We start from the raw sequence: 57,671 nt of genomic DNA, 5'->3' as shown, positions 1-57,671 counted from the left end.
CTCCATTAAATATACCATCCGTCATCATGACAACAATATCACCAGATTTCAACTTTTCATTTTTTGCTTCTATTGAAAATGAAGGTAAGAAGCCAAATGGCACCGTTTTGCTGTCCAACCGGATACAATCATCACTTCTCTTAATATAGGTACTCATCGATCCCGCTTTCCACGACCACAGCCGCCCTTCCTGTAAATCAATTAATGCTAAGTCGAGTGTTGCGTACATATCATCTAGCCCATTTAACGCCATCATATAATGTAATGTGTGAATTGCCGTTTCAGGATCCATTTTTTGCCCCAAGCATTCCCTCATCAATCGGATAACCTTTCTACTCTCGTGGTATGCATTGATATCTTGTCCCATTCCATCAGATAGCAGCACGGCCGACAATCCGTCGTGAATCTTGAATAACTCATACGCATCACCGCCATTGAACGATCCTTTCCCTGCTGTCGTGACAATATCATAGTCGAGTGAAAAACGAACCGCAGAACTAAAGGTCAATTGGACATGGGGGAACGGGAATGGTTGGTACGTTGATTTTGAAATATGCATCGGTTCGTCATACATTTCCTCTAAAATAGGCAATAATAAATACTCCCCAACAGTTGTCTCTGCTTCAAAGTCCGCTTTTTTCTCTGGCACCGATATTACAATTCTACAGGCACCTCGTTCTTCGGATAAAATATCTATTTGGAAAAACTCGATCCCTTGTGACTGCAATCGATTCGCAAGTTCTTCTTCGGCCAACTTATACGTAGTCAGATCTTCTTTCACTTCTCGCATAACTTTTTCAATGTGGGTACTCATATCGCGCAATTGTAACGCCAGCATCTTTCGTCCATGCTGTAACTGCCCCATTAATAATTTATTAGCCCCTCTTTCCTCCAATTCATTCAATAATCCTTTAAAGCGCAGACATTTATATTTCATCTGCTGTTCCACACGTACTCGTGCCGCTTTTTTTGTTGCGGAATAGGTGGTTTCCCATTCATTAATCAACGGTTCAATGCCATCCTCTTCATTTTCCCAACACTTACGGTAACGAAAACAGGATTGACAAATAGATGGTACTTGACTTGTTGCCGCCACTTCCTCTTCAGGAGACAGACGATCATTGACGAGTGTTGACATGAAATGAGCGAACTGCTGGAACTCCGCTAACTGTCCATCCAATTTATCCGCCAACCATTGTTGTCGTTTTTCCGATATCCCTTCTTGTTTCGGCAATAAAACTTGTCGTATTTGACTTAATTTACGTGAAGGAATCAATATAAACAGTAATGCCGCGGTACCGACTGTGGAAAAATGTACGGTATCAAGAGGCAATGTCGCATCATAAAGAAGGAAAAAGAGCGAAACAAAGACACTGCCGGTGATGATCCCAAGCTTCCCAAACCGTTTCAGTGAACCCGCGAGCAAACCAGTCATACCATATAACGCCATCATACCCGTGAAAGATAGTTCTGATACCCCTATAATCAATGCGATGATCATTCCGACAGTTGTAGCAAACGGCACTCCCCCAACGACAGCCGCTACAAAGATTGCGAGAAACAAGAACACACCCGCAACTGAAACCGTCCCAATCTGGAAACCGCCCATCCCTGTTGCTGCAAGCGCTCCCACTATACACATCGCACTGATCTGCTCAGGGTTCCATGGTCCGTATAGCATTCTTTCTATAGAAGGAAATGCAAGCAACATGAAAATAGTCATGAATAGCGCAAGCAATGCTTCTAATCCGATCGATAACTGAACTGCCAAAGGCAACATCCCGTCTCCGTACTTTACGAGTTGCCAGACCAGTTGCGGAATAATCATTGCCCCTGCTACAGCGATTGGAATTGACCTTTTCACAACAGGAATTTTAATAATTGAATGAAACAGCAATAATTGTGTTAGATGAATGACGGCTTGTCCGACCCCTAGAAATGCGCTGCCCGCCATCCCTCCTATAAATACATAAATCATATGTTGACGGTAGCGCATACTGGCCAACGCCCAGATTGGTAAGAAAAACGGAACTGCCATATCAAATACTACTGCTTGTGATAGAAAGAATGATCCTACTAAGAAAAGAAGGGCCGTCAGCAAGTAGACTTTTCGATTCATCAATTCTTGCCACGAAGCCCTGAACATCTGCACAAACGGTCGCTCCATATTGTCAATCATCTTCATTTCCCATACCCCCTATGTTCTCTTACATAAAACTATACATGGGAGTTGCGAGAAATTTTGTCTGTTCATGGCGGCATATTCGCAAAACATTTCGACGTATTCCGTATGTTTATTTTTTAGCAAAAGAGAGGTTGACAGTTGTTTAAATGCCTAGTATGATAAGAGACGTTGCGTTTGAAGTTGTATAATTTCAACGTGCAAATGTCTTGGCGGTGTAGCTCAGTTGGCTAGAGCATTCGGTTCATACCCGAAAGGTCGTGGGTTCGAATCCCTCCGCCGCTATAATAGAAACACGAAGACTCCTCTTGCTTAGGCAAGGGGAGTTTTTCTATGTGTTGGTGATTACATGGGCAAGTTGTTCGTACAAGTCAGTAGGATACGATGTTAGGTAGTGGTTTGACTAGCAATGTATGTGGGTCGGGCATTGGCCCCACTTCGGCGGTGGTGGTTGGCTTCCGCCTACCTTAGATAGTGTGTAAAGCAGTTCTGATTCTTCTTTTGCAAGAATAGGAACTGGTACTACTCAGTCACTGGTTTTATCTACTATAAACCACAACCTAACTTGTCAACCACTCAGTAGCGCAGGCACAACTGCGGGGTAGGCCGTGGCCATGAGACAGCTAGCAGCTCCACCGCTAGTTGGCTCATGGCTGGAGGCAATCCCCCACGTGCCTGCGCGAGTCCAAAGCATGACCCTCACTGCATTCAATGAACAAGTAAAATTCGAGCGACGATCCATTCTATATATCATTGACTATGCCAGAACAGTAAAAATGTCACACCCAGTTACTGATCTTCATCTTTTATAAACCACAATCTAACTTGTCAACCACTCAGCAGCGCAGGCACAACTGCGGGGTCGGCCGTGGCCAGGAGACAGATAGCAGTTCCACCGCTAGTTGGCTCATGGCTGGAGGCAATCCCCCACGTGCCTGCGCGAGTCCAAAGCATGACCCTCACTATATTCAATGACCAAGCCAAATTCGAGCAACGACCCAACCCCAGTCAATACATTCAAATACATTTTTAGACACAAAAAAACGCATGCTCCATAGTGCGGAACATACGTATAGGATGTCATCTGATTTTAGTTCACAGTTGAAACAGTCAGCAAGTTATCCCCTTCTAGCTCCACGACCGCCACGTTTGGACTCTGTCGCTCTCTTTAAGGTAGTTAGACGTTCTTCGCTGTCCTTCATGAACTTTGCCATCTTCTGCTCAAAGTTCTCTGGTCGTTCAAAGGCTTGGCTTGCTTCCTTGACGAGGTCTCGTTGGACGTTGTGGACGCTGTGGACGTTGTTCTGACTCAGGCTTCGCCTTACGGATGGAAAGACCGATTTTACCATCAGATCCCACATTCATTACCTTCACTTCAACCATATCGCCGACTTTTAAATGATCGTTTATATCTTTGACATAATTGTCAGCTACTTCACTAATATGGACTAATCCTGTGGATCCGCTTGGCAATTCAACAAATGCCCCAAAATTTGTGATCCCGGTTACTTTACCCTCTAACTTGCTGCCTACTTCAATTGACATAAAAAAAATGCTCCTCCTTAAGTTTTAAGCGGCTCGTAAGCCTATCAACCATATTGGCAGTGCCTGTATTTTACAGGCTCCTACTTATATTATAGCCAACAAAAAAAGAGTGTCAACTTGACTACTCTTTTTCGGACTCTTTTTCAGAAACTTTTTTCTTATCTGGAATGGAAAAAATGATCTCATTGGACTCAGAAAGAAAGTATTCCTTGCGTGCAAGTTTAGCAATATACTCATCATCATCCAAACGAATTAATTGCGTATTCAGTTGGTCTTGCTGTTCCTTCAAATCCTCTAGTATAGCCGTTGCTTGTTCTTTTTCCTTATGTTTGGCAGCCAGAATTTCTTTCTGTCCAGCATTCATATTGAATAAACTTCCAGCAACTACACAGACGATAACAAAAAATACAGCTAGTCGATTACGCAGACGTTTTTGTTGTGCTTTTTTAAAATTTTCTTTTTTTTGCATGGAGCGCACATAGTCTGTATCGATCGATGTTACATTCTTAGTTGAGGGCTTCTGTGTTTTTTTCATGGCGCACACACCTTTCTGGCGTAATTCTACTATTGCACTCTATTATATAGTACTCTGCATTTTTTTTGAAGGTATTTCCCTATGTTCTTTATTAATCGTGTGAATGGAGACATGATTAGTGACAAAATAGAGACTATTACATAGACAATACGTTGAATCGTCAGGTAGACAAGACGAATGATGAGCCAAATCGGCCTAAGCACCACAAGTAACAGTAGTCTACCTACGAATCTGACAGGACGATGGAAGATGGCAGCGTACAATAACAAGCCACTGACCTGGGCAACGGGGTCATACATTCTCCATGCCCCGTCACGTACCATAAGTAATACCAAAAAGGCTCCAATCCCTAACATAATCCAGATGATGCACTCAAGCCAGAATGCCCATCTTCTAATGAACGAACGTTTATCGCACGCGGCGACAATCGTTCCGAATAAATCCATTACAATTCCACCAGCAATCCCTGTCCCGATCATCGCCAACAGACTGAAGAACTGGATGGATAGGCTCATCCGAATAGTTTATGGAGGAAATTGCGTGAGCCTGCTTCTTCGTCGTCGTATTGCAAAGTTTGGACTGTGCCTTCAAGTGTTAGCAAGCCCTTGTCCACATCTAGATGTACAATACGCAGTTCCTCCCCACGGATTTGCAGTACGCCAAGCGATGTTCTAACGAGAAATTCCTCCTGATCAAAGCGGTCGATCGTTTTCACGGATGTGAGGTCCATTCTTTTGCGATTGCGCATCGTCACTACGTGGTCTCCTGATGGAATAGTATACATCGAGCTGTCTGTTTGAATCTGCATATGCGTCCCCCTTCTCTAGTACGTTCCCCATATCATATGCAGGGGCTTGGCCAAACATGACAAGCTGTTTTTAATTGAAGTACAAATCCCATTTCCTAGTCTAGCTATTAAAAAAAGACAACCCGACTACAGGCTGTCTCTTCGTTAATTAGTTTTAATTTTCGTCGTCTACAAATTCAGGCTCCACTTTCTCCAAGCGTTCTTCACTTGTGATCGTGTACATACCTGCCGCGTCCTCTTTCTTAGTAGACGCCTTCAGCTCATTAACTGTAGCATTGACAATTTTCTGACCGAAACGGATGGATAGCTCGTCCCCCGGTTTGACGACTGATGAAGCTTTGGCTACTTTTCCGTTAATCGTAATTCTCCCTTGGTCCGCTACTTGCTTTGCGAGTGTACGGCGTTTGATAAAGCGAGATACTTTAAGAAATTTATCTAGTCTCATTTGGATTCTTCCTTTCGTTTGGCCTGTTGCCAGAACTCTTCAAGTTCCTCTAATGTATAGTCTTCAAAACTGCCGCTTCCTTGTTTAACGGACTGCTCCACAAATTGAAAACGGGATTTGAACTTTTTATTGGTATGCCACATCGCTTCTTCTGGTGAGATCTTGAGGAATCTTGCGATGTTGACGATAGTGAATAGGACATCTCCTAGCTCGTCCAGTTGTTGCTCCACTCCGCCGTTATGCACTTCTTCCTGAAACTCTTGCCACTCTTCTTGGAACTTGTCGAAAGCTCCTTCTATAGAAGGCCAGTCGAATCCTACTTTGGCTGCGGTCTTTTGATAATTATAAGATGTCAGCAAAGAGGATGCCAATCGTTCTTGTCCTTCTAACAACGTAGATGTTTGCGGTTTCTCTTGGTCCTTGATCGCTTGCCAGTTCTTTAACACTTCACCTGTAGTGTCAGCTTTAGCTTGCGCAAATACATGTGGATGGCGACGAATCATTTTAGCCGCGACTGTTTCAAGTACGTCTTCCATCGCAAAATAGCCATTATCTTCGCCGATTTGCGCATGAAGGAAGACTTGTAGTAATACATCTCCTAGCTCTTCGATGATCGCGTCATCATCTTCTTCATCAATCGCCTGAATCAACTCAAAGGATTCTTCGATTAAATAACGCTTCAATGATTCATGCGTTTGCTCGCGATCCCAAGGACAACCATCCGGTCCACGCAAAATGGCAATGATCTCTCTGAATGAACTCCACTCTTTTAGTCGCTGTTCATTATCCAGAATGGGTGGTACATAAACTGTCGTCAAGTTATTCAATGTCACTGTGCGATCAAGCTCGAACAACGGTACTTCAGTCAGTTTTTCATCTTGGGAACCCGCTGATGTAACAATGGTCACAACATGATGGTCAGGGTACTTCTCCATCAAAGACAATTTCACGTCCGATGCAATGAATGCATCGTAGACTTGTCCAATTAATACGTGCTGATCCATGCGTACATCATCACGTTTCAAGTCCGTGCCATCTAGTAGCTGAAACCCTTCGATTGGATCGATACGGAGTGCCGTGAAAATCGGGTCAAGAAAGCTGCTGCCCCCCGCGATATGAAGTTCAATTTCACCTGTACGTTCTTTTTCAATTAATAGTTGAACTGTACGTTCCGCCACAAGCGGGTGTCCTGGCACAGCGTATGTAATTGGCTGATGCGCACTCATTTCAAGAAGTTTGTCGACGATTTGCTGATAGACGGCTTCAAATGAATCATTCGCTTCATAAATTGAATCGAAGCTTTCCATTTCTACCCCTTCTAAACGCAACTCCGCAACGACGGGATGCTCTTCCGTCCGAATGTAAAGATGGTCCGCTTCTTTTAATAGGCGATACGTGCCAAGTGACAATTGTTCCAAATCACTTGCGCCCAGTCCGATCACAGTTATTTTATTCATATCATTCACCTTCTATTTTTAGTTAGCCATAGTTGAGCAGTCGCCAATCGTTTTCCGAAAGGTAGTAAATACCACTCTTTTTCTTTCATTATACGTGATTTCAAGACGACGAAAAGAAATATGATCGCTCCAATTGCGACAGCTGATACGGCTGTTAATGTTGAGCTAATACGTGGTGACAGGCCAGCAAATAGCCAATAGTCAGCGGTGAACATCCACGGAATCAGTACTCCTGTCATGGCCACACCTGCAATAAGCAACACGGCGTAAAAACGGCGCGGTGCTAACGGGAACTTCCAAAACCTTTTGAAATAGATGATCAATAACACGGCAACGATCGCAAACGCGATGGCACCTGATGCGGCTGCACCTTCAATTCCATATCGTCGTACCATCCATGGTGTAGTCGTTAGTTTGATTGCGATGCCAAGCAACATGAGTAATAACGGCGCTCGTACTTTTCCGCTTCCTTGAAGAATAGCGGTTAGTGGTAAAATAATCGACAACCAGAAGATCTGGATGCAGAAGATGATCAGCGCGACAGAGCCTGTTCGCGTCTGGAAAAGCATTTCATTGACGAAAGGCAGTACCAGAACCAATCCTATTGTCGCAGCCCACCCGAATAAAATAGATGTCCTGAATGTCAGACTTATAAACGGCAATGCACCTTTTCCGTCCCTTTTGGATGCGTGATGCGCAATTAAAGGAACAAGTGCTAACGCTAATGTAGAAGCAAGTAAAATACCCATTTGCGCAAGCGGCTGTCCTCGGTCATAGACGCCTTTCATTTCCATGGCAGTCTCACTCATCACACCAGCCTCGACTAATGCATTATAGATCGTGAAAGAATCCACTAACTGAAACACCAATAAAATTAATGAACTCGCACTGACACCAATGCTGATTTTGGTCAGATCTTTAATTACCCGCCACGGCTTTACAGTCGCTATCGCCATACGCTCCCGCTGTAGAAAGAACCTTGTTAGAATCAATACACCTACCGCTTCTCCTGCCACTGCGGCCCACATCGTAATTTCTCCTACTTTATAAAGCGAAGATCCTGCACGCAACGCAATCCACGTACCTGCCAACACGATCACAACCCTGAACAGCTGCTCTGAGACATTCGAGATGGCTACAGGTATCATTTGCCCCTCTGATTGAAAGACGCCCTTCAGCACAGCAAGGAATGGCAACACGAGCACGATGTACGCTCCAGTCTGCAAAACAGGCGCCAAAGCAGGGTCTCCCATTAAATCAGCGAAGAAAAATGATCCCGATCGTAACAATAGAAAAATCCCTACTGATAACGCGAGAAGATAAGCGAGCGATATTCGTAAAATTCCGCGTGACTCTCCAGGACCTTTACTCTCTGCGAGCATTTTAGAGACTGCGACAGCAAAACCTGAAGATGTCCATACAATAAATATTCCGATAAACGGATACACTTGCTGATAAATATAAAAACCTTTATCTCCAACTAAGTTTTGAAAAGGGACTCGATAGACCGCGCTCAGCACTTTGACAATGACGGCGGCAATCGTCAGAATCGACGCACCCTTCATAAACGACTTCATATTCCATTTAGTCAACGCCATATATGCGCCTCTTTCATTTGATGATGGTTCCTAGTATACCATTTCATTAGAATAGGCGTGTGACCGCAATCAATAAAATAATGACACCACTCATGAATGTCCCGAACTGGCCAACTGACATCTTGCCAATTTGCACACCTGCCAGTTTTGCGCCCAATCCTACACCAATCGATAATGTGATGTAACTACCCACAGCCGCCGACAGCGCGATAGCTAACGGTGATAATGCCAAAAGCCCCGCACCCACTCCGTTCGTCAAAGCGTTCGCGGAAAGCGCAATCCCAAGTAACAAAGCTTCACCCAGACTAATATGCGAAGAACCGTCAAAGTCCATTTTTTCGGGTTCACTAAACACATTCGCTTGATGTTTTCTCTGTTGACGAAATGCGATCACCATGATGCGTATTCCGATGGTGCTGAGCACAGCAAACGCTATGAGATCAGGCAATATTCCTGGTAACAATACAGCTAACCATGCGCCTGAGACGATGCCGATTAAACTGAAAATGAAACAAATTGCCGCAATGAGTGCATTTGAAGTGGGTGGAATTCGAACTCGCTGTACACCGTAAGAAAGTCCGACTCCAAAGTTGTCGATACTAGATGAAATTGCAAAGCCTATGATCAGTAGCCAAGTCATTCCGCTCCCTCCAGCCTATTTGGTTTTATCATACTATACGTGCACAACGAGGCCGGCGTGTGTGCGCTAGGCGCATAGAGGAACAAACCTTAGAGCGGTTGCACAGTGTTTATGATCGCTTAGGGAGTACGATAGAGCACTCGCGCATGTAGATAGAGCGGAAGTCGGGCGCCATAGAGCGGCTAACTATGAACTATGAGCAGTTGCAGGAATTAATGAGCGCCCGACTGTTATCAGTAATTCGGAAGCCTTCGATAAAGAGTTCAGCCCGAAAGTCGAACATCGCTCTATCCTTTTCATCCACTCACTCCATAAAAAAACGTCTTCCCTATACTTGTTAGGAAAGACGGGTCATTATTCATCTTCATCTGGGTGTGGGCAAAATCAGTTCCTTTGCAACGGATACACCTGAGCGCATGGCGGCTTTACCTACCGCATGTGCAACAATTGTTGGAATACGATCATCAAATGGATCCGGAATGATGTAATCATCACGTAGATCTTCATCCTTGATCAAATCCGCAATCGCGTACGTTGCTGCGAGCTTCATCTCTTCATTGATTTCCGTCGCTCTAACGTCTAGTGCTCCACGGAATATTCCTGGGAATGCCAAGACGTTGTTGACTTGGTTAGGATAATCGGAACGGCCTGTTGCAATAATGCGCACACCGTATTCTTCAGCCAACTCAGGCTTCAACTCAGGCATTGGATTCGCAAGACCAAATACGATTGGATCCGTATTCATTAGCGCAATCAATTCCTTCGTTAGCAAGTTTGCAACGGATACACCAACGAAAATGTCTGCACCTTTCATTGCGTCTGCTAATGAACCTTCAATCTTCTCTCGATTCGTGACGCGTGACATTTCATGCTTCACACTATTCATTGCGTTCTCTCGGCCTTCATAAATAATTCCTTTTGAATCACACATAATAATGTTTTCGAAGCCCATACTCAACAATAGTTTTGTAATCGCCACTCCAGCGGCACCGGCACCGTTCAAGACGATTTTAACTTCTTCTTTTAGTTTCCCCACTACTTTCAATGCGTTAAGCAATCCAGCTCCTACTACGATCGCTGTGCCATGTTGATCGTCATGGAAAATTGGAATACTACATTCTTCACGCAATCTACGTTCAATTTCGAAACAACGGGGAGCAGAGATATCTTCCAGATTTACCGCACCAAATGTTGGGCTAATTGCTTTTACAATATTAACGATTTCATCCACATCTTTTGTATCCAGACATATAGGGAATGCATCGATCCCTGCAAATTGCTTCAGCAATAGTGCTTTTCCTTCCATTACCGGTAAAGCAGCCTCAGGGCCGATATCTCCTAAACCAAGTACAGCCGTTCCATCTGTTACAACTGCAACTAAATTCCCCTTAATTGTATATTCATACGCTAGTGATGGGTCGTGAGCGATCTCTACACATGGTTCAGCCACTCCTGGCGAGTACGCCAAACTCAAATCCTCTTTATTCTCTAACGGTACTTTCGAAACGACTTCCATTTTTCCATTGTGAATTTGATGCATGTGTAAAGAAGATTTATACTTCCTGTTCATAATATCGCTCTCCCTGTCCGGTTTTTTATTGTTCCTTCGTGTTGGTAGTGATTATAAGCGCAAACGCAAACCAATTACAAGCATCAATATTCTTTCAAATCAAAAAATTGAAAATTCGTAAGCGGTTACATTCCCTTTGTCAAAGGTTTTATACTGGTTTTAAAAAAAGTTAAAAAAGTTTTGACATTTGCACTTTTTAGTAGTATGTGAAACTTTTCACTTTTGATTTTATGGCTTGTGAAGCCCTTCACTAAGCGGTTTTGTGAAATCCTTCACGTAAAAATTTTATACTTAAAAACGGAATTATACAGTCAGTATGTGAAGTATTTCACTTTTTAAATGAAGAAAAAAATTGAAGCTTTCGGAAGATATATTTGGGGTAATGTAGGTTTTTTATGCGATTGTTTTCAATATTTCATTAATATATTATAGGTATTGTGACCACCCTATACGTACTCTCAATCTATAAATAATGTAAAACATTCAACCAACAATAAATTAGACGATAAAAAAACTCACGGTAGATGCATCTACTGTGAGTTTCCATTAAAAATTTTACACATTTATCAAACTCGCTTAGTTTTCCATTTGTTTTGCCAAGAAGTTGGCTGCCGTCTCTGCAGCCTTTTGTTCAACCTCACCAACAAAGTGAACCTTTGACAGCAAATAGATCGCGCCTATTGCATCACCATTTGTAATAATTGGTGCTATACAATAGGATTTAACCTGCTCCACTTGACCGGGCACCCATTCGACCGTCTTTTCGTGTTTTTCCATGATAGTGGTCCTACCATTAAGAATCTCATCACAAATGGGTGACAATTGGCGGTTCATATAATCTTTCTTGGCAAGACCCGCCACCGCGAGCATCTCGTCACGGTCACTGATCAACGCCGGCGTACCAATTGTTTCGTAAAGTGATTCCGCATATTCCACAGCAAATTCACCAAGCTCTGATATAGGTGAATACTTCTTTAATATGACTTCCCCTTCACGATCGGTGAATATTTCCAAAGGGTCACCTTCACGAATGCGAAGTGTCCTTCTAATTTCTTTTGGTATCACAACTCTACCCAAGTCATCAATTCTGCGGACAATACCCGTTGCTTTCATGTATAATGCCTCACTTTCTCGAAATGAAATGTATTTCTGAGAGTAGTATGCATCAACATTGGTCATTTTATGCAATCAAGGTGTTACAAGGCATCCGAAGATTCAACTTCCTTTGCCGTTTCCTGCATCGTGTGTACCATATCTTCAACCATATCGAACTCTGTGAACTGATTGGACTTCTTTTCATTCACGGTTACAGTAATTTGTCCGTTATCAATCGTTAGTCCAACCGCATGGCCAAACTTCAACGAGCGTTCCATCAGTTTTGCGCCGTCAGCACGAGCTGTTCCTTCTTCAGATAAACGAATTTCTACTATACCTTGCACATTTTTGATGGAGACCACGCCAGCATCACGTCCCCAAGCCTTCATGCGTCCAACGCGTAGCAATAGGTCAGCTTCAAATGGCATATCGCCAAAGCGATCGATCATCTCGTCGACGAGCTCCAAGTAATCCTCATCGTCCGTAATCGCTTTTACGCGTTTATACATTTGGATTTTTTGATAACCATCTTGAATGTATGTTTCAGGCAAGTATGCATTAATAGGCAAGGAAATTTCGACATCCACTTTGTCTTCTTTGACAACACCGGTCTGTCTTTCTTCTATCGCTTCCTGTAGCAATTGCGAATACAAATCGAAACCGACTGAATCAATAAATCCATGTTGCTGTGAGCCAAGTAAATTTCCTGCCCCCCGAATGGATAGATCACGCATCGCAATTTTAAAGCCAGATCCAAGTTCAGTGAACTCTTTAATTGCCTGCAAGCGATTTTCCGCGACTTCAGTCAACACTTTATCACGCTGATAGAGCATATAGCTGTATGCTACACGGTTTGAACGGCCGACCCGTCCACGCAATTGATAGAGCTGTGATAGCCCCATCCGATCCGCGTCATGAACAATCAACGTATTGACGTTCGGGATGTCGATTCCTGTTTCAATGATGGTTGTCGTAACAAGCACATCGAATTCCCCTTCAAGGAAACTCAAAATCACCGCTTCCAGGGCAGCTTCCCCCATACGACCGTGTGCAGAGGCAATACGCGCTTCAGGTACCAAGTCACGGATTTCCTGCACTTTGCGATCCATATCTTCTACGCGATTATATAAATAGAAGACCTGTCCGCCGCGGCCCATCTCTCGCTCAATTGCTTCTCGTACCAAACCACCGTTATGTTCCATGACATATGTCTGGACAGGGAAGCGATTGGCTGGTGGTGTTTCAATGACAGACAAGTCACGTACGCCCATCATCGACATATGCAAAGTCCTTGGGATCGGTGTAGCAGTCAATGTCAAGACGTCTACGTTATTTTTCAACTGCTTCAACTTTTCTTTATGTGTTACACCAAAACGTTGCTCTTCATCGACAACGAGAAGCCCAAGATCTTGATACACTACGTCTTTTGACAATAATCGATGTGTTCCGATCACAATATCGACAGTTCCCGCTTTCAGTCCTTTGATCGTTTCATCTTGTTCTTTCTTCGTGCGAAAACGATTAAGTAATGAAACGGTTACAGGATAATCTGCGAAACGTTCTTTCATCGTTTCGAAATGTTGCTGTGCCAAAATAGTAGTGGGAACCAAAAAGGCCACTTGTTTACCGTTCGTTACCGCTTTAAATGCAGCACGGATCGCAACTTCCGTTTTTCCATACCCTACATCCCCACATAACAGTCGATCCATTGGTCGTATACGTTCCATATCTTTCTTGATTTCGTCAATGGATTGTAACTGGTCTTGCGTTTCTTCATATGGGAAAGCATTTTCAAATGAACGTTGCAAATCATCGTCTTCACCAAAAGCAAATCCTTTTTCTGCTTCTCGCCTTGCGTACAACTTGATCAAGTCATCTGCAATATCTTGTATGGCTGCTGTCACTTTGCGCTTTGTTTTAACCCAATCGGTACCGCCAAGTTTATGTAGCTTTGGCTCTTTTTCACCGGAAGCGACATACTTTTGAATTAAATCAATCTGATCAGCAGGAACAAAGAGTTTATCTTCACCGCGGTAACGAATATCTAAATAGTCTTTCTGGATGCCTTTGACATCAAGTGTAACGACGCCATAATATTTCCCAATACCGTGATGAACGTGGACGATATAGTCGCCTGGCTTGATTTCCGAGTAACTTTTGATCCGCTCCGCGTTCGTTAGTTTAGGGGCTCGTGCTTTACGTTTCGGCTTGCCTGTAAACAGTTCTGCGTCTGTAATAACCGCAAGTTTCTGAAACGGCAATTCAAATCCCGCAGACAAATCCCCTTCTATAATCGACAACATACCTTCTTTACTAGGCTTACCATCTATTACTGCTTCTATATCATACTCTCGTAAAATCTCTTGGATCGTATGCATTCTTTCATTTGAAGAAGCTAATAGAAAGACGTTATATTTACCTTGCTTCCAACGTTCTATTTCACTTTTCAGCAGTGGCATCTGGCTATGGAATTGTTGCATTGGCTTACAAGAAATTGAAATAGATTTCTTAATAGTAAATCCAGGTACCGCACGGGTAAATAATGATAAATAGAATCGTTGCTGCTTAATACCCTCAAGAACTTGTTCGTATTTCCACGCTAGTTTCGTATCATGTAGCATTTTCCCGTCTTCAAGCATCGAAAGCTGATACTCCTGCTCTTCTGACTCCAACGTAGCCACCGATTCTTGTATGCGGCCCAATTCATCAAAAATGATAAGACCGTTTGTCGGCAAGTAATCAGTTAACATCGCACTTGCTTCAGAGGAAAATGACGCGTATTTCTTCATCGCTTCTGGCACAATACCATCTTTCATCATGCCTATATCTTGCATAATCGTCATCAATAATTGCTGTTGCAATTCTTCACTTTTAATTTTAGTTAAACTTTCGCCCAACGCTTGCTCCACTTTTTGTGAAACTTGTTGTAATTCATCAGGTGTCCAGATAAATTCGGTCGCTGGTAACAAAGTAATTGAATTCAATTTACCTGTAGAACGCTGATCTTCTGCCGAAAATGTTCGGATCGAATCAATCGTCGTATCGAATAACTCAATACGTACAGGTTCTGCCATCGTCAGCGGATAGACGTCTAATATTCCACCACGCAACGCAAATTCACCCGGTGCACTCACCAGGTCTTTTCGTATATAGCCCATGGATACCAGCTTCTCGAGCCAAATCCCTATATCAATCTCTTCATCTGTCGTAGCCGTTACATAGTGCGCCAACCAGCGCTCCTTTGACGGCAATAACTTGCGCAAGCCCGCAACTGGTGTGATATATATACCACTGCCTGTACGCGCCATGTGATCTAACGTGTCAATCCTACCTGCACGCAGTTCATAACTAGCGAATGAAAAGTCTGCGGCAACTAATTCTTCCGCTGTATACAAGTGAATATGCTCATCACTAACCAATTTACTTAAATCTTCATATGTTCGTTGTGCCTGCAGCATATTGGGTGAGACGATCAAGACAGGACGTGTCAGTGACTGCTGAATTAATTTAAAGAAAATCGCTTTGGAACCACCTGAAAGACCTGTAATCAACTGCTGATCCTGTCCATCTTCCAAATCGTTCAGCAAGCCTTGAATCTCTTTCTCTTCCAGAAAAAGTTGTTCTATTACTCCCACTCGACTCCTCCTCCTTATCTATTAAATTAGTGCATCTATTTATGTCGTTCAGAATACTTTATGCACAAAAAGCTTTGGCAATCAGCGCCAAAGCATCTGTTACTTATTGTAACCATTTCTTTAAGGTGTAATAATCCGGGAACGTCTGCAATGATTGCTCGCAGTGTTCACAAATACATCGTATGTGCAAGCCACCATCCGGATCTACGGATAAATATGAACTTTTATCTGCGTCGTCTAACTGACTAATAGTTTCCTTGGCCGATTCAAATGGAATGGAACCCATTTCCGTCTGGCAGTGATTGCAAGAATAACGGATCATACTCTCTTCACCTTCCTTTTTCAAAGTATAGGCAAAGAGTGTCCGTATTATGCTTATCCGTTAAATTTATTCATCACTTCGAGGAATGGTGTCTTTTTTGTCGTCCATTCTTCACAAGCATCTGCACTTTTTTGTATCGCATCTTCAATCAATGGCTGCTCGTCTTTGCTAAACGGGGATAATACATAGTCAGCAACTTTCATACCGCCAGTCGGACGGTCAACACCGATACGGATACGATTGAATTCAGACGTGCCTAGGTGTGCAATGAGCGATTTCATGCCATTGTGGCCGCCAGCACTTCCTTTTTGTCGAAGTCGAATCTTTCCTGCAGGTAAATCTAAATCATCGTATAACACAACAATTTCTTCATCATTCACTTCAAAATAATCCGCTAAAGGGCGAACGCATTCTCCAGACAAGTTCATATACGTCATCGGCTTCAGTAAAACCACTTTTCCTTCAGACGTATGGACGGTTGTAAATAGCCCATTAAACTTTTGCTGGAACGCTGGTGCTTGAAAGCGTTTAGCTAATTCATCAATGACTTGAAATCCAACATTGTGACGCGTGTTTTCATAGTTCTTCCCGGGATTTCCGAGACCAATTAGTAATTTCATGTTTTTCTCTTCCTTTTCTAAACGATATATATACATAGAAAAGGAGCGCACGGTTTACACTCGTGCGCCCATTTTGTAACTTATTTTTCTTCTTTATCTTCACCGATTACTTCCGGCTCTGCTTCAGTGCTTTCAGTAGCTTCATCCAATGCTTCTAGTTCAGCTTCAGTACGTGGTGCAGAGATTGTTACTAATCCTACTTCATCTTCAGTTAGGATTTCAAACTTCACTTTGTCGCGGATATCGCTAACAAGAATCGTTTCTCCGATTTGAAGTTCAGAAACATCAACGTCGATATGATCAGGAATATCAGAAGGTTTTACGCGGATTGTAACTTCCCATACTGGCTGTTGAACAGTTCCGCCTTCTTTTTCACCTGGAGCAGTTCCAACTAAGTTGATTGCTACGTCTACTTCAAGCTCTTCTGTCATGTTGATCGCTAAGAAGTCAGCGTGTGTAAGGAAACCAGTCAATACGTCAGACTGGTAATCGTTTAGTACAACGTTTACATCTTTATCTTCAACAGTCAATTTGATTACGCCATTTCTTCCTGTTTCACGAAGTGTGTCTAGAAGATCGCGTTCTTTTACTGCGATTGGTGTGCTTTCCGTATTATAACCATAAACTACGGAAGGAATCCATCCGTTTTTTCGTAATTCGCTTACTGTTTTCTTGTCAGTTTCTCTTGATTTCGACTGAATTGTGCTCATTTGTCAAGTCACCTATCCTATCATGAATTTTTTGGATTTTTAATATCAGAAGACAAGTGTTAACTTGTCATCACTCAAATAATGTACTTACAGATTTGTTCTCAAACACACGAATAATTGCAGATGCCAATAATGGCGCAATGGATAGCTGTTTGATTTTTGGAGATTGTTTACTTTCCGGCAACTTAATAGAATTCGTAATCACTAATTGCTTGATTTGAGAATTATTAATGCGCTCAATCGCTGGTCCGGATAAAACAGGGTGTGAACAACAAGCATACACTTCTTTGGCTCCACTTTCAATTAAGGCGCTCGCAGCAATAGTGATAGTACCAGCTGTATCGATAATATCATCGATCAATATCGCGGTCTTTCCTTCTACATTGCCAACGATATTCATGACCTCCGCTACGTTAGGACGTGGACGACGCTTATCAATAATCGCAATTGGCGCTTTCATACGATCAGCCATTTTACGCGCTCGTGTTACACCGCCGTGGTCAGGTGAAACGATAACCAAGTCATCGCCCCCTAGTCCTTCGCTCTGGAAGTACTCAGTTAAGATCGGCTCTGCAATCAAGTGATCGATTGGAATGTCGAAGAAACCTTGAATTTGTGGTGCATGCAAGTCTACTGCAATTACGCGGTCAGCTCCTGCTTTTTCTAGTAAGTTCGCAACTAATTTAGCCGTGATAGGTTCACGTGAACTCGCTTTACGGTCTTGGCGTGCATAGCCGTAATATGGCATTACCACGTTAATCGTACGCGCGGAAGCACGCATTAAGGCATCTAGCATAATGAGAAGCTCCATTAGATTATCGTTGACCGGATTAGAAGTGGATTGAATAACAAATACTTCACAGCCACGGATGCTTTCATCGATATTGATTTGGATTTCTCCGTCACTAAAACGTTTGACTGAGAGTTTGCCGAGCGGAAGCCCGATTTGCTCTGCTACTTCTTGTGCAAGTGGTTCATTCGCAGTTAAAGAAAAGATTTTCAGTTTGTCGTTTGGATAATGATTTGCCATGATGGCCCTCCTGTTGGTTGGGTAAGATTAGTTTTTTACGTATCCTTCTTTATTCTCTTGCCGAACGCGTGCAATTGCAAGTGAATTTTCAGGGACATTTTTTGTGACTGTGGATCCCGCTGCCACAATCGCATTCTTTCCTATCGTCACTGGTGCGACTAAATTGGCATTGCATCCAATGAAGGCATAATCTTCTATCTCTGTCTTGTGTTTGTTTTTACCGTCGTAATTCACTGTAATCGTACCACAGCCAACGTTAACATTCTTGCCTATTTCCGTATCTCCTATATAGCTGAGGTGTGAAACTTTACTACTGTCACCAAGTCGTGATTTTTTCACCTCGACAAAGTTTCCAACTTTCACATGATCCCCGAGCTGTGTTTCAGGACGCAAGTGAGCAAATGGCCCAACTGCCGTCTGATTGCCTATAGCGCTATCACGGACAACTGAAGAATGAACTGTCGTGTGGTCGCCCACCGTACTGTTTTGAATGTGACTGTTCGGACCAATGATACATTGTGAACCGATCTTCGTAGCGCCTTCAATGATTACGCCAGGTTGTATAATCGTGTCACGTCCAATTTCAGCTTCTGCACTAATCACTGTTTGCTCAGGACTGATGATTGTGACGCCATTACGCATATGCTTCTCTGCTATCAGTTGACGCATGCCTTTTTCAGCCTTCGCTAATGCTACACGATCATTGACACCTAGCGTTTCATGGAAGTCTGGCGTCGTGTAAGCTGAAATTCTCTGCCCTTCAGATTTCAAGATTCCTAATACGTCTGGAAGATAGTATTCGCCTTGTGCGTTATCGTTGTTCACTTTTTTCAGAGTGTCGAATAGCACACGATTATCAAAGCAGTACGTACCTGTATTGATTTCCTTGACGAGGCGTTCTCCATCATTTGTATCCTTATGTTCAACGTTCCGTACTACGTCGCCGTTCTCTGCGCGGATGATTCGACCATATCCCGTCGGATCATCTGCAATTGCAGTAAGTATCGTTGCCTTCGCTTCTGTTTCGTGATGGTGTGCAAGGAGTGCTGCCATCGTTTCCGTGCTGATTAGGGGTGTATCACCGCAGACGACGAGTGTGGTGCCGTCAAGATCTGCAAGTACGGCCTCCGCTTGTTGCACAGCATGGGCAGTGCCTAATTGTTCTGCCTGCAGGGCGTATTCACTTTTGTCGCCCAATGTTTGCTCTACCATTTCAGCGCCGTGACCGACAATCGTGACAATCCGATCTGCTTGAAGATCACGAATATGATCGATCACATGCTCCACCATCGGCTTGCCACAGACTGGATGAAGTACTTTGTAAAGATCCGACTTCATTCGCGTGCCCTGTCCTGCTGCTAGGACGATCGCATATGTGTTTTCCATCTGTCAGCCTCCATCCTTATTTGATAAATTCATAATTGACTATATCGGAAATGACTGACTTTTTCAAGCATATCCCCTTGACAATTACATAGGTTTATTTTATGATTATTAATCTTTTTGTGAATATATTGGTATAGGAATAAAAGTTTTAACCAAAGTGTCATTGAAATGGAGAGTTACGTTTTGAGTACAAGGGGATTGAAGCTCCAGCTGGGGACGCTTTCCGGTGGGCGTGGCTTGAGCCGCTTCCTCCGCTTTCAGCTCCGTCCAGGGTCTCAAGGCGCACGCTGATCCACTCGGAGTCGCCCCAGCTTCCGCTTCAATCCTACATAGATAGCGGAAAGATATAGATCACTCACTAGCGGTAATGTGTAATTTATTGTTGTCTTTTAACTTGTTTAAGTTCAAGTACATAAAAATACAAACCTAACTTCTATGGACAATAATAAGTATTATCTACTTACAATGCAGGGATTTTCGTTGCGAGCGTCTACTCCCGATGGATCAGCTCGAAAGGAGAGACAACCAAAAGGGAGCTAGCGACCTGGTTGGCTCACCGAGAGCCCATGGGAAAGCGTCCGCTCGCAACGAAAATCCCATCCCCTATCCCATTTCTAGCTTTTCCATTACTATTTCAAAACAACAAAAAGGCCATCTACTCGAATAGATGGCTTTTTTGTGGATACGACATATGGAAACGCTGTCTTACTTTATAAAATTATAGAACAGCCTCTTGCAATTCCCCTTGCTGCTCGCCTACTTGATGATATGCTGCCAGGATGGACTCCTGTACCTTCGTTCGTGCATCCGAATTAATCGGATGCGCCACATCGCGGAACTCCCCATCCGGTGTGCGCTTGCTCGGCATTGCCACGAATAATCCGTCATTCCCCTCGATGACTCGGATATCATGGATGACAAATTGATCGTTAAGCGTAATGGAAGCAATTGCTCTCATTCTACCTTCCGTGTCTACCTTGCGTAATCTCACATCTGTGATCTCCATTTTCCCCACTCCCTTGTTGTCTACTGACACTGAACGTATTCTAGGTTAGTTGGCATGATTACATTTTAACCATAATACTTGTGCTGATTCTATAATACTAGTTTTCCCATCAAATGAAAATAGAATTTTTTGTGAATTTTTAAACTTTTGTATAATACTTCAAATGTCAGGCTACTTTTAGCCTGATTATTATGCCATAAAGAGAAAAATCCGCCATGATCTTATGCTGATCATGGCGGATTTAAATTTCTATTATTGACAAAGCGCGATTGCTTCTATTTCCACTCGTACGTCTTTTGGAAGTCGTGCTACCTCCACTGTCGAGCGAGCCGGTTTATGCTCACCGAAGTGTTCTTCATAAATGGCGTTTAACGCTCCGAATTCATTCATATCCTGAATGAATACTGTCGTTTTAATGACTTGTTGTAAACTTGAACCTGCTTCTTCAAGTACTTTTTTTAGGTTGTGAAGAACTTGATTCGTTTGTTCTTCGATTCCGCCGCTTACTACTTCCCCAGCAAGCGTCAGAGGAATTTGTCCAGATGTATACACTACTCCGTTCACTTTTACTGCCTGTGAATACGGTCCAATTGCTTGTGGAGCTTGTTCTGTTTTTACGTATTCCATAACTCATTACCGCCTCTCGTGAAATAATTTCCTTCTTCCAGCTCAATCTTACGGTGTTTCTCGTCGACCGCATGCAGTTTCACCAATGAAAGGTAATCATCTACCAGAACTTCTTCGAGATGTTCAGCTTCCACCAAAACCGCCACTCCGCCAAGTTCACAGTCGAATTCTTCAAGCAGGCTCTTCATACCTTGCATCGTGCCGCCCACTTTCATAAAGTCATCTGTCAACAACACTTTCTGACCGCTCTGCATACTTCTCTTGGATAACACCATCGTCTGAATCCTGCGCGCAGAACCCGAAACGTAATTAATGCTGACAGTAGAACCTTCCGTCACTTTACTATCTCTTCGAACGACGATGACAGGCACATTCAAATGCCGTGCAATCGCGTGGGCGATAGGAATGCCCTTTGTCGCAACCGTCATAATTGCATCGATTTCTTTATCATAGAAAGCTGTCGCAATCACTTTGCCGATTCGATCGAGAAACCTGGGATTGCCCAACAGATCAGTCATATACAAATAACCACCTGGAAGTAGTCGATCTGACTTTCTAAGTTCATTCATTAATGAATGAATGACTTCCTTTATCTCCTCACGACTAACTAACGGAATATATTTTATACCGCCAGCAGCACCTGATATCGTGATTAAACGACCCGTACCGCTTTCTTCAAATGTCTCTTTCAAAATACCAAGATCTTCACTAATTGAGGACTTGGCAGCTGAATACCGGTTCGAAAAAAACGTCAAAGAAATGAGTGTGTGTGGATTTTCCAGCAAATGACGCGTCATATCGACAAGCCTTTCACTTCTTTTCCATTTCATATAATACCGACTCCTAAATCCGAATGATTTATAAGTAGACTATCATAATCGTCCGGTATTAATCAACTACAATACGTTCACCAAGCATACGTACGGCATGTACATCCTGGCAGAACCCCTTCAAGGCATTGACAATTCTTGGCACACGCGATTCATGCTTCACTAATCCAAAGACCGTCGGACCGCTACCGCTCATTAAAACAGCATCTGCCCCAAAACGCTCCATTTGTTCTTTAAGTATGACAACTTCTTTATGGAGACCCATCGTTACGGGCTCCAGTACATTTCCTAGCGAGGCACACATCTTGTCATAATCACTTGTCTGCAAAGCTTCCATCATACGCTCCGTTTGGGGATGCGAAATGGAGGACAAGTCCAACTGACCATAGATATTGCCTGTCGATACGCCGATTGTCGGCTTCGCCAGCACGACCCAGCAATTAGGTGGAGCTGGTAGATGAGTGATATCTTCTCCACGTCCCCTTGCAATAGCCGTGCCACCGTATACACAGAACGACACGTCTGAGCCAATTTCGGAACCAAGCACCGCTAATTGATCAAGTGATAGCCCGAGATTCCACAGCCGATTCAATCCACGAAGAGCTGCAGCTGCATCTGAGCTACCACCTGCTAGTCCAGCGGCAATCGGTATATTCTTATCCAGAGTAATTTCAACTCCATAATCCAAGCTATAGCGCTTACGCAATAAATCCGCTGCCTGATACGCCAAGTTTTTGCGATCATTCGGCACAAATCGATGAGACGATTTAATTGTAATGGTATGATCCGTCGTTGGACGAAGCCATATACGGTCTGCCAAATCAACCGTTGTCATAATCATTTCGACATCATGATAGCCATCCGGTCTTTTGCTTAACACATCTAATGTTAAGTTGATTTTCGCAGGCGCCTTTTCGTAAATCATGATAAAAGCTCCCTCCCCACAGCATTGTTCTTGCTCATATATTACCACAGAATGAATAGAACATAGGAGGATTAATAAAAAAAAGAACCGCAAAGAAATACACGGTTCTTTACTCTAATTTTGATAGGGCAGTCATTAGACATTTGCTTTACTACAACTTGATTGTTCAACTGCAACTTCAGTTCTTATTGACGCAAAATCTTTTCCATCGATTTCCCTTTCGCCAACTCGTCAATTAACTTATCCAAATAACGAATTTCTCGCATCGTTGGCTCTTCAATTTCTTCTACTCTAATACCGCATATAACACCTTTAATCAACGTCCGAGAAGGGTTCAACTTAGGAGCCTCAGAAAAGAAGGTCTCAAAGTCTGTTTGTTTTTCAATTAGCGCTTCCAACTCCTGTTGGTTATATCCCGTTAACCAATGAATGATTTCATCGACCTCCGACTTTGTACGTCCTTTTCTCTCTACCTTTTTAATATACAATGGATACACACTCGCGAAACTCATTGTATAGATTTTATGTTTAACCATCATCCAACCTCCTATCATCTATTGCGTATGATCTTCTCTACTTGGGAAACGATTTCCGCTAGTAAGTCCGCAACATGTTGCTTCTTACTCAAACGGGGCGATTGTCCGCTCCAAAGATGTATCCATTCAGGACGATTTTGCTTAGCGGCCTCATTGCGTATTCCTGTTGTTAATGTATTCATTATAGGATAATCAGGCAGACTTTCTTCATAAGGTTTCATTTTCGTTATAAACTCATTCTGAATGCCTCTAGCTGGCTTGCCGCTAAATACCGATGTGATGACAGTTTGATCTTCCGTACTATGTAAAATGGCGTCGGCGTGCTGTGATTTTGCGCCACTTTCAATAGCCGTTACAAAAGCCGTCCCCATTTGAACAGCTTGCGCGCCAAGTGTAAGAGCTGCCAAAACGCCTCTTCCGTCCATTATTCCTCCGGCTGCAATAACCGGGATTTGCACTGCGTCCGCAGCTTGCGGTACAAGCGACATCGTTCCGATCATAGAATCATCGAAACTTCCCGAAAACGTACCTCGATGACCACCTGCTTCACTACCTTGCATGACGACCATATCCACACCCGACTCTTCATTGATCATTGCCTCTTTCACTGTCGTGGCAGTCCCCATGACGAGGATGTTATCTGCTTTTAGTCGTTGGACTATGTCCTTAGTCGGAACACCAAACGTGAAGCTACAAACTGCTATTTTTTCTTGTATAATAATTTCTATTTGCTGTTCAAAGTTTGCTGTAGATATCATTTTCACTTCTGGCTCTGAAACATGTAACTCTTCACGGTATGGTCGTAATAAATCATTAGCCTTCTTAATCTTTTCTTTGGATAGATCAGATGTCTCGGGAATAAATAAATTGACACCAAAAGGTCGATTCGTTAATTCCTTAATCTGTTTTATTGTTGCTTTCATGTCTTCTGCTTTCATATAGCCCGCGCCCAGTGTACCTAAACCACCCGCATTGGATACAGCCGCTATCAGTTCTGGCGTGGTCGTACCGCCAGCCATTCCTGCTTGTATAATGGGATAGGTAATACCCAATTCTTTTGTTAAGTCATTTTGATTCCACATCTTTACTAACCTCCCTTTAAAAGATTATGTAGTAGTTTTAGTGTTTCTCTCTTCTTCACGTCTGACCCATATTTTATTTCCCAACGAATAACCTATGAAAGCAGCGACTACCATAAGCGCAATAGATATAAAAGAATTCAGTTCTGGAAAAAACAACTCTTTGATGAAGCTGATCATACCGACAAAGATACCTGCAAATAGAGCTCGTCCTAAATTGCCTTTCTTCACCATTTCCCCTCCTACCATTTCGGGCGACTAAAACAGCCCAGAGAATTCTAAAACGTATAGTGACTGTTCACTCTAGCATAACGTAAATTGTAAAAATTTGAAGTTTCCACGTTCGTTTTGTGTAATAGAAAAAAGTTACAAAGATATTTCACTTTGTAACTCCAATAAACAACCTGTTACTTTAACATTGAATGCGGCAAATACACTAAATTAGCGGCAGTACTTACATTGTCATCATTCACTGTAAGAATTACTACGTATCCGGTCTTTTCCCATCCTGAATTGAATGTAGTTTCATTATCTGTGTCCGAGTAATAGTCTGCTCCGAATTCACGTTGTGCCTGTTCATTTAATTCATTGTATATTGCAAACATCTCACCTGAAGTATGATAGTAGTCTTCGCCACCCATAAAGTCATAACTTATGAACTGCAACTTATTATTTTCAAAGTAGTAAATTAGATCTGTATAGTAATTATACTTTGTAGTCCGGTAGATCAATAATCGTTTATTTCCTTCACGTAAATTGGACAGCAATATAGCTGGTGACTTTGATTCGACATTCATTACTTGTGCAGGATCCATTCCAAAATGAATACCTCTTGTAACCATGACAGGCGGCACAGGTCGGAATGCGAGATCCATAGCTCTTGCTACGAATGCAGCAATATGCGAACGAGTCAGTGTTTCATTCGGTTTAAACGTGCCGTCCGGATAGCCCGAGGTAATATTTTCAAAAGCTAGCTTACGCACCGCATTATACGCAGTAGAACCCTTCGGTACGTCCTTAAATCGAATATCTTTTTCTTTCGTCAGTTTAAACGCATTCGCAATGAATGCAGCCATATGTCCACGTGTTACTTTTTGCGTCGGTTTAAATGTACCATCGGGATAGCCGTTTATAATTCCCGCTTTCACCGCAGAGTTGATATAGCCAGATGAGTATCTGCTGGCGGGAACATCTTTAAACTTCGTCTTCGTTTTCTTTCCATCAAGCCCTGTCGCTTTAGCCACCATAATTGCTACTTCTTCACGTGTCACTTTATCGTTTAACCCAAAATGCGCAGTAGGTTCAATCACTTTGTTTTCCAATAAATACATAATAGCCGTATAGTTCGGGTGAGTTTTCGGAACATCTGTAAATACTTTAGTAGAAGCATGTGTTGTAGGAGCTGACGATAGTGTCAAAACAAGTAGCAAAATTACTGTAAAAATCTTTTTCATACGTATTGGTCCCCTTTTCCCATAATATGTACTGACTATATCATGTTAATTTAGGTATAAGATGAAAACGTTAAAACATGTTGTTTTACTACACAAACGTACTAAATTCGCTACTTGTATACACCCCATTTGTACATATATATACATACAGTACTATTTTCCAAAGACATCAACGCTATATCACTACTGAATATGTAATGGTTAGTCAGAATAAACTATCAACTTTGTGCTGTGCAACACAACGTTAGAAATATTGATAAGTACAAATTCTTATTTTGCCATCAATTAAACACCGAATTCCTGTATATATAGACTTTTCTTAACAGGTATATAGTTATACTTATTATCCATTATTACTGTCAAATATTTCTTTCGCGACACATTTTTGTTAATTACTAATTGAATTTACTATAATAGTGCTGTATTTCAAACATTGATTCTTACGGAAAATGGTTCTATGATGAAGCCATATAAAACATAGTTATTCCAAACTATAAGGAGGAAGAAACAAATGTGGTTACGAATGTCCCGCATAGCGGTCTTGCCTATCTTATTTGGTGCGCTAATTGTCCTGCTTGCGACTTTTTCATTTACCAACCAAGCATCTGCGCACGGATATGTAAGCCAACCCGAAAGTCGAGCACTTTTATGCAAGCAAGGAGATAATAAGAACTGCGGCAAAATAATTTATGAACCACAAAGCTTGGAAGCACCCGGGAACTTCCCGATAGGCGGTCCGGCAGACGGGAAAATTGCCAGTGCTAATATTTTCTTCGAATTAGATACACAAACACGCCTTCGTTGGCAAAAGGTACCGATGAAAAAAGGTCCCAATCAATTCAAATGGAAATTTACAGCACCACATGTGACTGCTTCATGGGAATATTACATAACACGCACAGGATGGGATACGAATCAGCCATTAAAACGGGCTGATTTCCAAAAATTCTGTACGGTAGACGGAAAGAAACAAAGACCACTTTCCGAAGTAAAACATACTTGTAACATACCTGAACGGACCGGTTATCATGTAATTCTAGCCGTTTGGAACATTGGTGATACAAAGAATGCTTTCTACAACGTGATTGATGCTGATTTCGGAGGCAAACAAGCACTACCAACTGAGCCCGACAAAACTGTGGACATGATACCTCTAACACCAAGCAAACCAAGCTTAGCACCTGAAACACAGCCAAGCCCCGATAAGGACAAACCAACTCAACCCGCAGTCAAATGGGATCAAGGTATTGTCTATGTAGAAGGAGACCAGGCACGATTTGAAGGCAGCTTATACGAAGCGAAATGGTGGACTCGCGGTGATCTCCCTGGTGATTCAGCCGTGTGGAAGCTACTTGAGTCTTCTACCTCGGAGATTCGCGACTGGAAGATGAAGAACGTTTATACGGTAGGGAATCAAGTGCTACATGAAGGAATCGTTTACGAAGCACAATGGTGGACGAGCGGTGATACTCCAGGGGAAAAGGATGTTTGGAAATTCATCAAGATCATCAATGCTGACGTGAAGAAGTGGGAAAAGAAACTAGTCTATCTAGTAGGGAATCAAGTTCTATATAATAACGATTTATATGAAGCGAAGTGGTGGACACGTGGAGATCTTCCTGGCGATTCAGCGGTTTGGACATTAGTAAAATCCGCTGCTACAGGCGTGCCACAATGGCGTACTACAAATGTATACGTTACTGGCGACCATGTGATGTACAACGGCAATCTATATGAAGCGAAATGGTGGACACGTGCGAATGTCCCTAGTGACAGTGTACAGTGGAAGCGTAAGTAATTTAATATGATCGAAAGGCTATATACCAGTCAATATGACCGGTATATAGCCTTCTCATTTATCAAAAAAAGAACCGCAAAGCAATTATGCCTTTGCAGTTCTATCTGTCAGCCTGTTTTGGATTCTACGGACATTGGTTGGATTATTTCTTTTCCTCCACTTGTCTACTTGCCATTTCAATTGCATGTTTTACCATGTTTCCTGCATCACGTGAGCGAATACCGCCCCAGCCTTCTTTCTGAACAACGTCATAGAAGCCAAGCTCTTTCGCGATTTCTACTTTCAATTGATCTGACATGACGCCTTTTCTCGCCATTTTAGTTTCCTCCTTTTCGGCTGACATATGTAATATGAGCCATTTAGAGAAAATCACACTTCGTTTATGCAAAATAATAAAAAATCCGCCAAGAAGTTCTGGCGGATTCACTAGGAAATAAATTAAAATAGCATGATGAATTACTTGATGATAAACGCTGTTTGGTCCGAACCATCAAGAACTGTTATTTCAACCGCTTCGGTTAAAATATCAGCATAGCTGTAAGAAACTCTTTCAAACGCATTGTCATCCTGATCCAACTCTACTACGAAAACGGCACGATACGTATCGCGCAACACTCCAGCATGTTCGATCGTCTTCTTACGACCACCATTTGCTTTCAAGTGAAGACGTTTCCCTAAATGAGCGTCCAGTGACTTTTTAATGTCTGCTAATGTTTTTGGCATGTTACTTACACCTCACTAAATATAAGCATAACATTTTTACATGCGTTTGTCAACAAAATTTTTATTTTAACAGTTTGTCTATGTCTTTGTCAATTACTTTATGATGAAATTCACTATTTTTTCATATGAAATTGTCATTAATTTTATTCCGGTTTTAGCTTGCCAAAGTGAGGGTATAGTGCATTGGCCAGTTTAATGAACTCTGCAATCGATAATGTTTCCCCTCGTCGGATCGGATCTATACCTGATTGTTCAAATGCTTGTTGAATCAGTTCCTTTTTTTCTTTCCCCTCAGGTAGCGATGCTTGAAGATTGTTCCACAGCGTCTTGCGGCGATGCAAGAACGATCCTTGCGTCACAGTGAATAAGAAGTCTTCATCCACTACAGGAGCGTGTGCCTCTTCTCTGCGCGTCAAACTAAGTACGGCTGACTCTACGTTCGGTTGCGGAATGAACACTGTCTTCGGCACAATCATAGATACTTCTGCGTCCATATAGTACTGGACAGCGATTGATAATGAACCATATGCCTTCGTGCTAGGCACTGCCGTTATTCGATCAGCTACTTCTTTTTGCATCATAATAACAAGCTGACTAACGCGAGCTTTTTCCATCAAGAATTTCATTATGATCGGCGTTGTAATATAATACGGTAAATTGGCGACAACTACGATGTCTTCATAGTCTGCAAATTGTTCTTCAATCACTTGATGAATATCCGCTTTTAATACGTCTTGATGAATGACGGTGACATTCGAATAAGGTGACATCGTATCTTCGAGTACGGGTAACAGTCGACCGTCTATTTCAAATGCCACAACCTTACCTGCCTGCCGTGCAAGATGCTCTGTTAACGCACCGATTCCTGGTCCTACTTCAATTACCCCTGTATCTTTCGTGATCGCTGCATGCGAGACGATGTTATGCAGTACGTTTGAATCCACTAAGAAATTTTGACCTAAACTCTTCTTGAATGAAAAACCATGCTTTTGCAAGATTTCTTTCGTTCTCGCTGGCGTTGCTATGTCTTTATACATCAGTTGTCATTTCCTCCTCGTCAAGAACTTGTATCGCTTCATTGAATGTTGCGATAGAAATTCGGAACATCTCCAGTCGTTTCTTCAATCCTTTGCCGTTTACCTGTCCTATATGCAGTAATTCTGACAAACGTTCTCTGCGCTTTCTCGAATCACTGTGACCGATCAATCTTGCCTCTAATAATACAGCCATCGGTATCTCTTCTATTGTATGCTCGCTCACTGTATAAACAGAAGCCAACGCTTGACGAATCGCTTCATCATTCGCGTGTTCAATCCCTAAACCACGACCATTTTTCGCTATAGTTTCCTTCTTCGGTAAAAACGCATGTTTAACATCAGGGATTTGTTCTTCAATTATGGCCCGAATACGTCGTCCAGGAAAGTCTGGGTCAGTGAAGACGATGACCCCACGTGTCTGTTGTGCATGACGTATCCGCTCGATGGTCTTGTCCGAGATTGCTGAACCATTCGTTTCAATCGTATCTGCTCCTGTTGCACGTTTCACAGCCACTGTGTCAGACTTTCCTTCAACTACGACTACTTCTTCTATATTCACAACATTCCTCTTTTCTCACGATATCATTCTTACTATTTTACTGCGTTTTTCTATTCTATACAACCTTACCGATAGGAAACAGAAAAAACCGATAAGAGGAAGAGTTTTTCTTCTCCTTATCGGCTAGCTTTTATTAGTTGATAACTTTGATTTTTACTTGACGGCGACCAAATGCATAAGCCGCTTCTTTTGTAGGCATGTGTAAGTCGATACGGTTTCCTTTGATAGCGCCCCCTGTATCTCCTGCAATTGCGTAACCATAGCCTTCCACCCATACTTTAGAGCCTAGTGGAATGACTCTTGGATCTACTGCAATCAATTTCATACCTGGATTTGCGCGCAAGTTAACGCCTGTAGCTGTGATTCCTGAACATCCGTTACAATAAGCTGTATACGCACTTGCATTAGCGTAGAATTCTTTTCCGCCGCTAGGCTCCCCGCTGTTGCCACGTGATACTGCAACTTGTGCTTTTGCTGGCGTGCTTGAAGATTTTGCCGATGCGCTTGTAGCCGCTTTTGCCGGTGCAGCCGCTACTTCTACTTTAGGTGCTTTAGCTCCTACGTGAACTACCTTGGCCGTTGGTTCTTCTACCATTGTTTTGCCAACGAATTCACGTGAAACGATTTTTCCGTTCTTTTTCGTGATTTGGAACTTCTTTTGTAACTTACCCTTTTTACCATTCGTGACGACTTTCTCTTCACCTTTAAGCATTGTCATATCTGTTTTTCTCTTTGTTTTAAAATCTGCTGGTTCTACTACTACATCAGTAACTTTTTCAACACGCGCGATGTTTACCACTGCATTTGATGCTGTTAGTTTCGCACTTGTGTCACCTTCTACTTTATCCAAGTTTGAAAGACGGATGTTCTGATCCGTTAAAAACTTTCTCACTGTAGTTTGAGTAGACCATACAGTACTTTCTTTTCCACCGTCTTTAACCGTAACAGGAAATGCTTTTGCAATCGCAATTGGCTGATTGTCTGTAATCTTCGTTTCTAGAGCAGGTTCGATTTCATCATGTGTAGTGATTTCAATTCCCGCTGTCTTCAAGACATCATTTACTGTAGCATCTGTTGTCCATAGCTCTTGTGTCTTGCCATCTACATCAATCATAACTTGTTTAGCTTTTTGCCATTTGATTGCTGTATCGTTTTCAACTGGCGTGTTGACTGCCGGTTCTACTATGTCATGTTTTGCTACTTTTACGTCATTTGCCGCTAATACTTCTCCAACCGTAGCTTCTGCTGTACGTAATTCTATTTGCTTTCCATTAAGATCCATTGAGACGTTTTTCTTTTTCCCGTCAATCAATACGAGTGACGTTGTTGCTACGAATAATGCGATTGCCATGAATAAAACTGCAATACGCATACCCTTATTATTCTTCTGAGACATGTAAAAGTTTCCCCTTTCATTACTCGGCTGAGTATATAGCGTTTATTTTTCACTGTCAAACTATTAAACTACCTATCCTTGCCAACTAGAATCTTTTCAGACGTGTAAGACAAATAATCGCCATAAATCGTTCACTGAATCTTAAACAGTTGTAATGCATTTGCAGTCGTTTGTTTGGCTACTTCCTCAACCGATACTTCCTTTAAACGGGCAATTTCTTCTGCCACCAGTGGTACATAAGAAGGTTCATTACGTTTCCCTCGATAAGGATGCGGCGCTAAGTATGGTGCATCCGTTTCGATCAGTAGCTTGTCAAGCGGAATCTGTGTCGCTACTTCTTTCGGCATTCTAGCATTTTTAAATGTTACAGGTCCACCTAGCGAGATGAAGAAGTTCATATCTATACATTGTTTAGCTGTTTCCACGCTACCGCCGTAACAATGCATGATCCCTCCGACTTCCGCCGCATTTTCTTCTTGTAGAATGCGAACTACATCGCCTGTTGCGTCGCGGTTATGAATGATGATTGGCAAATCTACTTCTTTAGCCAACTGTATTTGTTTGCGAAATACTTCTTGCTGTATGTCTTTCGGCGATTTATCCCAGTGATAATCGAGACCGGTTTCTCCGATTCCGACCACCTTTGGATGCGCTGCTAATTCCTTGATCCATTGTAGATCGCTTTCTGTGCAATCTATTGCATCAACAGGATGCCAGCCAATAACGCCATAGATGAATGGATATTGTTCTACTAATTCCATGGCCTTGTTGATAGTTTTTGTATCAAACCCAACTACAACCATCTTTTCTACGTTTGCATCAATTGCACGTTGAATGACTTCTTCCACGTCTTCTTCGTATTGATCTGCATTTAAGTGAACATGTGTATCAATAAACATAGTATCTCTCCTAACACTGTTTCCTATTCTATAATTTTTGTTTGTGTCTTTCATCTCATTTGTATTACAGTTGTGTAACAAGTAGTTTGTTAATTCTGTCTAGTCAACCAGAAATGCTTTACTAGTAGACATGCTGAGCCATTGGGGTGTATATGGCAAACTATTGGCTTTTATAGGTTTGTTGTAACATTTATGACATAAAACTTGGGTAGTGGGTGTGAGCCGTTGATCTGCATTCTAGTGCGACGCGTTCCACTCCGATCAACTCGTGCTGTATTCTCCCTTCAAGATTTTAAGAAACCGTAGTGCTGATAGCGTCCTTATTAGTTTTTCCTGACTAGTACTCAGCACTATTACCCTACGCATCTTACTCTCCGCTCACTCAATTCATGTCAAAATGAAAAAAGCCGTCATCAGAAATCGTTAATTCCGACTTCTGATGACAGCTTTATATTTTGTTAACTTATTTTACTTGTGCGCCGTTCTCTAATGAAGGATCGACTGTTGCAAGTTTTAACACGCCGTCTTTTTCGCCCGCCAAGATCATACCTTGTGATAATTCTCCACGCAGTTTAACCGGCTTCAAATTCGCAACAACTATTACTTTCATGCCTACTACGTCTTCAGTGCTGTAATGTTGCGCAATACCAGACACGACTTGACGTTGCTCGTAACCCAAGTCCACTTGCAACTTCAACAACTTGTCAGCTTTCGGCATTTTTTCGCATGCTGTGACAGTTGCTACACGCATATCTACATTCATGAATGCATCAAACGTAATTTCATTTGTTTCTTCTTTCACTTCTTCTACCTTCTCTTCTACTTCAGCAGGTGCCGTAATCGCCATTTGCTGACGAATATACTCAACTTCTACTTCTGTTTCAAGACGCGGGAAGATGGGAACACCTTTTTTGATAACTTTTGTACCTGCAGGAATAGCATAGCCTTCATCTAATGAAGCCCAGTTCAATGAATCTTCAGTAAGACCCAGTTGTTCTATCATTTGTTTAGGTGCGTTTGTCATGAATGGCTGCAAGAGTATTGCTGTATGATGAAGAGATAACGCTAAATGATACATAACGGACGCTAGTTTCATGCGATCTTCTTCTGATTTTGCCAATACCCATGGAGATGTCTCATCAATATACTTATTTGTGCGGGAAATCAATGCCCACACGTCAGAAAGTACGACACTAAACTGCATTTTTTCCATAGAAGTCTCATATTTCTTCACCGTATGCTGAATCATGTCACGTAACGGCGCATCAAACTCCGTCGGCACAAGATCCTTTGTTAAAATTTCTCCATCGAAGTATTTATTGATCATGGAGATCGTTCGGTTTAATAAGTTTCCTAAATCATTCGCTAAGTCATAGTTAATACGCTCGACAAATGCCTCCGGTGAGAATACACCATCTTGTCCGAACGGTAATTCACGAAGCAAGAAATAACGTGTAGCATCGAGGCCATAGCGTTCAACAAGCATTTCTGGATACACTACATTACCTTTGGATTTAGACATTTTGCCGTCTTTCATCATGATGAATCCATGTGCAAATACCTTTTTTGGCAAAGGAAGATCAAGTGCCATCAAGAATATCGGCCAATAGATTGTATGGAAACGAACAATATCTTTCCCTACTACATGAACATCCGCTGGCCAGTATTTATTGAATAACGATTCGTCATCGGACATATAACCAAGAGCAGTAATATAATTCGTCAATGCATCGACCCATACGTAAATAACGTGCTTTGGATCTCCAGGCACTTTAATTCCCCAGTCAAATGACATACGAGAAACGGATAAATCCTCAAGTCCAGGTTTAATGAAGTTATTGATCATTTCATTTTTGCGTGATTCTGGTTCAATAAATGTAGGATTCTCTTCATAATACGCAAGTAAGCGGTCTGCGTATTTCTTCATGTTGAAGAAGTACGACTCTTCTTCTACGCGGTGAACGGGGCGGCCGCAGTCCGGACAATTCCCGTCAACAAGTTGCGACTCGGTAAAGTATGATTCACATGGCACGCATTTCCATCCTTCATACTTTCCTTTATAAATGTCTCCATTATCAAGGAATTTCTTGAATATCTTTTCAACGACTGTCTTGTGACGATCTTCTGTTGTACGGATTAAGTCATCGTATGTGATATCCATCAGTTTCCATAGGTCCTTCGCAACGTCTGCAATACCGTCAACATATTTAATGGGCGATAGACCTTCTTCTTCTGCCTTTTCTTGGATCTTCTGTCCATGCTCGTCCATTCCAGTTAGGAATCTGACGTCATATCCGCGCAAACGCTTATAACGCGCCATAGCGTCAGAAGCGATTGTTGTATATGCCGTTCCTATATGAAATTTCCCACTTGGATAATAAATGGGTGTTGTAATATAAAATGTTTTAGATTGATTCTCCACGTGTAATTCCTCCAAATATTTGATGTGTACTTTCATTTTATCGGATATTGCACAAAAGTGCCATGTTATCATCCGAACCCTATACTTCCTATAACTTCTTTCAGCTTGCTCACTGTCTGTAATCCTCATACATTCAACATCTCTCATTTTTTACCTGTCAAAAATTTAATAAAAAATAATAGTGTTTATTTAAGTTATGATGATTGACGGTTATTGGAAGAGTTGGTATGATGTTTAATAGACAAAAGAAATATGTCGAATTTTGACGAATGTTAAATCTATAGTGTAGGAGGAATTCTTCTCATGAAGTCTACTGGAATTGTAAGGAAAGTTGACGAGCTAGGCCGCGTTGTAATCCCGATTGAACTGCGTCGCACGCTTGGTATTGAGCAAAAAGACGCGTTAGAAATATACGTGGACGATGACAAAATTATCTTGAAAAAGTACTTGCCTAATATGACATGTTCTATTACTGGAGAAGTATCAGACGATAATCTTCGTTTGATCGACGGTAAGCTAATTTTGAGTCCTGAAGGCGCAAAACAATTGATGGATGAAATTCAAAACAAAATCAATTAATTTGCAAAAATCCTGAACGGTTATCCGCTCAGGATTTTTTTGTCTTATTCTACGTGATATGCTTGATAGACATCCCGTTTACTTACTTCACGTGCTTCCGCTACTTCCTTGATAGCATCCTTCGAACGAATCGCTTTTTCTTCTATTATATGTTCTACGTGCTCCTTCATAGACAAGTCTGTCCACCAGGCAGTTGCAACAGTATGTTGTACATGTTGATTTCCTTCCACAACTAAGCAGAACTCACCTCTGACTTCATTCGTCTCAGCCCATTCTACTGCTTCTGCAAGCGTCCCTCTCAACAACTCTTCAAATCGTTTCGTCAATTCACGTGCCATAACAATCTTTCGCTCATTACCAAATTGTTCCGCTAAACCACGTAATGTTTGTTTTAGACGATGTGGAGCTTCGTAAAACAACAATGTCTCCTCATAGCCTTGCAATTTCTCAAGCTGTGTCTTCAATTCCTTCTTTTGCCGTGATAAAAACCCATAGAATAGAAATGGTTGCGGTGTAATGCCTGAGGCTACCAATGCTGTAACCGCTGCGTTCGGTCCTGGAACAGGAACAACAGCAACTCCGTGTTCAATCGCCAGTTCCACAAGATCTGCGCCTGGATCTGAAATACATGGCATTCCGGCATCACTGACAATAGCAATATCCTTCCCATCTTGAAGTAGTTCTATAATCTTATCCCCAGCCACCCGCGTATTATGTTCGTGATAGCTGATCATTTGTGTTTGAATCTCAAAATGATTACATAATTTGATTGTATTACGTGTATCTTCTGCCGCGATATAATCTACTTCTTGTAAGATCCGGACGGCACGGAATGTCATGTCTTCCAGATTGCCGATTGGTGTGCCTACAATGAACAGCTTCCCTAGATCTGTAGTTTCGGCACTTTTTTGAGATGTAATCATGTGGATCGCTCCTTTTTTAGAAAGTGCTCTTTTTGTTTTCGAGTTAATTGCTTAAATTGATATTCCGCTTGCATTGCTTGTCGCTGTGTTTCAAACGATTCTTTATAAATATATTGTACCGGTAAGCGACCTCTTGTATACTTTGCACCTTTTCCTTCATTATGTACACGCAAGCGACGTTCTAAATCATTCGTGTACCCCGCATAATACGATCCATCATTACAGGTTAGTACATAGAAAAAGTGTTCATTCTTCTCCATACAATAACTGCCTCACTTCTTCTGTATACTCTCCATTTTCGCGGTAGACGTATAAAGGTGGAAGGATTTTCAGATCAGGTTTCCCATCCTTAATGGCTTCGATTAAAAGTGTATTCGCTTCTTTTCCTTCTTTCGGGTAAACAAAACGAATGCGCTTTGGTTCTAAACGGTACTGTCTCATTGATGTAACGATATCGAGAAGCCTACCAGGACGATGAACAAATGCAGCTTTCCCGCCTTGCTTCAACAATTCACTTGCAGACTTGACGGCTTGATCGAGCGTTAGCTCCACTTCATGTCTAGCAATTGTATAATAATCACTTTTATTTCTAGCACTTGCTTCATTGGCCGGGAAATAAGGTGGATTGCATGTAACTGTATCGTACAACTCGTAACCTATGTCTTTTGCAATACCGATGACATTTCCATTTTTAATCGTGATTTGTTCTTCTAAATGGTTAAGCACTACACTTCTTTGCGCCATATCTGCTAGACGCTCTTGCAATTCAATACCGATAATCTTGCCTTTCGTTCGGACGCTCATGAATAGTGGGATTACACCATTACCCGTACACAAATCCACAATCTTTCCTCCACGAATCGGCATGTAGGCAAAACGCGCCAATAGCACCGCGTCTAAGGAAAAGGAAAAAACAGAAGGACTCTGAATGATACGCAAGTCCTCTGCCAATAAATAATCTAGTCGTTCATCGCCTTGTAGGTTCACAATCTACACTCCTTCAATCAAAAGAAAAAGCCAATACCTAAAAATAGGAATTGACCTTTCAACCGTTCTGTTTATTTAAAAATGATAGGCAGAATAGACAATCTTCGCCTTTACGACTGCTGCCGTAATGTACATTGCACACATGAAAACCTTCATTGTACAAGCGTGCCAGATTGTCTACGCCTTCGCCCACATCTAGCTTCTTTGGACGTTCATCACGCGCGGCCTCTTCTATTTCTTGTGTAATCTTATCGATTTCATCGAGTCGCGTTCGCAGATGATGGTTTTCCAGACGAAGCGAGTGGTTTTCTTCAGTCATCTCTGCTACAAAACCAATGAGTTCTCTGAATTGTTTTTGCATAGAATCCAACTGTTGTTCAAAATCCATTACTCTGTCAAGAAAGTTCACTTCTTTCAACTGTTCCACCTCATCATTATTTCGTCAATTGAGCTATTTCCTTCTGTAAATCCTCAATCTCACTCCACGCATATTCCACTACTCGTTCAAATACTGGCATATTCACTTGAAGCACACGCTCCAATAGGTTTAGCCCAACCACTTTCCCTACTCCATCTGGCGTAACGACTTGTTTACCTAGATCTGGCATGAGTGCTTTCGCTTCTTCGTACGCATCATTTTCATACTTCAGACAGCACATTAAGCGACCGCAAAGACCTGAAATCTTCGATGGGTTCAATGAAAGGTTTTGATCTTTTGCCATCTTGATGGATACTGGCTCGAAATCACCTAAAAACGTTGAACAACAAAGCATTCTACCGCATGGACCAATACCACCAAGCATTTTTGCTTCATCCCGCACACCAATCTGGCGCAATTCAATTCTCGTACGGAATATCGCAGCTAGATCTTTCACAAGATTACGGAAATCGACACGTCCTTCGGCAGTAAAGTAAAAGACGATTTTATTTCGATCAAATGTATATTCTACATCTACTAAACGCATATCCAATTGGTGTTCTGTAATCTTTCCAACACAGACATCAAATGCTTGTTTTGCTTCTTGCTCATTCTCTTTGACACGTTCACGATCACCCTCATCTGCAAGGCGAATGATCTTCTTCAGTGGCAAGACAACATCTTCATCATCTATTTCATTACTTCGACTGGCTACTTTACCGTACTCTACGCCCCTCGCAGTTTCTACAATGACATAGTCGCCAATTTCAATTGGCATATCCAATGGGTCGAAGTAATATAACTTACCCGCTTTTTTAAAGCGGACGCCTACGACTTTAAACAAACAATAACCCCTCCTGCATAGTAAGCACCAATTGTTCTAGTAAAAGCGTACGATTCATATTTTGATGCAATCGTTTTTTCGCCTGCAAGATGGCATCTATTTTAACAGTTAAACTGCTATAAGTATTTTTGACAGAATGTCCTGTGAAGAGTTCCAATTGATCGGGATAGGCTATAGTGGACTCCAATCCTGCTTTTACCGCCACAATATCACGGTATGCAAAGAGAAGCAAATCCAGCCCTTGTTCACAATCACTTTTTTCCTTCATGAAAGGCATCCAATCTGTCTGAATGAACAGTAACGACTCAACTTGAGATCGCTGTTCGATTACCTCTACTAATTTTAACACTAATTTCCGTCTCTGTACAAAGGAATCTTCTTGAGCCATTTCATAAGCTACTTCGACATTGGCTGTCATCATCGTTACTGTCGCTGCCATCGAGGCAGTAACTCCTTTTTCAACAAGACTTTCTATGCTATCTTGACGATTCATTGGTTGTAGCGAAATACGTTGGCAACGTGATTGAATGGTTGGCAAAATGGCCGAATAGGAATCAGTTAATAAAATGGCCGTAACGCTACCTTCTGGTTCTTCGAGGAATTTCAGTAATGTATTAGCCGCCGAGGTATTCATTCGTTCTGCATTCGCAATCACATATACTTTTCGTCCTTCTTCATATCCTTTTTTCGTCATCTTCATAATTAATTCGGACATTTGATCCTTTTTAATGTCCTGTCCGTCCGGTCTAATCATTACTACGTTCGGATGATTACCCGACTCTATACGTTTACACGAATGACATGTTTCACATGGAACATTTTCTATCGGCTCCATGCATAACAGTAGTTTCGTAAAATATTGCGCAATCGCTTCCTTGCCAGCACCGTTCGAACCGTCAAATATATAAGCATGTCCGATACGCTGTCTTTCGTGAATCCTCGTTAACTTATCAACGACTTGTTTCTGAGACTGCAATGCATGGTCGTGCGACTTCTCTGACATGCAAGCTCCTCCTTAGTTAGTAAACATGTTGCAAAAAACCCCGTGCTACATGTGAGTGCAGCACGGGATCACGTATATAAATTGATTAGAAGACCTTTGATTTCCCCTATTTTGGCGAGTAAATCAATGGATGATTCTTCTTCATCCAAAAGTGCCTCCGTCAACGCGATTAGTTTTTCATCTATTGTTTGAACAAGTTTCAATCGGCGACCTTCACCGAATTGGTTCCATGTATGGGATTGTGTTAACTCGATACCCGAATCTACCGCTTCTTTCAAAAAGCGTTTGATGAGCATCTTGTATTTTGCCATATCACGTAAGTTTCGCGACCTAGCGAGTCGATCTCCAGCATTTGAGATATCCCCAAACAACCTTGTGATCTGTTCTCCTTGCAGACGCGCCCCTTGTTTTTCTACCATTTGTCCAAATTTGTTATTACCTTGTGCATGCCGAAGAGGATCTGGCGGTAATTTATCCATACCTGTACGGAATTCACCATTGACTTTCATCAGCATTCACCTCTATATCAAAAATGGTGGAACTGTTCAATTGGCAAGACAAATACAGTAGCTCCGCCCACTTCTACCTCAATGGGATACGGAATATATGAATCTGCATTACCACCCATCGGTGAAACGGGTGCCACCATCTGATCGCGAGAGCGACAATTATCGCGAATTAAATCCAATGCTTTAGAGACTAAATCATCTTCCACACCCATCAGGAACGTCGTATTCCCTGCGCGAAGAAATCCACCTGTACTGGCTAATTTTGTATTCCGAAAATCACTTTTAGTCAATGCAGAAGATAATCGGTTACTATCCTGGTCCTGTACCACTGCTACAATCAGTTTCAATGTACTCTCCCCTTTTCCGATTTCTTGTGAAAATTTGTTTCCTTTTTATTATATCATGAATCCTTGTGTATGTTGACTTCAGAACTTACAATTCGCCAAACATTTTCAACTACTTGTTCTGGTGTTTGTTGTGCATCCACCACCTGAATTCGTTCACTATCCAGTCGCATCACTTCTTGATAGCCTTTGTATACCTGCTTATGAAAATCCAGTTTTTCCAAATCTAGACGATTTCGTTCACGGTCTTTATCCTTCCATATTCGAGCTAGTCCTACTTCAGGTGGCACGTCGAAGAAGATTGTACAATCTGGCATATATTGTTCAATCGCAAATAAGTTAATCGCCAGTACATTTTCAATACCAAGTTCACGTGCGAAACCTTGATAAGCCAATGAACTGTCAATGAAACGATCGCAAAGAACAATTTTACCCTGCTCAAGTGCTGGTATGATTTTCTCCACCAAATGTTGTCTACGCGCGGCTGCGTACAACAAAGCTTCCGTTTTGCTGTCCATTGTATCGTGATTCGAATCTAGGATCACTTCACGGATCTTTTCTGCAATAGGAATTCCACCCGGTTCTCGAGTCATCACGACGTCTTGTCCTTGTTCTCTCAGACGGTCTGTAATCTCTTGTAACACAGTCGTCTTTCCAGCTCCTTCTGGTCCTTCAAAACTAATGAATAATCCCGCCATCTTTTTATCCCCCATCTATTCGATTACTACTATTATTTGTTTCCTCTCAATATTGAATGCTCCCTGAAATCTACAGCCAGCCGTCAAGAGTTTATGCATTTGTTCAGCGTGCTCGCGACTAATGCGCTCCCCTGCACATACTAGAGGAATGCCTGGTGGATAGGGAATAACGGCATCTGCCGCCACTTTTCCTGTTGCCTTCTCAATATCTACCCACTCTGTATCCATCGTATGAATTTGGTTTGCCGTATAGACTACCGATGTCGGAGTACTAATTGGCAAGAAGTTATGGATTTCTACTGACGTATCTTCTCGATCTGTTACACTATCCACTGCTCGCCTAAATTTGTCGATTATACGAGCACATGATTCTACATGTTTCGCTTTTACTAAAGGCAGTATTAGTAGCACTTGATATAAGTCCGCCAACTCCGTATACACACCCTGTTGTTCCAATGCTTCCTGCAAGATAAACCCGGTATGACCTATTACACGTATAAGCAACTTTAGTTCATCGTCAGTCTCCACTACTTCGACGTGATTTATAGTAGATAAACCTCGAATTAAACTACTTCTGTATAGTTGAAAACTTTCAAAGTCATCCTCATCATACATCTCTGCATAATATCTTGCATCATCCAAAGATGCCATTAATAAATAGGACGGGCTACTCGACTGCAACATTTGTAGGTAATGAGCCACTCGTTCCGACTCTACAAATTGCGAACGAACATGTAAAAAAGATGCCATCGTCATAGCAGGTAGTGTTTTATGAGCAGACTGAACGACAACATCCGCTCCGAGTTCTAGTGCGCTCTTTGGAAATTCTTTACTCGCTATAAAATGCGCACCGTGCGCTTCATCCACTAAAACCGGTATGTTATGGCTGTGACAAATTTCTATAATCGCTTTCAGATCTTTATTTACCATTCCGTAATACGTAGGCGTAGTTAAAATAGCTGCTTTACTATTCGGATACTGCGCGAGTGCCTCTTTTATACTTCTCAACGATACCGTTCCAGCCGTTTGTGTTTGCTCATGCCAATCTGGTGAAAGAAATACCGCATTGGCACCTGTTAGTTCCAGTGCATTAAATATCGATTTATGTGCATTGCGTTGCACAATAACTGAGTCACCCCGTTGAACCGTCGCATACAGCATAGCCAGATTCCCTACTGTCGAACCGTTCACCAAAAAGAAACTACGGTCACTTCCATAAAGATTGGACAGCTTATCTTCAGCTTGTTTAATCGCTTCTGTCGGCTCATGCAAATCATCGAGTCCTGTCAGCTCTGTTACGTCATATGCAAGTGCTTGACGCAGAGCCTCAGGCAAATCTGATAACATCCCATTTTTATGGCCAGGTACATGGAGTGAAATGGTTTTTTTGTCGTTAAAATCCTGCAACGCCTGTACAAGTGGGCGATCTCGATACTTCATGTGTTTTTACACTCCTTTACTTTCATTCAGTATAGCAAAAAGCGACACTTCTGATGTAAGAAGTATCGCCACTTGTATCGTCCTATATTATTTATACGCCTTTAACATGGCTTGCTTCCTAGAATTGACACATAGCTTTTCATATATAGAAGTTAAATAGATCCGCACGCTCCCTTCCGTCAAAGCTAGGTTTTTTGCTATTTTATAATTGGTTTCACCTAGCACAAGAAGTGAGAACACTTCCTGTTCACGTGGTGTTAGCAACTCTAGGACAGGGTTCCTTTCTTTTGTGGCCTGTATCAAGCGTTCTACGTAGAAGTGTGGAACCTGTGTCCATTCCCTATCAATTTGTTGCTTACGTAATTTTACATATTCTTTTAGCATATCCTCCATATTGTCTTCTTCCACGAATAACTGCGTATAGCCATATTCTTTACTATAAGCCATTGCATCTTGTAAGGACTGAGCCATTTCGGGCCAGTATGCCATACGCGCGTAACAAGAACTTTCTAAGATCGTAGCCTCAATATATGTTACTATTTGCCTTTCTTCTAAAGCTTCGAACTTCACACACAATGTTTTCTCCAATGCTTCTTCCCATTGCCCTTTTCTCAAAAGCAGTCTTGCTTCTACAAGCGCAACAAAAGGATGTTGCTGTATACCTTCTGCATAGTCACGTTGTATCATCGAGAGCGCCATTTCTGCATCTTCTAGATGGTCTTGTTTCAAGTGCAGGAACGCTTCGAATGCGTATAAAAACCCTTTCCAATAGCCGTCTTCGGTATATAGTAAAGCGCTTCGGATCGTCTCATGTGCTTTTTCCATCTCACCATTTGCTATATGCAATTTACAACTCAATACATACATAGGTATCAACAGACCTGGATCTTGGAAATGATGTGCTAGAAGTAGCGCTTCTACTTGTTGCTGTCTAGCTTCTTTTATTGAGCCTGTCACGTACAATGTTTCAGCTTGAATCCCATGATAATAACCTATTATGGACAGTTTATTTGTCTGGCAAGATTGTATCTCTAGTAGAGTTTGCTGTATGCCTAATTTTTTGGTCGAACCTAGTGGTGTTCGTAATAATACAGGCTCTACTTTATTAAATTGAAGTGGTAGCACGTATAGTTTGGAGCTTTTTTCTACATGTAAATCAAAGCCCTTTTGCAGCCACTGTCCTACTTCTGTCACGCCACCCATTCGAATGATTGTGATATAGGATTTGATTAAGAAATAGTCGTATGCAGCAGATCGACTTCTTTCGGTAAAAGCATTCCATTCTTTCCGATTCCCTTGCGCCGTCATTTGGTTCATGACGTGATCTGCTTCATCCACTTGATGCTCAGCTAGAAGGGCAAAAGCAAAGAGCAGTTGAAGATCAAAAGCCAATGGAATATGAACTTTTTCAAATTCTTTACACCAGGAGATAAAAGATGCAGTTTTTTTATTTTTTATAAGATCCTCACCGTAATGCATCATCCAAGTGCTTGCAAGTGGGTACGCTTGCCCCTTTAAGGCATGGGTGATGGCTTCCACAACATTACCTTGCCGAAAGTATATCCCTGCAGCTTTCCTATGCAAGGCAGATACAAATTCCTTGGAATGGTTTTTCTGCAAGTTTTGCCGTAGCGCTACAGCAAAAAGTGGATGATAGCGATATTGTGTATCTATTTCTGAATCACTTTCTATGAAAAACCCTTTTTCCTCCAGATTTTTTAAATGAATAAGACTCTCTTTACTTTCGAGTAAGGCATCACATATCTGTTGATTCATTGTGTCCAAGATGGATGTCACTAAGAGGAAATGCTGTGCGGAGCCTGAAAAATTGCTCCATAAATCATTTGTTAGGACATTCATTGTGAATTGTCGATGCCTGTCAGACCTCAATTGATGAGATATTCCTTGTGACTGTAAAACCTCTTGAAGTCCCGCAGGCCACCCTTCCGTTTGAATAAACTCTTGCCATACTGATCCTTGCTGTTGAGGGTGTTGTTTCAAGTAGCTTTTCATATCATCATCCGTAATGCGCAATTGCTGCATTCTAACTTCAGTGACAGTTAATAAGGATTGCCATAGTGCGAGTGTAAAGGGGGGAAGATGGCGACTGGCGAAGCAAATTTTTAATGATTCCGGTAAATTTACTACAAAGTATTGAATCATTTCCAATAGTTCTGGATCATTAATATGATGAAAGTCATCGATGATCAATCGTACCGGCTTTTCTTTACCTCTGTCTAGTTCTTTATAGTAGCTCCACATAGCATCCAGTTCATTCCGGTCTGCTTTGGCTAACTTCTTTTGTAATTTCTTTTTGGGTAGCAAATTACACGCTGAATAAACGGTATAGATAATATATCCAAAGAAATGAAGTGCTTGATTGTCGCTTTCATCGACTGATAGCCATGCAATATGTTCATCAAGTTCTTCTGACCAACGAGTTAAAAACGTCGTCTTACCATAACCCGTTGGAGCGCTGATAAATAGTACGTTTGACTGTACCGCCTCATGTCGGACGGTGAACATACTCTCCCTGCTAATCCACTTTTCAAAATGAACAGGCTTTTGTATTTTCGATTCTACTAATACAACCATTATAGCCATCCCCTTTGTCGATAGTAGTTCTACTGCCAATCCTTCACTTGCAATATAGCTTGAGTTCGCGAGCTGACATTGAGCTTTTTATACACCTTCGATAAATACACTCTAACGGTTCCCTCTGAAAGGAATAGTTGTTCAGCTATTTCCTTATTTGTTGAACCTGTCGCAAGTGCTTTGATCAGCTCTTCCTCTCGCGGAGTTAGCTTCGGTTTACTATGATTGGTGGTTGTGGGACGAGTGATATGGTCTGTGCGTAACGACTGTGCAAAAACAAGCGGGACCGTCTCCCATTCTGCCTGTTCAAAATTCATTCGACTTTTGATATAACTGATCAGCACTGAATTTAATGCTTTTTCATCCATGAATAGTCTTTTATAACCTGACTTCACTGCCAATTCGAGTGCTTCATGAAGTGTCTCCACCGCCAGTTTTCTCTTATTGGTTTGCCACATGCAGATTGATCGCAATACCTTTGCTTCTATTAAAGTTGTCAATTGAAAATTTTCTTTAGCTTCTTGCGCCACTTGATCAATATAATAAAGAGCTCTTCGGATATTGCCTTTTTCCATATGCCATCTTGCTCGTACGAGAATCCAGAATTCCAAGCGTGGCTCTGCCTGCTTGTAGGTTAGACTTGATGATCTGTTCAATTCAAATTCCGCCCGATCTAAAGACCCTTCCCGAATATAACCAAGTGCTTTCATTGTAATTAAAATACATTGCCAGTTGGGATTAACCGCTGACTCTATCGCGTGGTTGAGTATGGCTTGTGCTTTAATAAACTGTTTGCCGTCTAGATAAATTTTCGCTTGTAAAATGTACATGGGGACAGACAAGCCTGCGTCGGCATGACGGTAAGTATATTCCATTGCCTTTTCTATATATTGCTCTGATTCGGGCAGTAGATTCATTTCATAGAGAACTTCGGCTTGCAGACCATAACTATACCCGGCTAAATTGTGGGCGAGGAATTTATCACTTCGCAACGTGTCATTATATATAGATAATTGTTTGATGGAGCACAGTTTACCTCTGTTGCCTAAACTAGTGCGTAACAACTGTGGTTCAAAGTGGTTATAAATGATGGACACATGTTTCCATCGAGAATCTGTTGAAAATGGGTGATTGTGAATCTTTTGCTGTAAATACAGGACTCTCTTATCTGTCGGTCCACACTGCGTACACAACATAAAGACTTTTACGACCTCTAAAATTAGTGATGCATCATCCAATGCGGTCTCATTTTTCCAACCATCTTTTTCATGTCTACGATCAAGCTCTCTAACAATCGATCCTGCCTTTTCCATCTCAAACTGCATGGCTAGATTGAATGCGTATATGGCAAGCGTTTCGACATGAATTTCAAAGGAGTTTTTACGAAGCGTCTTAACCCACCACATAAACATTTCTATTTGTTTAGATAAAACGATGTTTACTAGATTCTCTTCGATCCAATGATCCGCTACGGTGAAGAGTTTTCCTTTTATCGCTAGCTCTATTGCTAGAGCATAATTACCTAGTTCATATTCGACGTACGCTGCTTTGGTATAAATTTCAGTGATAGAGTCTTTGGAAAAACGCTGATGCATCTCGTTCTGTAAAGCAGTTGAAAATAGACTATGATATCTGTATGTCAAATGACTGTTATCTAACCGATGAATAAACAGCCCTCTTTTTTCTATACCTTTCAATATATCTTCACTATCACTACGACCCAATACCTGATTACATTTTTCAGGTGTTAATTCATTCAACACGGATGTACGTATTAGAAAGTCTTGCATCGAAGGCTTGAGGCTCGATAAAACTTCATAGAGTAAGTGATTTGCTACCACGGGTGATAATATGGAAGAGTCCTTTGACTCCCATTGACGATCATCCTCTATTCCCGCCAAGTGGATTAATTGGATCCCTAAAGCCCAACCTTCTGTAATACGTAATACTTGCTGATAAAAAAATATAGAATGACTCATTTCAGGTGAATGCTTGCTATATAGCTCTCGAATTTCATGCAGTTGAAATTGTAGTTGTTGAATACCAATTTCATATACCCAACCTTTTGTCCGCCACTTTGAAACAGTTAGTGGTACTTCATTTTGACTCGCTATGAACAGCTTTACGTGATGTGGTAAGTAATCGATGAATCTGTTCATCATTTTATGGATGACTGGATTCGTGATCATATGATAATCATCTAGAATAAGTGCGGTTTTACCATGCATGTTAGTTAGTTCATTCAACAACATGTCGACGATCATGAAATGAGGTGGGCTAGTTTTAACGAATGACAATAGTTTTTCTGTATCGAACGCTTTCCCAATTCCACCTAGTGCGGTAATCACGTACGTCCAAAACCGAACCGGATCATTATCCATTCCATCCAATGTGAGCCAAGCCGTTGAGTCTTTTGTCTCGAAGAGGGATTTACTTAGCAACATCGTCTTTCCGTATCCCTTTGGTGCACGAATAATAGTAAGTCGCACTACCCTCATATGAATAGGAACCTCTATGTCTTTTCTGAAGATTATTTCTTCGTTTGCTAGTGGCATTTTAATTTTTTCATCTGCTCCATGTACTTTCATGAATCTTCTCTCCCCTCGGTCGCTTTACGACTCACACTAGGATATGGACGGTACATACTGTTCACTTGTCATGAAGATATATCTGTATTAAAAAATATTTCCCCAATTGGCTTATTAAGTACATCCGAAATCTTTTTCATTGTTTTGGCACTTGGATAGTACGCACCGTTCTCTATTTTGGATAAGGCTGTACGTCCGATCCCCACTCGCTCGGCCAACTCTGCCTGCGTCAGATTCATTTGTTTCCTGAGTTCTTTTATATGATTGGCAAACATCTCGTTTTCTCCTCTCGCCTTCGCTTTATAATTGACGGCTTTATTCAGGAATTCCAATGTGGATGTTTCCATTCCCCCCATTCGCCATAAAGAAACTCTCGTCTGTCCCTCTTCAGCTGAAATCTTCATCCATTGATACAAGGTTTGCTGATCTCCATACCAAACAGTAAACGTATCACCATGTGCATCTTGGTAATCAAAGTACATGCTGCCACTCGATGGATCTCGCATAGGTACAACATCCGCTGTTTCAGCAAGATCCTCTGCATCCATCTCTGTAAGAGTTTTCGTTTCCCCATTTCCGTGCTGCCAACTAAAACCGCCAGCTGATAAGGCGATAACCGGTTGCCCAGGAAGAGTATTCATTTTATTCACTACTTTACGGATGAACTCGTCATCCGCTTTTGGGCCCGGCTCGGAATGCCCCCCATGTAAGTTATAAGCCATCATGACGTAAACCGGTCCTGTTGGAAAGTTGTATTGTTCCACGTGTAAGTTAGGCTCCAATATAATACGCAATGGTTTTCCTTGTGCTTCAAGAACGACATGCAGTTCTTGATAAAACTGGATCAAATTCGGCAAGTCCTCTTCGTTTATATTTTCGTAGTCTATTTCAAGACCTTCAAATTGATAGGTATCGATGTACTCCAAAATATTATCAATATGTTGTTTACGACTTTCAGGCGTTTCTATCAATCGTCCAATTAACTCTGAATCTTTGTGGACAACTGTTCCATCGGGTAGAAACAGATCATTCACAATCGTTAAATCCAGCGGGATATTACGTTCTTTTGATAGCTTCTTCATACCAGCAATGGCATCGTCCATTTTATCGCGGAAGTAAATGTGATCTTCCCCATCGAAATAAGCTGCAAAAACCTGCGCTCTATCAAGACCTTCAACTTGTCGTAGATCCTCCACTCCGCTTTGCCATTGCCATTCTGTAACCCAAGCTGAAAACTTCAATTCATCTAGAACTGATAAATCCATAGTTTGCTGTTTCTTTTCCTGACATCCACTGAAAAAGAGGCAGGAAATCACAATGAATATGATGTTTTTAGTAGTTAGCATTGAAATCTCCGCCTTTTCAGCTCATGCCAGTCATTAGAAATTATCAACTACCCAGTTCATTGCAGACTTGATAGAACCGACAAACGTATACATGACTTGCTGTGGTTTTTGTATTTCATTTGTGAATAATGTAGTTTGCGCAACGTCTTTATTTGCTAATGAAGTGATTGTGACATCACTGAAGTGTGCATCATGGATTGGATCATTAAAGTCACCTGTTATCCATGTAGAACCAAGTGCTAGTTTGCCAGCTTGAATATCTGGATTGATAGCTAGCTTATTGATAACTTTTTTGTCATTTATCCAAATGGATAACTTATTATCTTGAAGCTTCATTTCTATATACTTTTCGTTGGGTAGTTTTTCTTGTTGCACTTCATTTTCATTTCTTGAAGTGGACTCATCACTATCAGTCGCTTGAGCGTGATTGATTGTCTCTATTGACTGGGTATCAAGCAATTCCTTCAAATGACCTTCTACTTTTTCTTCAATAATCATTTGATCATTTTCAAATGCTATTTTTACATATCCATCACCATTATCACTACGCCGTAAGAAAATGGATTGTTGACCTTCAACATCCCCGCCCACTTTGCCAGTAAATTGAATGTCTTTGTCATTACTCTCTGTCAATACCAATTTCCCTTGCTTTCTTGCTTTTGATGTAAGTGTAATGGTGTTCTCGTTGAACTCAGCCGCGCCTTCTATTTCCTTCCATTGCTTCGCTTGTTTTTCATTCCCTTTTACAAATTCTACTTTTTGGTTGGTATCTTTTTGAATTTTCATTAGCAAATGATTGGTTGACCAGGAAGGCACGGGCTGGACACGTGTAAGATTATATAATTCATTATCCTTTGTGTTGTACGCGTCTCCTTCTTGATTGAAGTGCATATCGAAAGTCTTTCTAATTTCCTTGTCGTTTACTTCGGTAACCAAATTGTTTGCCGTATTGTAGAGCCCATTGGCGTGCATGATCATGTAGACACCCGGTGTCGAACCCAACTGTTTTTGATATGTTTGACGCATCTCTTCGTAATCCTTTGTAATTCGTCGCTCCATCTCTACACGATTTTCACTAGGGATCAAGTACTGATCGCGGATAAAGTCCATCGAAAAGTGATTGTACGAATCGATTTCATCCTTACTCAGTACTTCTTCATCATTGCGTATGTTCAGGAATGTGCCTGCTTTATTGAAGATATTGATATATGTTAAGCGGTTGCCATTACTGCCTAATTCCCAAAAACCGCTTTTTTGCATCTGCTTCAAATGCGAAGGCTGCAAAAACCGTTTATCCTTCTCATTCAATTTATTGGCAAAGGATAGTAATGTTGCTTTGTAGTTATATTTCTTCAACAATGGATTGACGAATACACTCGTATCCGTACGGCCATCTTCAAAAGCAAGAAACAATGCCTTTTCGGGTAATGGTTTCTTTTTCTTATAGAAGTCTAAGACATCTTGTTGAGAGATGGTCACGAATCCTTGGTCTGTTAACGCTTGCAGCTGCTGTTGCAATTGCTTCTTAGCAAACAGTGAATCTGAACCATCCCTCGATACACCAGGATAGGATAGTGCAATAAAGCCTTTCTTGTTTTTCCATTCCTTACTATCTGTTGCATCATAACGATTCATTTCGACAAACGTTTGGAATACAAGGAAGACTACGATCAGTAAGATAGCTAATTGAAAAATCGAACGTCTTACTTTCCTACGATTCTTCATTTCATAATCTAATACTTCATTATTTTTTTGTTTCATACGCCATTCTCCTTGTCTACAAATTCATATAGTTATGATTTGATAGTTAGAGGATCTTTTTTCAACTTCTTCCCCAATTTCTTCTCTCGTGCTTCGATGTCTTGTGGTGTATCACGTGTTCCCCAAGTAGATTTCCAGAAGGTTACCCAGGCAACCGGCATCTGCCACAAAAGAACTGCTTCATACATCAACACGAAGACAAATCCGAAGATCCACAAGCTGCTTCTTTTAAAGAACAAGTAAGCCGCGCTCATCATGAAGGCCATTAGGAATAGTCCCATTAAAAATGTCGCTGGGAATATACCGTGATACAGCGGTACATATACTAAGTTGTACAGTACAACTACTGGCGCGGCTATCGGTACAATCAGTCCTACATAAAAGAACAAAGCCATGAATACTTCCTTTTTCCAAATAAAAGTTCCTGCACGTAGTGATTCACGTAACCACGAACGTTTCCAACGCATTTGTTGTTTTAAAAACACACCAAATTTATCAGGTACAACTGTCGAACAAATTGCTTTATCTTGATATGCTGTGCGATGTGTTTGTAAAATAAAGTTGGTCATACTGCGATCATCACCAAATGTTGCTGGCTGGCCTAAGAAGGTTTGATTGAGCCAATCTTCCTGGTGTTCGAGAATCAAGGATTTTCTGTAACAAGAAAGCGGACCGGATAAACAAGTAACGCAATCAAAGTATGATTCAGCTGCCTTCATGACGCGGAAGGCAATGTAATAACGTACAACTTGTAATTTAGTAATACTGTTTGCATATTTATTTTCAACATCCGTTCGACCAGCAACGCCACCCATTTTAGGATCTTGAAACGGCTGGACTAAATTCAAAATGGCGTTTGGTTCTAGAAAACTATCAGAATCAACGAATACTACGAGGTCGTGCTTAGCCATTGCTACACCATCAACCAAAGCTTCGCGTTTCCCACCGTTTTTCGGCATAACGTATACTTGTAATCGCTCTTTTATTTTGTAAACTTCATCTTCTTGCTCCAACTTTTCTACCGCTTTCCAAACATTTTCTACCGTGAGATCTGTAGACTGATCATCTACAACGATTACTTCCAGCTTGTCGATAGGATAGTTTTGATTTAGACAGCTGTAAATCGTTTTATGAATCCATTCCTCTTCATTGAAGACAGGAATGATAATGGAAACACCCGGACGATAATTTGGGTTAATTGGGACATTTTTATATAAGGCTCCAAATATATAACGGGTCAGCAAGAAGGTAGCTGCAATGAGACTATAGAAGTAAATGAATTTATTGAATTTAAAGTAGACTAAACTTTCAACACGCATTAATACAATGAAGAATGATACGAGCAGTAGACTGGCAAGAGTGATAGTCGTAATAAATCTCCATTTCGTTCTTTGGAAGTACGTATCCAAAGATTCAACAAATCTGAATACCATTTTCCAGCTTACTTCACCATTTGGCATCTTCACTTCTTGCCAGCTAACTGTTCCTTGGATTCTCACTGTCGACTCGTACCCTTCGCCCAATGTTCCTTCGGGAATTTTAAAGCGTAAGTTTACAACATCACCGGCTTTCAGTGCATTCATAGATGAATCGAAGTCCACAATCAGCTCAGTTTTAGATATTTCGATAGCTTTTGTTTTCATTTTAGTGCCGAACATTTTTTCTTTCATTATGACGTTGAAGTCGCATGAGCAGGAATCTTTCAACAGGCGATTTGTTTCGACCATGTTGCCTTCTTCATCTCTTCGGACTATTGGAACGTTCGGAAGAAGTGTCGATTCACTAGTGTGTCTGACTACTGTTTTGATCGTTAGTTTTTCTTTCAGCATAATTCCACTCCTTTCTTATAGACTCCAATATCGAATATTTTGCTCTTCAAACTCCTTTTTATTGTAGATACCTTTTATATCTACTAATAGCTGCGTAGTCTCTGACTTGAACATTTGCTGGAAATCTTCCAGCCTAAGTCCCCTGTATGTTTCATGAGGTACTGCCACAATCACCGCATGCAAGTCTTTGAATTCATCAATTGACGTTAGTGTAATACCACATTCTTCTTTCACTGCTTGGGGATCAGCTAATGGGTCTGCTACAATAGGTTCGATTCCATACTCTTTTAATTCATTGATAATATCGAGTACTTTCGTGTTACGGAAGTCGGGACAATCTTCTTTAAAGGTTAGGCCCAGTACGCCTACTTTAATATCGTTCATATTCACTTTCTGCTGCGCCAGATTTTTAAGGATTTGCTGGGAAATGTATATTGCCATAGAATCATTGATATGACGCCCCGCAAGTAATATCCTAGATCGGTAACCGCAATCTTCTGCTTTATATGTTAAATAGTAGGGGTCAATTCCGATACAATGTCCTCCTACTAAGCCCGGTGAGAACGGTAAGAAGTTCCACTTGGTTTTCGCCGCCCGTAAGACTGCCTGTGTGTCGATCTTCATTTGATTGAACAGCATGGAAAGTTCATTCATGAACGCAATGTTGATATCCCGTTGTGCATTTTCAATAACTTTTGCCGCTTCTGCTACTTTGATACATTCCGCACGGTATACTCCGACATCAATAATCATTTCATAGACGCTTGCCACAGTATCCAGTGTTTTTTTATCACTACCCGAGACGATTTTCACAATATTTTCAAGACGATGTACTTGATCACCCGGATTAATTCGCTCTGGCGAGTAGCCAACCGTAAAATCTGTTCCAAACTTCAGGTTCGATGCTGCTTCAAGTTCGAGTATGCATACTTCCTCTGTAACCCCTGGATAAACTGTTGATTCATAGACTACGATCGATCCTTTCTTCATATTTCGGCCTACAGCTTGGCTGGCCAATTGAAGAAATTTTAAATCTGGGAGATTTCCTGACTGAATAGGAGTGGGAACGGCGACAACGAAAAACTTTGCATCTTGTAAGTCTTTTTCATCTGAAGTGAATAGCATACTTGTATCGCGTACTCGTTCGTCTCCTACATCGCCCGTCACGTCAATTCCAGCGAATAATTGATCGATCTTTTTTTCACTAACATCGAAACCTATGACGTCAGCCACTTCCGAAAATGCGATAGCCACCGGTAGTCCTACGTAACCCAAACCAACTACCGCAATCTTTTCCTGTTTATCTGCGATTCGCTCGTATAATGTATTCGCCATTGATACCATCTCCATCTATTAGTTATTCTTCATTCGCATTAACTCGGACATATGTTTAAATGTGTAGCCTTCCTCGCGTAATGTATGAATCACCTTAGGTAGGGCTTCGATCGTATGTGTGCCATCTAAGATGTGAAGTACGATGACGCTTCCATCTCCGCGTTTATTGATGACGCGTTTTACAATTTCATCTGCATCATTTTCCAGGTCCCAGTCAAACGGTGTGACATCATATAATGCAATACTTTTATAACCTGTAGCCATAGCAATCTTTGCAGTTTCTTCATCTATTTCTCCTGTAGCAGGACGAAATAACATTGTTGGCCTTGCTTGAATAGCTTCGGTAATCGCTCTATGGGCTTTCACCAAATCCTCTTGTAACCTTTCAGGGGTCATCTCTGTTACAACTTCATGACCGTATGAGTGACTTGCTACTTCATGCCCCTGTTCATAAATTGCTCGTGCTAGGTTTGGATTCTTCTCTACACCTTTACCAATTAGGAAGAACGTGGACGGAACCTTCTCCTCTTTTAAAATGTCTAGAATCTTGGACACTGTATAGTCGCTTGCCCAGTCATCGAATGTCAGTGCAATAACTTTTTCTTCCGTTTGAGCGTCGTAGAAGATGTTGGGTTTGATGTCTTTATAGTTTGGATTGATTTTGATTCGATCATAGCCTGTAATTTGCTCCAGTGATTTGCGCTCAGTTCCCCTATCGACCAGTTCTTTTAGCGGGACCAATTTATAGCCTGTTTTTTCTACAGCTTTTGCGATATATGGAATGGATCCTACTACCTCGGGATTGATGTCCGTATGCATAGAAATGATGGACCCGCGTGTTATATATCTTTCAATATAGTCTCCAATTGATTTAGCCCCTTGCATATCCCCTTCACGTGGATTGATTGTGTAATTAATGACTGCATCCATTCCCAGTTGTGCAGTGACTGCTTGTAGTTCTTCATTGTAATCACCAGATCTAGTCCTTACATAACGAGGTGTAACACCGGTTTCATTTCGAATTACTTCATTACTCAGTTTCACTTCTTTATATAGCTGTTCATAACTCATATTCCGAATTTCCATTTGATTCAATGTGTTGTTTTCTATTTCATGACCACGTTCCAAAATCAACTTAGCAATTTCAGGCTCTTCTGCTACCCGAATACCAGGTAAAAAGAATGTAGCAGGAATATTGTTTTCCTCTAATGCATCCAAAAGTTCCAACATCGTCTTTTTATCAGCCATTCCGTTAAATGTTAGGGATAACTCCTTTCTAGTAGTCCATACAAAAGAAAGAGCCTTACTTTTCTCACCGACATAGTGGTCTACCTTTTCACTGGCTAATGCGACTGCATTAGAGTCATTATTTGCTCTATTTCCAAATAGAGGTGAACACCCTCCTACTACCAATATAGAACTTAGAAATAAAAGAAGAGTGGTAGACTTCATTTTGCTCTTGTTGCGAGATTCCTTAGATTCATAACGCATTCTCAACACCTGCACTTTCTGTGTCACCACATTTTTAGTCAAATTTGTTAGTATAAAGTACAAAGATTACACTAAGTATTCCGAACGACCCGTGTTAATAAGAAGTTCAGACCTATTCGCTGACTACATAAAAGTTCTACTGCTTTTCGTTACGTATGTTTTTACTATCGCCTATCACTACAATCATCCTTATAATTACTGTCCAGCAAACTAATACAAAAGCTAAAATGCTACACAAGATAAACGTAAGCAGATGCAAAGGTAAACTGTGGAATATATAATGTGGGTAGCCGTATACATCGGAACCCCTTCTACTCCCCTTTCTATATCAAGAATTATTTTGTGTTGTTTTTCTAAACAAAGAGAGCAAAAAACGTTTTGTTTAGCCTTACAACACATATTATGCCCATTTGTTCTTTTTGTCAACACATTTGTCAGATAATTCTATCGCGTAATAAAATGAATTTTTAATACATGAGTTTCTTTGTAGGCTCGTTAAAAATACATATAGAAAGTAAACTATTTAAAAACTAAGGGATATGGAGTATAGAAGTTCACCACTCAATAAAGTAAAATAACTATATAGGCAAAAATTCAAATACAGTGCTGTATCCGCTTTAACTATATTTATCTAAGCTATCATCAGACGAGATCTATCGAAGGTTTATTTGAATAGTGTAATTTTTTTAATAAAATAGTCTTTTTACCTATTAGACTTTTGACTTTGTTCTGTTTATCTTTATATAAATAGGCTATAATAGTAATGCATACTTTTTACTAAAAACTGTAGATAGATAAGGTGGGGATATTATTGAACGAGTTTGGAAATCGTCTACGGAAATTACGTGAACAACGTGAAATGACTTTACGTTATTTGGCAGATCGCGCTGACTTGAGCTACTCTTTCATTGCTTCACTGGAGAAAGGTAGATACAATCCTTCTCGTGAAACGATTTGTGCATTGGCAGCTGCGTTAGAGACGGATAAAAACGAGTTACTAATATTGGCAGGTTACTTACCTAACGAAACAGTAGATCAAGCCATCGCTTCTTCAAAAAACAAGAGACAACCTAAAGATCTTGCTCTTGAGAATATTTTACGCGGACAAGTATCTTTTAACGGAATAGACTTATCTGACGCAGATAAAAATGCACTGTTGGCCTTCATGCAAACTATGTTTAGTTTGAGAAAATAATCTAATTACCCTTTTTCAATAAATCGACAATACTCAATAGTAATTTCTATCATTCTACTTTATAATAACGGTAGAATGATTTTTATATTCACAAATATTCTAATTGAAGCAAATAATATAATTCAGGCTCATTTTGAAGCCAGCTGCAAAGTACCTGCTAGCCTGAAAGTTATTCGCTTTGGCCCCTCCGTCGATCCGTTCTTTAGCTAATTACAAGGAGATGAGCAATATGCCGGCTTATATGGTTAATGAGTATTATATTTTTACTTCATTTGAAGATATGTCTTCTCTTATTCATGATATTATCCACTATTCTCTTCTACCTACACAGCATGATCATCATTCATTTTCTATTCTTACTGGCCAACTAGACATCGCTGCCTTGCAGTTCCAATCAGATAATGGACAGTCCATTGCTGTGCGCTACGAGAGTGAAGATGATATTTACTACTCTGTGTGAGTAGTAAAACCAAAGCAAACAAAAATTAATAGGTATTCATTATTTAATCCATGGGCTTTTCTAACATGGGTTTTTTTATTCTACTTTTTAAAAGGGTTTTGCGATGGGGGGCTAATGAGCAGTTGTGGAGGGCTATAGAGCGGTGAGCGTGGTTGATAGAGCGGTCGCAGCGTGTGATAGAGCACTTAGCGACGGCAATAGAGCGGTTAACACAGCGGATAGAGCGCTTGTGGTGAAAGATTGATCGACACATAATTATTGGTGGAAATTAGCTACATATTGAAGGCTATGAGCGGTTGTGGGGGATGATAGAGCGGTGAGCACGGTGGATAGAGCGGTCACGGCGAGGAATAGAGCACTCAGCGATGCCAATAGAGCGGTCAACGCAGTAGATAGAGCGCTTACGGGGGACGATTGATCATAATTAAATAGAATGGTACACAAGAAATAAAGGAAT

The 57,671-nt window shown here is 41.3% G+C and carries 54 protein-coding genes, 1 tRNA gene and 1 pseudogene (1 of these 56 running past the window's edge); 5 read left to right on the top strand and 51 right to left on the bottom strand.

The features are described from left to right. A protein-coding gene (locus CSV69_RS11360) for a SpoIIE family protein phosphatase (RefSeq protein ID WP_233192379.1) crosses the window boundary here: on the bottom strand, nucleotides 1-2,185 show its 5' portion. The gene continues 101 nt to the left of window position 1, outside the view; only the first 2,185 of its 2,286 coding nucleotides appear in the window; the start codon lies at nucleotides 2,183-2,185; its stop codon lies off the left edge, out of view. A gap of 208 nt (nucleotides 2,186-2,393) precedes the next feature. Between CSV69_RS11360 and CSV69_RS11355 the strand changes: the two genes are divergently transcribed. Then, nucleotides 2,394-2,467, top strand: a tRNA-Met gene (locus CSV69_RS11355). A gap of 283 nt (nucleotides 2,468-2,750) precedes the next feature. Here CSV69_RS11355 and CSV69_RS16860 read toward each other — a convergent pair. The 26 genes and pseudogenes from CSV69_RS16860 to CSV69_RS11235 form a co-directional block, all read right to left on the bottom strand. Further along, complete coding sequence (locus tag CSV69_RS16860) at nucleotides 2,751-2,924, bottom strand: hypothetical protein (protein ID WP_158232659.1); 174 nt, start codon at nucleotides 2,922-2,924, stop codon at nucleotides 2,751-2,753. Nucleotides 2,925-3,010: 86 nt separating this feature from the next. After that, nucleotides 3,011-3,136 (bottom strand): hypothetical protein, encoded by a 126-nt coding sequence (locus CSV69_RS17325; RefSeq protein ID WP_255396879.1) that lies wholly within the window; start codon nucleotides 3,134-3,136, stop codon nucleotides 3,011-3,013. Nucleotides 3,137-3,300: 164 nt separating this feature from the next. After that, a pseudogene (locus CSV69_RS11350) lies at nucleotides 3,301-3,727 on the bottom strand (S1 domain-containing RNA-binding protein). Nucleotides 3,728-3,848: 121 nt separating this feature from the next. Further along, nucleotides 3,849-4,262: an FtsB family cell division protein gene (locus CSV69_RS11345; RefSeq protein ID WP_099625967.1), complete on the bottom strand. Its 414-nt coding sequence runs from the start codon at nucleotides 4,260-4,262 to the stop codon at nucleotides 3,849-3,851. A 29-nt stretch (nucleotides 4,263-4,291) separates the two neighbouring features. Then, a complete protein-coding gene (yabQ, locus tag CSV69_RS11340) occupies nucleotides 4,292-4,777 on the bottom strand; it encodes a spore cortex biosynthesis protein YabQ (RefSeq protein ID WP_099693456.1) in 486 nt (161 codons plus the stop codon). Continuing rightward, nucleotides 4,774-5,070: a sporulation protein YabP gene (yabP, locus tag CSV69_RS11335; protein WP_029054884.1), complete on the bottom strand. Its 297-nt coding sequence runs from the start codon at nucleotides 5,068-5,070 to the stop codon at nucleotides 4,774-4,776. Before yabP ends, yabQ begins: the two co-directional genes overlap by 4 nt. Before the next feature lie 154 nt (nucleotides 5,071-5,224). Beyond that, nucleotides 5,225-5,515 carry an RNA-binding S4 domain-containing protein gene (locus CSV69_RS11330; RefSeq protein WP_085132328.1) on the bottom strand — a complete coding sequence of 97 codons (291 nt, stop codon included), beginning with the start codon at nucleotides 5,513-5,515 and terminating at the stop codon, nucleotides 5,225-5,227. Beyond that, nucleotides 5,512-6,972, bottom strand: a complete 1,461-nt coding sequence (gene yabN / locus CSV69_RS11325; RefSeq protein ID WP_099625965.1) for a bifunctional methyltransferase/pyrophosphohydrolase YabN — start codon at nucleotides 6,970-6,972, stop codon at nucleotides 5,512-5,514. The genes CSV69_RS11330 and yabN overlap by 4 nt, the downstream gene beginning before the upstream one ends. Nucleotides 6,973-6,977: 5 nt before the next feature. Next, complete coding sequence (locus tag CSV69_RS11320; protein WP_099693455.1) at nucleotides 6,978-8,570, bottom strand: putative polysaccharide biosynthesis protein; 1,593 nt, start codon at nucleotides 8,568-8,570, stop codon at nucleotides 6,978-6,980. Between the two features lie 46 nt (nucleotides 8,571-8,616). Continuing rightward, nucleotides 8,617-9,210 carry a sporulation membrane protein YtaF gene (gene ytaF / locus CSV69_RS11315; RefSeq protein ID WP_099693454.1) on the bottom strand — a complete coding sequence of 198 codons (594 nt, stop codon included), beginning with the start codon at nucleotides 9,208-9,210 and terminating at the stop codon, nucleotides 8,617-8,619. Nucleotides 9,211-9,574: 364 nt separating this feature from the next. Beyond that, nucleotides 9,575-10,780 (bottom strand): NAD(P)-dependent malic enzyme, encoded by a 1,206-nt coding sequence (locus tag CSV69_RS11310; RefSeq protein ID WP_085427763.1) that lies wholly within the window; start codon nucleotides 10,778-10,780, stop codon nucleotides 9,575-9,577. 576 nt (nucleotides 10,781-11,356) lie between these two features. After that, entirely contained in the window at nucleotides 11,357-11,893 is a 537-nt protein-coding gene (gene spoVT, locus CSV69_RS11305; protein WP_099693453.1) for a stage V sporulation protein T, read from the bottom strand. A gap of 83 nt (nucleotides 11,894-11,976) precedes the next feature. Continuing rightward, on the bottom strand, nucleotides 11,977-15,510 hold the full coding sequence (gene mfd, locus CSV69_RS11300) for a transcription-repair coupling factor (protein ID WP_099693452.1): 3,534 nt from the start codon (nucleotides 15,508-15,510) through the stop codon (nucleotides 11,977-11,979). Between the two features lie 103 nt (nucleotides 15,511-15,613). After that, nucleotides 15,614-15,832 carry an anti-sigma-F factor Fin gene (locus tag CSV69_RS11295; RefSeq protein WP_085427760.1) on the bottom strand — a complete coding sequence of 73 codons (219 nt, stop codon included), beginning with the start codon at nucleotides 15,830-15,832 and terminating at the stop codon, nucleotides 15,614-15,616. A gap of 53 nt (nucleotides 15,833-15,885) precedes the next feature. Next, nucleotides 15,886-16,452, bottom strand: a complete 567-nt coding sequence (gene pth, locus CSV69_RS11290; RefSeq protein WP_099693451.1) for an aminoacyl-tRNA hydrolase — start codon at nucleotides 16,450-16,452, stop codon at nucleotides 15,886-15,888. An 80-nt stretch (nucleotides 16,453-16,532) separates the two neighbouring features. Next, nucleotides 16,533-17,162, bottom strand: coding sequence for a 50S ribosomal protein L25/general stress protein Ctc (locus CSV69_RS11285; RefSeq protein WP_099693450.1), 630 nt, complete (start codon nucleotides 17,160-17,162; stop codon nucleotides 16,533-16,535). Nucleotides 17,163-17,232: 70 nt separating this feature from the next. Then, nucleotides 17,233-18,192 carry a ribose-phosphate diphosphokinase gene (locus tag CSV69_RS11280; RefSeq protein ID WP_085427757.1) on the bottom strand — a complete coding sequence of 320 codons (960 nt, stop codon included), beginning with the start codon at nucleotides 18,190-18,192 and terminating at the stop codon, nucleotides 17,233-17,235. A 27-nt stretch (nucleotides 18,193-18,219) separates the two neighbouring features. Further along, nucleotides 18,220-19,578, bottom strand: a complete 1,359-nt coding sequence (glmU, locus tag CSV69_RS11275; protein ID WP_085427756.1) for a bifunctional UDP-N-acetylglucosamine diphosphorylase/glucosamine-1-phosphate N-acetyltransferase GlmU — start codon at nucleotides 19,576-19,578, stop codon at nucleotides 18,220-18,222. A gap of 718 nt (nucleotides 19,579-20,296) precedes the next feature. Beyond that, a complete protein-coding gene (gene spoVG, locus CSV69_RS11270; protein ID WP_085427755.1) occupies nucleotides 20,297-20,584 on the bottom strand; it encodes a septation regulator SpoVG in 288 nt (95 codons plus the stop codon). Nucleotides 20,585-20,836: 252 nt separating this feature from the next. Next, the gene (locus CSV69_RS11265) at nucleotides 20,837-21,211 is read right to left on the bottom strand and encodes a RidA family protein (protein WP_085427754.1); all 375 of its coding nucleotides are present in this window, start codon (nucleotides 21,209-21,211) and stop codon (nucleotides 20,837-20,839) included. Beyond that, nucleotides 21,199-22,041: a pur operon repressor gene (gene purR / locus CSV69_RS11260; RefSeq protein WP_085427753.1), complete on the bottom strand. Its 843-nt coding sequence runs from the start codon at nucleotides 22,039-22,041 to the stop codon at nucleotides 21,199-21,201. The genes CSV69_RS11265 and purR overlap by 13 nt, the downstream gene beginning before the upstream one ends. A gap of 58 nt (nucleotides 22,042-22,099) precedes the next feature. Then, nucleotides 22,100-22,966 carry a 4-(cytidine 5'-diphospho)-2-C-methyl-D-erythritol kinase gene (gene ispE / locus CSV69_RS11255; protein WP_099693449.1) on the bottom strand — a complete coding sequence of 289 codons (867 nt, stop codon included), beginning with the start codon at nucleotides 22,964-22,966 and terminating at the stop codon, nucleotides 22,100-22,102. A 185-nt stretch (nucleotides 22,967-23,151) separates the two neighbouring features. Continuing rightward, nucleotides 23,152-23,502: a DUF2200 domain-containing protein gene (locus tag CSV69_RS11250; protein ID WP_099693448.1), complete on the bottom strand. Its 351-nt coding sequence runs from the start codon at nucleotides 23,500-23,502 to the stop codon at nucleotides 23,152-23,154. A gap of 14 nt (nucleotides 23,503-23,516) precedes the next feature. Beyond that, entirely contained in the window at nucleotides 23,517-24,584 is a 1,068-nt protein-coding gene (locus CSV69_RS11245) for an NAD(P)H-dependent flavin oxidoreductase (RefSeq protein WP_085427750.1), read from the bottom strand. A gap of 24 nt (nucleotides 24,585-24,608) precedes the next feature. Beyond that, the gene (locus CSV69_RS11240; protein ID WP_099693447.1) at nucleotides 24,609-24,812 is read right to left on the bottom strand and encodes a hypothetical protein; all 204 of its coding nucleotides are present in this window, start codon (nucleotides 24,810-24,812) and stop codon (nucleotides 24,609-24,611) included. A 176-nt stretch (nucleotides 24,813-24,988) separates the two neighbouring features. After that, complete coding sequence (locus CSV69_RS11235; RefSeq protein ID WP_099693446.1) at nucleotides 24,989-26,035, bottom strand: S-layer homology domain-containing protein; 1,047 nt, start codon at nucleotides 26,033-26,035, stop codon at nucleotides 24,989-24,991. Between the two features lie 511 nt (nucleotides 26,036-26,546). Between CSV69_RS11235 and CSV69_RS11230 the strand changes: the two genes are divergently transcribed. Continuing rightward, a complete protein-coding gene (locus CSV69_RS11230; protein WP_233192377.1) occupies nucleotides 26,547-27,833 on the top strand; it encodes a lytic polysaccharide monooxygenase in 1,287 nt (428 codons plus the stop codon). A 142-nt stretch (nucleotides 27,834-27,975) separates the two neighbouring features. Here the strand turns inward: CSV69_RS11230 and CSV69_RS11215 are convergent, their stop codons facing one another. The 7 genes from CSV69_RS11215 to metG all read right to left on the bottom strand — a co-directional run bounded on the left by CSV69_RS11215 (nucleotide 27,976) and on the right by metG (nucleotide 34,905). Next, on the bottom strand, nucleotides 27,976-28,149 hold the full coding sequence (locus CSV69_RS11215; RefSeq protein WP_085427746.1) for a small, acid-soluble spore protein, alpha/beta type: 174 nt from the start codon (nucleotides 28,147-28,149) through the stop codon (nucleotides 27,976-27,978). Nucleotides 28,150-28,289: 140 nt separating this feature from the next. Further along, nucleotides 28,290-28,556, bottom strand: a complete 267-nt coding sequence (gene veg, locus CSV69_RS11210; RefSeq protein WP_029054863.1) for a biofilm formation stimulator Veg — start codon at nucleotides 28,554-28,556, stop codon at nucleotides 28,290-28,292. A 143-nt stretch (nucleotides 28,557-28,699) separates the two neighbouring features. Further along, nucleotides 28,700-29,593, bottom strand: a complete 894-nt coding sequence (gene rsmA / locus CSV69_RS11205; RefSeq protein ID WP_099693445.1) for a 16S rRNA (adenine(1518)-N(6)/adenine(1519)-N(6))-dimethyltransferase RsmA — start codon at nucleotides 29,591-29,593, stop codon at nucleotides 28,700-28,702. Next, nucleotides 29,586-30,152 (bottom strand): ribonuclease M5, encoded by a 567-nt coding sequence (rnmV, locus tag CSV69_RS11200; protein WP_085427744.1) that lies wholly within the window; start codon nucleotides 30,150-30,152, stop codon nucleotides 29,586-29,588. Before rnmV ends, rsmA begins: the two co-directional genes overlap by 8 nt. 133 nt (nucleotides 30,153-30,285) lie before the next feature. After that, nucleotides 30,286-31,548, bottom strand: coding sequence for a G5 and 3D domain-containing protein (locus CSV69_RS11195; RefSeq protein ID WP_085427743.1), 1,263 nt, complete (start codon nucleotides 31,546-31,548; stop codon nucleotides 30,286-30,288). A 131-nt stretch (nucleotides 31,549-31,679) separates the two neighbouring features. Then, on the bottom strand, nucleotides 31,680-32,447 hold the full coding sequence (locus tag CSV69_RS11190) for a TatD family hydrolase (RefSeq protein WP_085427742.1): 768 nt from the start codon (nucleotides 32,445-32,447) through the stop codon (nucleotides 31,680-31,682). 463 nt (nucleotides 32,448-32,910) lie between these two features. Continuing rightward, nucleotides 32,911-34,905: a methionine--tRNA ligase gene (metG, locus tag CSV69_RS11185; RefSeq protein WP_099693459.1), complete on the bottom strand. Its 1,995-nt coding sequence runs from the start codon at nucleotides 34,903-34,905 to the stop codon at nucleotides 32,911-32,913. A 267-nt stretch (nucleotides 34,906-35,172) separates the two neighbouring features. Here metG and CSV69_RS11180 point away from each other — a divergent pair, with 267 nt between their 5' ends. Next, nucleotides 35,173-35,448: a transition state genes transcriptional regulator AbrB gene (locus CSV69_RS11180; RefSeq protein ID WP_099625959.1), complete on the top strand. Its 276-nt coding sequence runs from the start codon at nucleotides 35,173-35,175 to the stop codon at nucleotides 35,446-35,448. Nucleotides 35,449-35,492: 44 nt separating this feature from the next. On the opposite strand, the gene rsmI is transcribed toward CSV69_RS11180, so the two are convergent. The 17 genes from rsmI to CSV69_RS11095 form a co-directional block, all read right to left on the bottom strand. Continuing rightward, nucleotides 35,493-36,368 carry a 16S rRNA (cytidine(1402)-2'-O)-methyltransferase gene (rsmI, locus tag CSV69_RS11175; protein ID WP_369823956.1) on the bottom strand — a complete coding sequence of 292 codons (876 nt, stop codon included), beginning with the start codon at nucleotides 36,366-36,368 and terminating at the stop codon, nucleotides 35,493-35,495. Continuing rightward, complete coding sequence (locus tag CSV69_RS11170; RefSeq protein WP_085427740.1) at nucleotides 36,368-36,631, bottom strand: GIY-YIG nuclease family protein; 264 nt, start codon at nucleotides 36,629-36,631, stop codon at nucleotides 36,368-36,370. The genes rsmI and CSV69_RS11170 overlap by 1 nt, the downstream gene beginning before the upstream one ends. Further along, nucleotides 36,618-37,361 (bottom strand): tRNA1(Val) (adenine(37)-N6)-methyltransferase, encoded by a 744-nt coding sequence (locus CSV69_RS11165; RefSeq protein WP_099693443.1) that lies wholly within the window; start codon nucleotides 37,359-37,361, stop codon nucleotides 36,618-36,620. The genes CSV69_RS11170 and CSV69_RS11165 overlap by 14 nt, the downstream gene beginning before the upstream one ends. Before the next feature lie 55 nt (nucleotides 37,362-37,416). After that, nucleotides 37,417-37,776 (bottom strand): DNA replication initiation control protein YabA, encoded by a 360-nt coding sequence (gene yabA, locus CSV69_RS11160; protein ID WP_085132300.1) that lies wholly within the window; start codon nucleotides 37,774-37,776, stop codon nucleotides 37,417-37,419. Nucleotides 37,777-37,792: 16 nt separating this feature from the next. After that, nucleotides 37,793-38,620 (bottom strand): PSP1 domain-containing protein, encoded by an 828-nt coding sequence (locus CSV69_RS11155; RefSeq protein ID WP_085427738.1) that lies wholly within the window; start codon nucleotides 38,618-38,620, stop codon nucleotides 37,793-37,795. Beyond that, nucleotides 38,613-39,623: a DNA polymerase III subunit delta' gene (gene holB, locus CSV69_RS11150; protein ID WP_099693442.1), complete on the bottom strand. Its 1,011-nt coding sequence runs from the start codon at nucleotides 39,621-39,623 to the stop codon at nucleotides 38,613-38,615. The genes CSV69_RS11155 and holB overlap by 8 nt, the downstream gene beginning before the upstream one ends. Before the next feature lie 68 nt (nucleotides 39,624-39,691). Continuing rightward, entirely contained in the window at nucleotides 39,692-40,132 is a 441-nt protein-coding gene (locus tag CSV69_RS11145) for a YaaR family protein (protein ID WP_085427736.1), read from the bottom strand. A 17-nt stretch (nucleotides 40,133-40,149) separates the two neighbouring features. Beyond that, the gene (locus tag CSV69_RS11140) at nucleotides 40,150-40,479 is read right to left on the bottom strand and encodes a cyclic-di-AMP receptor (protein WP_029054849.1); all 330 of its coding nucleotides are present in this window, start codon (nucleotides 40,477-40,479) and stop codon (nucleotides 40,150-40,152) included. Nucleotides 40,480-40,532: 53 nt separating this feature from the next. Further along, entirely contained in the window at nucleotides 40,533-41,174 is a 642-nt protein-coding gene (tmk, locus tag CSV69_RS11135; RefSeq protein ID WP_099693441.1) for a dTMP kinase, read from the bottom strand. A 15-nt stretch (nucleotides 41,175-41,189) separates the two neighbouring features. Further along, nucleotides 41,190-42,614 carry an aminotransferase class I/II-fold pyridoxal phosphate-dependent enzyme gene (locus CSV69_RS11130; RefSeq protein ID WP_099693440.1) on the bottom strand — a complete coding sequence of 475 codons (1,425 nt, stop codon included), beginning with the start codon at nucleotides 42,612-42,614 and terminating at the stop codon, nucleotides 41,190-41,192. Between the two features lie 87 nt (nucleotides 42,615-42,701). Beyond that, a complete protein-coding gene (locus tag CSV69_RS11125; protein ID WP_158232657.1) occupies nucleotides 42,702-45,209 on the bottom strand; it encodes a winged helix-turn-helix domain-containing protein in 2,508 nt (835 codons plus the stop codon). A gap of 29 nt (nucleotides 45,210-45,238) precedes the next feature. Continuing rightward, the gene (locus CSV69_RS11120) at nucleotides 45,239-47,797 is read right to left on the bottom strand and encodes a winged helix-turn-helix domain-containing protein (RefSeq protein WP_099693438.1); all 2,559 of its coding nucleotides are present in this window, start codon (nucleotides 47,795-47,797) and stop codon (nucleotides 45,239-45,241) included. A 68-nt stretch (nucleotides 47,798-47,865) separates the two neighbouring features. Continuing rightward, nucleotides 47,866-49,143: a helix-turn-helix domain-containing protein gene (locus tag CSV69_RS11115; RefSeq protein ID WP_099693437.1), complete on the bottom strand. Its 1,278-nt coding sequence runs from the start codon at nucleotides 49,141-49,143 to the stop codon at nucleotides 47,866-47,868. Nucleotides 49,144-49,176: 33 nt separating this feature from the next. Continuing rightward, nucleotides 49,177-50,904, bottom strand: coding sequence for a polysaccharide deacetylase family protein (locus CSV69_RS11110; protein WP_099693436.1), 1,728 nt, complete (start codon nucleotides 50,902-50,904; stop codon nucleotides 49,177-49,179). 32 nt (nucleotides 50,905-50,936) lie between these two features. After that, on the bottom strand, nucleotides 50,937-52,733 hold the full coding sequence (locus tag CSV69_RS11105) for a glycosyltransferase family 2 protein (protein ID WP_099693435.1): 1,797 nt from the start codon (nucleotides 52,731-52,733) through the stop codon (nucleotides 50,937-50,939). Nucleotides 52,734-52,748: 15 nt separating this feature from the next. Next, on the bottom strand, nucleotides 52,749-54,068 hold the full coding sequence (locus CSV69_RS11100) for a nucleotide sugar dehydrogenase (RefSeq protein WP_099693434.1): 1,320 nt from the start codon (nucleotides 54,066-54,068) through the stop codon (nucleotides 52,749-52,751). A gap of 18 nt (nucleotides 54,069-54,086) precedes the next feature. Next, on the bottom strand, nucleotides 54,087-55,520 hold the full coding sequence (locus tag CSV69_RS11095; protein WP_099693458.1) for a polysaccharide deacetylase family protein: 1,434 nt from the start codon (nucleotides 55,518-55,520) through the stop codon (nucleotides 54,087-54,089). An 850-nt stretch (nucleotides 55,521-56,370) separates the two neighbouring features. On the opposite strand from CSV69_RS11095, the gene CSV69_RS11090 reads away from it, so the two are divergent. After that, entirely contained in the window at nucleotides 56,371-56,754 is a 384-nt protein-coding gene (locus tag CSV69_RS11090) for a helix-turn-helix domain-containing protein (RefSeq protein WP_099693433.1), read from the top strand. Between the two features lie 229 nt (nucleotides 56,755-56,983). Then, nucleotides 56,984-57,214: a hypothetical protein gene (locus CSV69_RS11085; protein ID WP_085427725.1), complete on the top strand. Its 231-nt coding sequence runs from the start codon at nucleotides 56,984-56,986 to the stop codon at nucleotides 57,212-57,214. Nucleotides 57,215-57,671: the final 457 nt, after the last annotated feature.

The organism is Sporosarcina sp. P26b (genome assembly GCF_002743245.1).
Classification (GTDB): Bacteria; Bacillota; Bacilli; order Bacillales_A; family Planococcaceae; genus Sporosarcina; species Sporosarcina ureae_C.
This window is presented reverse-complemented; position numbering and strand designations above follow the sequence as displayed.

Coding starts and splice junctions, on each gene's coding strand:
- CSV69_RS16860 (WP_158232659.1), bottom strand. CDS start 2,924: ATGGATCGTCGCTCGAATTTTACTTGTTCATTGAATGCAGTGAGGGTC.
- CSV69_RS17325 (WP_255396879.1), bottom strand. CDS start 3,136: ATGCTTTGGACTCGCGCAGGCACGTGGGGGATTGCCTCCAGCCATGAG.
- CSV69_RS11345 (WP_099625967.1), bottom strand. CDS start 4,262: ATGAAAAAAACACAGAAGCCCTCAACTAAGAATGTAACATCGATCGAT.
- yabQ (WP_099693456.1), bottom strand. CDS start 4,777: ATGAGCCTATCCATCCAGTTCTTCAGTCTGTTGGCGATGATCGGGACA.
- yabP (WP_029054884.1), bottom strand. CDS start 5,070: ATGCAGATTCAAACAGACAGCTCGATGTATACTATTCCATCAGGAGAC.
- CSV69_RS11330 (WP_085132328.1), bottom strand. CDS start 5,515: ATGAGACTAGATAAATTTCTTAAAGTATCTCGCTTTATCAAACGCCGT.
- yabN (WP_099625965.1), bottom strand. CDS start 6,972: ATGAATAAAATAACTGTGATCGGACTGGGCGCAAGTGATTTGGAACAA.
- CSV69_RS11320 (WP_099693455.1), bottom strand. CDS start 8,570: ATGGCGTTGACTAAATGGAATATGAAGTCGTTTATGAAGGGTGCGTCG.
- ytaF (WP_099693454.1), bottom strand. CDS start 9,210: ATGACTTGGCTACTGATCATAGGCTTTGCAATTTCATCTAGTATCGAC.
- CSV69_RS11310 (WP_085427763.1), bottom strand. CDS start 10,780: ATGAACAGGAAGTATAAATCTTCTTTACACATGCATCAAATTCACAAT.
- spoVT (WP_099693453.1), bottom strand. CDS start 11,893: ATGAAAGCAACGGGTATTGTCCGCAGAATTGATGACTTGGGTAGAGTT.
- CSV69_RS11295 (WP_085427760.1), bottom strand. CDS start 15,832: ATGATCCGTTATTCTTGCAATCACTGCCAGACGGAAATGGGTTCCATT.
- pth (WP_099693451.1), bottom strand. CDS start 16,452: ATGAAATTACTAATTGGTCTCGGAAATCCCGGGAAGAACTATGAAAAC.
- CSV69_RS11285 (WP_099693450.1), bottom strand. CDS start 17,162: ATGAGCACAATTCAGTCGAAATCAAGAGAAACTGACAAGAAAACAGTA.
- CSV69_RS11280 (WP_085427757.1), bottom strand. CDS start 18,192: ATGGCAAATCATTATCCAAACGACAAACTGAAAATCTTTTCTTTAACT.
- glmU (WP_085427756.1), bottom strand. CDS start 19,578: ATGGAAAACACATATGCGATCGTCCTAGCAGCAGGACAGGGCACGCGA.
- spoVG (WP_085427755.1), bottom strand. CDS start 20,584: ATGGAGATCACAGATGTGAGATTACGCAAGGTAGACACGGAAGGTAGA.
- CSV69_RS11265 (WP_085427754.1), bottom strand. CDS start 21,211: ATGGAATACGTAAAAACAGAACAAGCTCCACAAGCAATTGGACCGTAT.
- purR (WP_085427753.1), bottom strand. CDS start 22,041: ATGAAATGGAAAAGAAGTGAAAGGCTTGTCGATATGACGCGTCATTTG.
- ispE (WP_099693449.1), bottom strand. CDS start 22,966: ATGATTTACGAAAAGGCGCCTGCGAAAATCAACTTAACATTAGATGTG.
- CSV69_RS11250 (WP_099693448.1), bottom strand. CDS start 23,502: ATGGTTAAACATAAAATCTATACAATGAGTTTCGCGAGTGTGTATCCA.
- CSV69_RS11245 (WP_085427750.1), bottom strand. CDS start 24,584: ATGTGGAATCAAAATGACTTAACAAAAGAATTGGGTATTACCTATCCC.
- CSV69_RS11235 (WP_099693446.1), bottom strand. CDS start 26,035: ATGAAAAAGATTTTTACAGTAATTTTGCTACTTGTTTTGACACTATCG.
- CSV69_RS11230 (WP_233192377.1), top strand. CDS start 26,547: ATGTGGTTACGAATGTCCCGCATAGCGGTCTTGCCTATCTTATTTGGT.
- CSV69_RS11215 (WP_085427746.1), bottom strand. CDS start 28,149: ATGGCGAGAAAAGGCGTCATGTCAGATCAATTGAAAGTAGAAATCGCG.
- veg (WP_029054863.1), bottom strand. CDS start 28,556: ATGCCAAAAACATTAGCAGACATTAAAAAGTCACTGGACGCTCATTTA.
- rsmA (WP_099693445.1), bottom strand. CDS start 29,593: ATGTATAAAGACATAGCAACGCCAGCGAGAACGAAAGAAATCTTGCAA.
- CSV69_RS11195 (WP_085427743.1), bottom strand. CDS start 31,548: ATGTCTCAGAAGAATAATAAGGGTATGCGTATTGCAGTTTTATTCATG.
- CSV69_RS11190 (WP_085427742.1), bottom strand. CDS start 32,447: ATGTTTATTGATACACATGTTCACTTAAATGCAGATCAATACGAAGAA.
- metG (WP_099693459.1), bottom strand. CDS start 34,905: ATGAAAGTACACATCAAATATTTGGAGGAATTACACGTGGAGAATCAA.
- CSV69_RS11180 (WP_099625959.1), top strand. CDS start 35,173: ATGAAGTCTACTGGAATTGTAAGGAAAGTTGACGAGCTAGGCCGCGTT.
- CSV69_RS11170 (WP_085427740.1), bottom strand. CDS start 36,631: ATGGAGAAGAATGAACACTTTTTCTATGTACTAACCTGTAATGATGGA.
- holB (WP_099693442.1), bottom strand. CDS start 39,623: ATGTCAGAGAAGTCGCACGACCATGCATTGCAGTCTCAGAAACAAGTC.
- CSV69_RS11145 (WP_085427736.1), bottom strand. CDS start 40,132: ATGAAAGTCAATGGTGAATTCCGTACAGGTATGGATAAATTACCGCCA.
- tmk (WP_099693441.1), bottom strand. CDS start 41,174: ATGGCGGGATTATTCATTAGTTTTGAAGGACCAGAAGGAGCTGGAAAG.
- CSV69_RS11130 (WP_099693440.1), bottom strand. CDS start 42,614: ATGAAGTATCGAGATCGCCCACTTGTACAGGCGTTGCAGGATTTTAAC.
- CSV69_RS11125 (WP_158232657.1), bottom strand. CDS start 45,209: ATGGTTGTATTAGTAGAATCGAAAATACAAAAGCCTGTTCATTTTGAA.
- CSV69_RS11120 (WP_099693438.1), bottom strand. CDS start 47,797: ATGAAAGTACATGGAGCAGATGAAAAAATTAAAATGCCACTAGCAAAC.
- CSV69_RS11115 (WP_099693437.1), bottom strand. CDS start 49,143: ATGCTAACTACTAAAAACATCATATTCATTGTGATTTCCTGCCTCTTT.
- CSV69_RS11110 (WP_099693436.1), bottom strand. CDS start 50,904: ATGAAACAAAAAAATAATGAAGTATTAGATTATGAAATGAAGAATCGT.
- CSV69_RS11105 (WP_099693435.1), bottom strand. CDS start 52,733: ATGCTGAAAGAAAAACTAACGATCAAAACAGTAGTCAGACACACTAGT.
- CSV69_RS11100 (WP_099693434.1), bottom strand. CDS start 54,068: ATGGCGAATACATTATACGAGCGAATCGCAGATAAACAGGAAAAGATT.
- CSV69_RS11095 (WP_099693458.1), bottom strand. CDS start 55,520: ATGAAGTCTACCACTCTTCTTTTATTTCTAAGTTCTATATTGGTAGTA.
- CSV69_RS11085 (WP_085427725.1), top strand. CDS start 56,984: ATGCCGGCTTATATGGTTAATGAGTATTATATTTTTACTTCATTTGAA.